Genomic DNA, 55275 nt, shown 5'->3' on the forward strand with positions numbered 1-55275 from the left:
CCGGTGCAGGTGGTCTTGACGGTCGGGCGGATGCCGACGATCTCGATTTCTTCACCAACCTTGATCACGCCGCGCTCGACGGCGCCGGTCACCACGGTGCCGCGACCCGAGATCGAGAACACGTCTTCGACGGGCATCAGGAACGTGCCGTCCACAGCGCGCTCGGGCGTCGGGATGTACGTGTCCAGCGCTTCGGCCAGCTTCATGATGGCTTCTTCGCCCAGCTTGCCCTTGTCGCCTTCCAGGGCGAGCTTGGCCGAGCCGTGGATGATCGGGGTGTCGTCGCCGGGGAACTCGTACTTGTCCAGGAGCTCGCGCACTTCCATTTCGACCAGCTCGAGCAGCTCGGCGTCGTCGACCATGTCGCACTTGTTCAGGAAAACGATGATGTAGCCCACGCCCACCTGGCGAGCCAGCAGGATGTGTTCACGGGTCTGGGGCATCGGGCCGTCAGCGGCCGAGCACACCAGGATGGCGCCGTCCATCTGGGCAGCGCCGGTGATCATGTTCTTCACATAGTCGGCGTGGCCAGGGCAATCCACGTGAGCGTAGTGGCGGTTGGCCGTTTCGTACTCGACGTGCGCGGTGTTGATCGTGATACCACGGGCCTTTTCTTCGGGCGCTGCATCGATCTGGTCGTAAGCCTTGGCTTCGCCGCCGAACTTGGCCGACAGAACGGTTGCGATCGCAGCCGTCAGCGTCGTCTTGCCGTGGTCAACGTGACCGATCGTGCCCACATTCACGTGCGGCTTGGTGCGGGTGAATTTACCTTTTGCCATTTTTCGACTCCGAAAAAAACGATTTCAACGCATGCAGATGGGTTGCAAACCTGCCGTTGCAACCCCCAGAAACTGGTGCCCTTTGCGGGAATCGGACCCGCGACCTCTCCCTTACCAAGGGAGTGCTCTACCACTGAGCCAAAAGGGCTTTTGTCTAACCAATCGCTTCCGGCGTCGAACCGGGTCTCTGGAGCGGGAGACGGGAATCGAACCCGCGTCATCAGCTTGGAAGGCTGGGGTTCTACCATTGAACTACTCCCGCATCGGGGGCACTTCAAGGCACCCAAAGCGCTAGATCCAATCGCTCTTAGAAACCAAATTCATCGCTGGTGGAGAGGGCTGGATTCGAACCAGCGTACTCGTAAGAGGGCAGATTTACAGTCTGCTGCCATTAACCACTCGGCCACCTCTCCGGCGAACCTCGAAATATAGCACGGTTTTGTGACTACACAGAACCCCCAGCGACAAGAAGAAGCGGAAGAACTGCACGAGGCGTTGACCGCGGCGATTATCCGCGAATTCAGCCGCCTCCCTGGTGCGCCTCCCGCCAGGCACGCGCCTCGCCGAAATGTCCGCATCCGATGAACGGCACAGGCGGGCGCAAGGCGGAAAGTGGCGACGGATGATTCGACATCAGCACCTTGTGGCGCTTAACGTCGATCAACGCACGCTTACTTTGCGCGTGCGAGCCCCAGAGCATAAAAACAACAGGTTTCGCGCCGTCAGATACATGTCGAATGACGGCATCGGTCAACACCTCCCAACCCCGGCCCGAATGACTCGCCGGCTGGGTTTCCTCGACGGTGAGGCAGGTGTTGAGCAGCAACACGCCATGCGTCGCCCACTTCACCAGGCTGCCACCCGGATTCGGAAACTGCGGCGGCGGCGTACCGAGATCGCGCTGCAGCTCCTTGAAGATGTTGCGCAGCGACGGCGGCAGCGCCACGCCGGGTGCCACCGAGAACGCAAGCCCTTCGGCCTGCCCACGCCCGTGGTACGGGTCCTGCCCCAGGATCACCACGCGCACGTCTTCGGGCGGCGTCAGCTCCAGCGCGCGCAGCGGTTGCGGCGGAAAGATCACGGCGCCCGCATCGAGGCGCTCACGCAAGAAACCCTGCAGCTTCTGCCCCACGACACCGCCGAAAAAATCGTCGACCAGCGGCTGCCAACCCGGTGCCACCGGCCAGTCGGCAGGATCGCTGCTCGACAGCTGATCGGCCCGGCTCATTGGAACAACGCAGCGAGGGCCTCGCCGGGTTCCTTGGCGCGCATGAACGCTTCGCCGACCAGGAATGCGTTGACGCCCGCCGCACGCAGCGTGGCAACGTCTTCGCGCGTGGCGATGCCCGATTCGGTCACCACCAGCCGATCGGCCGGCAGCTTCGGCAGCAGGTCGATGGTGGCCTGGATCGACACCTCGAAGTTGCGCAGATTGCGGTTGTTGACGCCAATCAGCGGCGTCTTGAGCTTCAGCGCGCGATCGAGCTCAGCCGCATCGTGCACCTCCACCAGCACCGCCATGCCGAGCCCCAGCGCGATGGCTTCGTAGTCCTTCATCTGCGCATCGTCGAGGCACGCGGCGATCAGCAGGATGGCGTCCGCGCCCATCGCGCGCGATTCGTACACCTGGTACGCATCGACGATGAAATCCTTGCGCAGCACCGGCAGGTCGCACGAGGCGCGGGCCTGCTTGAGATAGTCCACGCCGCCCTGGAAAAACTGCTTGTCCGTCAGCACCGAAAGGCATGCCGCGCTGACAGTGCCATCGCCCTCGGCGTAGCTCTGCGCGATGTCCGCCGGAATGAAGTCTTCGCGCAGCACGCCCTTGCTCGGGCTGGCCTTCTTGACTTCGGCGATCACGGCGGCCTGGCCGGCGGCAATCTTAGCGCGCAGGGCAGCTTCGAAATCGCGCGTGAGTACGCGGCTCTCGGCGTCGAAGCGGACGGCTTCGAGCGGTGCGCGCTTCAGCGCGGCCGCCACTTCCTGGTGCTTGACGGCAACGATCTTGTCGAGGATGTCGGACATGGCTTGGGATGCTTTCGGTTGTCTCTGAGGCTCAGACGGTCGCGGAGGCCTTGACCAGCTCGGCGAGCTTGGCCTTCGCCGCGCCCGACGCGATGGCTTCGCGCGCGCGTTCGACGCCCGCGGCCACCGAGTCGACCACATTGGCCGCATACAGCGCCGCGCCGGCATTCAGCAGCACGATGTCGAGCGCCGGGCCGGCCTGATTGTCGAGCACCCCCAGCAGCATCGCTTTCGACTGCTCGGGCGTTTCCACACGCAGCGCGCGGTTGCTCGACATCGCGAAGCCGAAGTCCTCGGGGTGCAGTTCGTATTCGCGGATCTCGCCGTTCTTGAGCTCGCCCACCAGCGTGGCGGCGCCCAGCGAAATCTCGTCCATGCCGTCACGGCCGTAGACCACCATCGCGTGCTCGGTGCCCAGGCGCTGCAGCGCGCGCACCTGGATGCCCACGAGGTCGGGGTGGAACACGCCCATCAGGATGTTCGGCGCGCCCGCGGGATTGGTCAGCGGCCCGAGGATGTTGAAGATGGTCTTGATGCCCAATTCCTTCCGCACCGGTGCGACGTTCTTCATCGCCGGGTGGTGGTTGGGCGCGAACATGAAGCCGATGCCGCATTGCTCGATGGAGCGCGCGATCTGCTCGGGCTTCAGGTTGATGTTGATGCCCAGCGACTCCAGCACATCGGCACTGCCCGACTTGCTCGACACGCTGCGCCCGCCGTGCTTGCTCACCTTCGCACCGCCCGCGGCCGCGACGAACATCGAGCAGGTCGAGATGTTGAAGGTGTGCGAGCCGTCGCCGCCGGTGCCCACGATGTCCACGAGGTTCGTGGTGTCGGTCACGGGCACCTTCGTCGACACCTCGCGCATCACCTGCGCGGCGGCGGTGATCTCGCCGATGGTTTCCTTCTTCACGCGCAGGCCCGTGATCAGCGCAGCCATCATCACGGGCGAGCATTCGCCGCTCATGATGAGCCGTACGATGTGCAGCATCTCGTCGTGGAAAACCTCGCGGTGCTCGATGGTGCGCTGCAGCGCTTCCTGGGGGGTGATCATGGTGAGTCTCCTCGGTAGATGTCAGTGGCCGATGCGAACGGCCGGTGCGTCGGTGAACGCGAGCTTGAGGCCGAAGCCGATGAAGAGGACGCCGGCCGCACGGTCGAGCCAGTGCATGCCCTTCTGCACGGCGCCGCGGCGCGCCATCCAGCCCGCCGCCACGGCCCACCCCACGTTGACGGGGATGGCGTTGAGGTTGAACAGCACGCCCAGCAGCACGAAGTACAGCGCCTTGTTGTCGGCGCCGGGTGCAATGAACTGCGGCACGAAGGCCAGGAAGAACAACGCCACCTTGGGGTTGAGCACGTTCGTCCAGAAGCCGCCGAGGAAGATCGCCTTGAGACTGCGCTCTCCGCCCACTGCTGCGGCGGCCCTGCCGAGATCGGCAGGCGGCGCCGGACGCGACAGCACCATGCGCACGCCGAGGTACAGCAAGTAGGCCGCGCCGATGTACTTGAGCACTGTGAAGGCCGCCGCCGATGTCGCCATCAGCGTGCCGACGCCAACCGCTGCCGCGAAGATGTGGACGAAGCAGCCGGCGGTGATGCCGAGCCCCGCCACGATGCCGGCGCGCACGCCCGAGCGCAGCGAGTTCGTCACGACGTAGAGCACATCGGGCCCCGGCGTGAGGTTCAGCAGCCAGCCGGCGGCGATGAAGGCGAGCAGATGGGGAAGATCAGGCATCGCGTCCTCGCCGAATTCAGGACTTGAAGAAGGCGCGGATCGCGGCCACGGCCCGGTCCACGCCCGCGGCGTCGACATCCAGGTGCGTCACGAAGCGCAGGCGATAGAGGCCCGTCGCGAGGATGCCCTGGCTGTTGAGGCTCGCAAGCAGTTCCGACGAACGCGCCTGCGCCGCGCCCGTGAGGTCGACGAACACGATGTTCGTGTGCGGCGCCTCGACAGTCAGGCCTTCGATGCCTTCGAGCCCTTGCGCGAGGCGCTGGGCCAGCGCGTGGTCGTCTGCAAGGCGATCGACGTGGTGGTCGAGCGCATGCGACGCTGCCGCAGCCAGCAGGCCCGCCTGCCGCATGCCGCCGCCCGCCATCTTGCGGATGCGGTGCGCCCGCGCGATGAACTCGCGCGAACCGACCAGTGCCGAGCCGATGGGCGCGCCCAGGCCCTTGCTGAAGCAGACCGACACGCTGTCGAAGCACTGCGCGATGCGGCGGGCTTCGGCGCGGATGTCGCTGCGCTTGTTCAGCGCGGCCTGCGCGGTCGCGGCATTGAAGAGGCGCGCGCCGTCCAGGTGCCGCTGCAGCCCCTTGCTCTTCGCCAGATCGGTCGCGGCTTGCACGTACTCGAACGGCAGCAGCTTGCCGCCCAGCGTGTTCTCCAGCGCCAGCAGCTTGGTGCGCGCGAAGTGCGCATCGTCGGGCTTGATGGACGCCTCGATCTGCGCAAGCGGCAGCGTGCCGTCGGGCGCGTGATCGAGCGGTTGCGGCTGCACGCTGCCGAACACCGCCGCGCCGCCGCCTTCCCAGCGATAGCAGTGCGCCTGCTGGCCGACGATGTATTCGTCGCCGCGCCCACAATGCGAGAGGATCGCGCACAGGTTGCTCTGCGTGCCGGTCGGCACGAACAGCGCCGCCTCGAAACCCAGCAGCGCGGCGATCTTTTCCTGCAGCGCGTTGACGCTCGGGTCCGTGCCGAAGACGTCGTCGCCCAGCGGCGCGGCCATCATGGCTTCGCGCATCGCGGGGGTGGGTTGGGTGACGGTGTCGCTGCGCAGGTCGACGAGGGAAGAGCGGTCTGCTGTCATGGCGGATCAGTCCAGGAAGTTCTTGAGCATGGCGTGGCCGTGCTCGGTGAGGATCGATTCGGGATGGAACTGCACGCCTTCGATGCGCACATCGTGCGCGTACCCGGTGTGCCGCACCCCCATGATCTCGCCATCGTCGGTCCATGCGGTGACAGCCAATGCTTTCGGGCAACTCTCGCGCTCGATCGAGAGCGAGTGATAGCGGTTGACGATGAACTTCTGGGGCAGCCCCGCGAACACGCCCTCTTGCGTGGTCGTGATCTCGCTGGTCTTGCCGTGCATCAGTTGCTGCGCCCGAACGATCTTGCCGCCGAAGGCCGCGCCGATGGCCTGGTGGCCGAGGCACACGCCAAGAATCGGCAGCTTGCCCGCGAAGGCCTCGATGGCCGCCACCGACACGCCCGCTTCCGCAGGAGAACACGGCCCCGGCGACACCACGAGCCGCGTCACGCCGGAGGCGATCAGCTCACCGATCTGCGCCACCGTGATTTCGTCGTTGCGGTGCACCTGCACATCCGCACCCAGCTCGCCGAAGTACTGGACGATGTTGTAGGTGAACGAATCGTAGTTGTCGATCATCAGCAGTTTCATGGCTTGCTCACAATCCGGTGCACGCCCTTGACGACGGGGAACACGTTGAAGTTGATCAAAAGGCCCAGCTTGAGACCCGAGAGACGCAGCGCCGCGAGCACCTGCGCGCGGTGCAGGTCGGTCAGCACATCGACCGCCTTGAGCTCGACAATGACCGACTGCTCGATCACGAAACCCGCGCGGTACACCTCGCCGAGCGAGCGCCCCTTGTAGGTGGCCGACAGCGCAACGTCGCGCGTGAAGCCGATCTCGCGTTCGGCCAGTTCGATGGCCAGCGCGGCAGCGTAGGCGCCCTCGTCGAGCCCCGTGCCGAGCACGCGCTGCACCTCGACGGCGGCGCCGATGATCTCGTGCGAGAAGTCGTTCTGAATATCGGGTGCGGTGCTCATTCCAGGCCTTCCTCGACCAGCTCGGCGGCACGCAGGAGTGCGCGCGCCTTGGCCTCTGTTTCTTTCCATTCCAGCTCGGGCACCGAGTCGGCGACCACGCCGGCCGCGGCCTGCACGTGCAGCATCTGGTCCTTCACGATGCCGGTGCGGATCGCGATCGCCACGTCCATGTCGCCCGCATAGCTGATGTAGCCGCAGGCGCCGCCGTAGAGGCCGCGCTTGGTGGGCTCCAGCTGGTCGATGAGTTCCATCGCATGCACCTTGGGGGCGCCGGTCAGCGTGCCGGCGGGGAAGGTGGCCTTGAGCACGTCGATGGCGGTCATGCCGTCCTTGAGCGTGCCCTCGACGTTGCTCACGATGTGCATCACGTGGCTGTAGCGTTCCACCGCGAAGGCCTCGGTCACCTTCACGGTGCCGGTCTTGGCGATGCGGCCGATGTCGTTGCGCGCGAGGTCGATCAGCATCACGTGCTCGGCGCGCTCCTTCGGGTCGTTGATGAGCTCCACCTCGGCGGCCTTGTCGAGTTCGATCGAGGCGCCGCGCGGGCGCGTGCCGGCCAGCGGGCGGATGGTGATCTTCTGCTCGCCCTCGCCCGTGTTCTCCTGGCGCACCAGGATCTCGGGCGATGCACCGACCACGTGGAAATCCCCCAGGTGGTAGTAGTACATGTAGGGCGATGGGTTCAGCGAACGCAGCGCGCGGTACAGCGACAGCGGTGACTCGGTGTAGCGCTTGCTGATGCGCTGGCCCACCTGCACCTGCATGAAGTCGCCGGCGGCGATCATTTCCTTGGCGCGCTCCACGGCCGCAAGGTAGTCGGCCTTGGCGAAACTGCGCTCGGCCGGATGCGGCTGCGTGGGCTTCACGATGGGCGCGGCCACCGAGTACTTGAGCTTTTCCTTCAGCTCGCGCAGGCGCCGCTTGGCGTTGGCGTAGGCCTCGGGTTGCTTCGGGTCGGCGTAGACGATGAGATACAGCTTGCCCGAGAGGTTGTCGATGACGGCGAGCTCCTCGCACTGCAGCAGCAGGATGTCGGGGCAGCCGAGCGTGTCGGGCGGGCAGCTTTTTTCGAGCTTGCGCTCGATGTGGCGCACCGTGTCGTAGCCGAAGTAGCCGGCGAGGCCGCCGCAGAAACGCGGAAGGCCCGGCCGGAGCGCGACCTTGAAGCGCTTCTGGTACTGCGCGATGAAATCGAGCGGGTTGCCGGCGGCGGTCTCGACGACCTGGCCGTCGGTCACCACTTCGGTCACGGCATCGGCACCGAAACCGCTTGCGCGCAACAAGGTACGTGCGGGCAGGCCGATGAAGCTGTAGCGCCCGAAGCGCTCGCCGCCCACGACCGATTCGAGCAGGAAGCTGTGCTTGCCGCCGCCCTGGGAATGGGCAAGTTTCAGATAAAGGGAAAGGGGCGTCTCGAGGTCGGCAAAGGCCTCGGCCATCAGCGGGATGCGGTTGTAGCCCTGGGCGCTGAGGCTCTTGAATTCAAGTTCGGTGATCACGGATTCGTTCTCCAGTTGCCGGCCGACGCGTCTTCGGTCGGTGGCAAGGTCATTCACTGGTGGCCCGGAGTCGAGGGAATCGATCCGGCGCCGCGGGCGCACGGCGTGCGCCGTGCAATCAAACAGTCAGCGAAGTATGGCTACGCCAGGGCCAGGCTCCCCGGCTGCCTTCACCTGTTTGATTGATGTGATGAACGAACATGGAAGCGGGAGTTTAGCCCACGAAAACGGCCGATTGAGCAATAAAGCCGGTTTCAGGGTTCCCCCGAAGCCTTGGCGGTAACACGAAAAGATACATTCGCACGACCGTTCGCAAATTCAAGGAGGCTCCACTTGCCCGCACTCTCGATTCCCAAGGTGTTCTCGCGTCTCGCCCTGCTGGCCTGCCTGGCATCGGCGCTTGGCGCCTCGGCCGCGCAAGTGGATGTCGCCGGCGTCAAGCTGGAAGACCGCCTGGACCTGCGCGGCACCCCGCTGCAGCTCAACGGCGCGGGCGTTCGCTTCAAGGCCATATTCAAGGTCTACACGGCCGGCCTCTACGTCGGCAAGAAGGTTTCGACCACCGAAGAGGCACTGGCCGCCCCCGGCCCCAAGCGCGTGGCGATCACGATGCTGCGCGACATCGATGCCAACGAACTCGGCAAGCTCTTCACCAAGGGCGTGGAAGAGAACTCGCCGAAAAGCGAAATGGTCAACCTCATTCCGGGCCTGCTGCGCATGGGCCAGATGTTCGCGGACCAGAAGCAGCTCAAGACCGGCGACACCTTCACCATCGACTGGCTGCCCGGCACCGGCACGGTGATCACCGTGCGCGGCGTGCCGCAGCCCGATCCGGTGAAGGAGCCGGCCTTCTTCAATGCGCTCCTGCGCATCTGGCTCGGCCCAAGCCCGGCCGACTGGAAGCTGAAGGACGCGCTGCTCGGCAAGTCCTAGCCGGGGCCTAGAGGTCGGCCAGCGAATCCACGAAGCCGTCCGCATCCACGTCGCGCACCGGCTCGCCGTGGTTGTAGCCGTAGGTCACGAGCACGACCGGGCAACCAGCCGCCCTTGCGGCGCGCGCGTCGTTGCTCGAATCGCCCACCATCAGCGTGCGCGACGGCACCGTGCCCAGCGCCTCGCAGGTCTTCAGGAGCGGCAGCGGGTCGGGCTTCTTGCGCTCGAAGGCATCGCCGCCGAACACCAGTTCGAAAAAGCCATCCAGCCCTTTTTCGGCCATCAGCGGCTTGGCGAACGAGGTCGGCTTGTTGGTGAGGCAGGCCAGCCGCAGGCCCCGCGCGCGCAACGCCTTCAGCCCCTCGAGCACCCCTGGGTACAGCGCCGAGTGCTGGCCGTTGATGGCGAGGTAGTGGTGCTGGTAGCGGTCCCAGGCGCGGTCGAAGAGCGCCTGTGCCCTGGCCTGCACATCGACCCCGCCGGCGGGCGTCATGACATGCACGAGCGCCGAATGGATCAGGTGCTCCGAGCCCTTGCCCACCATCCGTTCGATGGCGGAAGGCGCCACCGGCGGCAGGTCCAGATCGCGCAGCATGCGGTTCAGGGATTCGGCGAAATCGCCGAGCGTGTCGACCATGGTGCCGTCGAGGTCGACGATGGCGGCGTCGAAGCGGGTGCGGTCGAAGCGAATGGAGTTCAAGACAAACAAATAGAGTTCAAAAAACTGCTCGGTACTTTACCGGGCATGAAGAAATAGAGTCCAAAACATTTCGATGGCGCAGACGGAAGGCGAAGGTTCCAGACACACCTCATCGACGATGGGAGAGCCGAGTGTTGATCGGCGGAATCCAGCAGATTCGAGGACGCCGCCGAGAAGTACGCGGAGATCGTCGAGTGCTACAACTTTAGCGGCGGCTACGACTGCCTGCTGAAGTGGTGGCGCCCAGCGTCGGCCATTTCAGACCCTGATGGAACAGATGCTGGAAGACGACATCGGCATCGAGCGCTTCGCCAGTCGGATCGTCCTGCGCCAGTCGCTAAACCGGCGCGGATATCCGCTGCGCATCAGCATGCCCCAGAAGCGGTGAAAGACGTGCTCCTGAAAGGATCCTCGACGACTTCGCCAAGGAGCATCCCCAGGCGGGATAAGACTGCCGTGCTTCCCCGGCCGCCACATCGGCCCCGCGCCACGACGGGGCCATATGACCGCTACTTCAACGCAGCGCCGCCTCTCGCGAGGTATTGCGCGGAAAGGCGCGCGAACTGGCCTCCGTCCGTGCTGATCGAGGTCTGGTGGCTGCCGCCCGCGCTGAAGACCATCCCGATGGTGTGCATGTCGCCGTATTCCTGGGTGTTGGTCAGCATGTAGTCGACGTGGTTGTCGCGGTAGTGCTGGTCGGTGCCGCCGGGCGTGTCGGAAGGCACGCCCATCGGCGTCTGCCACCACAGGATCGGAAGGCCGTTGCCCAGGGCCGTGCGGTAGTCCGAATACTGCTTCTGGTTGTCGTGGAAGTTCGGGCTGGTCTGGTTGCTTGCATCCCAGTAGAACGGGGCGCTTCCGTTCTGGCATTCCGCGGGCCTCGATGCCGCCTCCCGGCAGCCCGCGTCGCGGTCGCTGGTCTGGGCGACGATGAAGTCCGCCTGGTTCGCGCCGGCGGCCCGCATCATCGCTGCAACCTCGACGGGCGTGCCGTTCCAGAAAGCGGGCGGGAACCCGATCAGCGCCTTCGGCGCGACCTTGCGGCCCATCTGCACGAAGCACTGGCCGAGGCCCGCAACGGTGTCCGGCAGAGTGCTGCATTCCGGCTGGCCCCTCACGGCGGCGGCCATCTTCGTCAGGTCGCGGCCGGGCGCCTGCGATGCGGCGAAGCCCCAGAAATCCGGCTCCACGTTGACCAGGGCAGGCTTGTCAGATTCCGCGATGCGCTGGTACATCAGCCGGACTTGGCCCCAGTACTTGTTCATGAAGGTCGCATCGTTGATGCTGCTCAGGTTGCCCTCGCCGTTCGCGGTCATCTGGTAGAGCGTGAACATGGGCACTGCGCCGTAGTCCTTCGCAGCTTGCGCAGTGGAGGTGACGTAGGTCCCATCGGGACTGTTCCACGTGGGCCAGAAGCCCGGTCCCACACCCACCAGATAGCGCTCCACGATGTCGGGGTGGATGTCCTGGCTCTTCATGTCGTCGATGGAAGTCGCTCCCAGCCCGACCAGCACACGGGAGGGTTTGCCGAGCTTGTTGGCCAGGGCGACGGTGGCCGGCACAGGCGCGTTGCCGCCGCTCGTGCCGCCAGTGCCACCGCCGGAGGTATTGCCGGCCACCTGGCCGCCGTCGGATTGACCGCCGGTGCCGGACTGGCCCGTCGGGCTGCCGACCAGCGGAATGCCCGTACCTCCACCGCCGCCACCTCCTCCACCACAGCCGAAGAGCAGCAGCGAGGCCGTCAGCGCGGAAATGCATCGTCGAGAAAGAATGTTCATGAGAGAGGTCTGTTCAGTCGAGGGAAACACCGGCGCGCTTGTGCAGGCGGGCGCCGATTCGGGTTCAGGGTTGTCCGGGCAGCGCGGCTGCCCGATGGCGCTCAGCGGGCGAGGTTCGCGATGAAGGCTGCGTCCTGCGCGCCGCTGTAGATGCGGAAGTCCTGCATGCGGCCCTTGAAGTAAGGGTCGCCACCGTACTGGGAACGGCCCAGCCAGGTCTGCGTGGTGCGGCCCAGTTGGAAGGGATTGATCCAGATGCCGTCCGCGGTGGCGACCTGCGTGCCGTCCACGTAGAGCGTGCCTACGGTGCCCGAGAGCGTGACCGCCACGTGCACCCAGCGCCCGGCGGGCAGTACGTCGGTCGTCACCGACTCTTCGTTCCAGAACTGATTGCGCGTGCCCGAGAAGCGCAGCTTGCCGCTGCCGTCCCGCGGGATGAGCCCCATGTAAGTCACGTCGTTGGAGCCGAAGTCGAAGATGCGCGCATTGACCACCGAAGCATCCCAGTAGACCCACACCGCCACCGTGAAATCGCCCAGGGCCGACACGGCCCCGTCGGGCAGCTGGACGTGACCGCTGCGGCCGTCGAGCTGCACGGCGCTTGCGCCTTTGCGTCCTTCGCCCCAGCTCGTGCCGCCCTTCAACTGCGCATGCAGCCCGCGGCCGCTGGCATCGTTGGCATCGCCGCTGAGCGGCAGGTGCAGCCACAGCTCGCCGGGGACCGCCACGCGCACGGTATCCGCACCGGTCATCTCACCGGCGCCGGTCACCGCCACGATCCGGTAGTACCACGTGCCCTGAACAGGATCGTCGGTGTAGGTGCGCGGTTCGGTGACCGGCGCGAGGGTCGTGAACGGACCGTTGGGCGAAGCCGCGCGCTGCACGAGGTACTGGGACGCGCCTGCGGTGCCCCACCAGGACAGCTGCACCTTCGCGTCGCTCAGGAATGCGCTCAGGCCGCTCGGCGCAGCGGCAGGGACCGGATCGCGCGCATAGAGCAACGTGCCGATGCCCGGCTGGTCGCCGCCATCGACGCGCTCCGGCCGAATCTTGTCGAGCATCGCCTTGGTCCAGGGTGCCGAGAGTCCCTTGCGGCTCACATAGTGGCTGTAGATGAGGTCCCAGTTGGGCCGCAGCTGATTTGTGCCCGCCGCAGCGGTCCCCGATCCGTGGACGCCTTCGTATGGCGCGAACGGCATCGTGAACAGCGCGTTGCCGTTGGCATCCGCCAGGTTCGTCTTGGCCACGTACTCCGCGCCGGCGAGCAGCCGGTTGTTCCAGTAACCGAAGAGATCCTCGCCCTGGTTCCAGGCCATTTGGCACAGCATCCCAGCCAGCGAGATACCGAGGGTCGAGTGGCCCTGGTCGCGATGGCTCTCCTGCCACTGCCCCAGATAGCCAGGATGCACGTAGTAGACGTTGTTGGCGCTCGCGCCGCAGCCGCGGCCGCTCTTGTAATAGTTGCTCGCTTCGGCGACCAGGTCGCTCCGATCGCAGAACACGCCGATCGCGTAGACGGTGCAGATGTTGGCCAGGTCCCAGTTCGCCCAGTAGTGGGTGACCTTTCTGGTCTCCGTGCCGTTGTGGTTGACCAGGAAGTCGTGGGCCTTCGGATAGAACACGTTCAGCAGCATGGTCTGGAAGCGCGCGACGTCCTCCTTCGCCCAGCCGGGGTAGGTCCGCATCAGTTCCGCGGCGTTGGCCCACTGGTTGCCGTAGAGGCCCGAGGCGAGGAAGACGTTCGAGTTGCCGCCCAGCTCGGTCAAGGTCGACGACCATGCATTGAGGAACTCCACCGCCTTCTTCGCGTAGCTCTCGTCGTTCGTGATCTTCCAGCGCAGTGCGAGATGAAGGGCGCGCACCATGTCGCCGACCATCTGCCAATAGTTCTCGCCATCGACACCGCGCGTCACCAACGCCAGGGGGCGCGGCTTCGCATCGAGGTTCGTGTTGTTCGTCTTGAGCATCATGTTCCAGCCGCCCACCCAGGGCTCCGCCTTGGCGGCGAGCTTGTCGCGGATGCGCTGCAGGTCGGCCTCGGTGACCAGCAGGCCGGGGTGCGTGATCTTGTGTACTTCGGGCTCAGGGGCGGTCGGCTCGGGCGCTGGGGTGTCGGGGGTGTCGACACCTGCGACAGCGCCAGGGGCGGCACCCGGTGTCTGCTGCGCGGTGGCTCCCCCTATCGGCGAAAAACCTCCGCCGCTGCCACCACCGCAAGCCGTCGTGCCAAGGGCGAGTGCGCTCGCGGTGCCGATGAAGAAGGTGCGGCGATCCAGCAAGGCGACATCTTTGTCGTCGTTCGAAGAATGTGTCATTTATAAGAAGTGTGTAAATAAATGATTCAGCAAACTGCGTGCCATCCGCTTCGATGGCTCGATGAAATGAAATCGGTAAAACCGATGAATGCATTGCGCGCGTTGCGAGGGACACGCAGCGGCAAGAAGTGACATTCGTTGTCACATGAAACGCCGGCGACACGACATTGAATGTCACTGCCTCTTGCCATGTACGCACCGATTCAGAAGCCCGTGCGGTATCGACCTGCGCGACAGGACAAGGCTCATGAGTGTGACCCGTACAGAGGCCGCAATGAGCCTTGAATTGCCTCTGAAAATGAGCGACTGAATTTCATTTTCGGAATGACCAGGAGCACTGCAACTTGCTTGCGTTCTCTCCATTTCGACGACGCAGCGATGCCGATCGCTTCGCTGGACACGGCATCGTCTTCTTGCGATCGGCGCCGCGGCACCGGCTGCTCGCCATGGCATCGAAAGATAGGCGTGCGGTGATCAGCGACACCGCGTTTGCTTGCACATCCGGGTCACTGCCAACCCCTGCTCTTCGCAACCGTCCGCCTCATGTTTCGCAAGCGGCACGGCTGTCTCGCTGCGAACCCGCTTCGCCGTCGCCCGTTCTCCGGGCGGGCGCCTGCTTCCCGTCAGAGAGCGCTTCGCACTGCCGACACGGCAGCACGCAAGGCGAGCAGGTAGCTGTCCAGGCCGAAGCCGCAGATCTGGCCCTTCACGATGTCCGCGAACACCGAGTGATGCCGGAATTCCTCGCGTGCATGGATGTTGGACATGTGCAGTTCGACCACCGGTACCGTGAGGATCGCCAGCGCGTCCCGGATGCCGTAGCTGTAGTGCGTCCATGCACCTGCGTTGATGAGGACCGCGTCGACGCCATCGACGAAGCCCTGGTGGATGCGCTCGCACATGGCGCTCTCGCTGTTGGTCTGGAAGCTCTCGACCTCGGCGCCCAGCTCCCTGCCCAGCGCCTGCAGCTTCGCGTCGATCTCGGCGAGAGTCGTGGTGCCGTATTGCTTCGGATCGCGCTTGCCGAACATGTTGTGGTTGATGCCGTGGAGCATGAGGATCTTCATCGGGTCTTTCCTTCTTGTCGCGGCCTCAGGCCAGCGGGATCGTCATGCGCTCGATGACCGGGCGGGTGTCGGGCCGCACGCCGCGCCACCACAGGAAGGCCTCCGCCGCCTGCTCGACCAGCATGCCCACGCCGTCGGCGAGCTTCGGCACGCCGGCGTTCTGCGCCAGGCGCAGGAAAGGCGTCAGGCCCTTGCCGTACGCCAGTTCGTAGGCCAGCCTTGCGTTCTGGAAGGTCCCTGCCGGCACCGGTGGCAGCTCGGCCTTCAGGCTGGCCGAGGTGCCGTTGATGACGATGTCGAACCGCTCCCCGGCCAAGTCTGCGTAGGCGCAGGCGCGCACGGGGCCGTGCACCTCGAACTGCGCAGCCAGGTCGACCGCCTTCGGCAAGGTCCTGTTCGCGAGCACCAGCTCGGCCGGCTCCTGCGCGAGAAAAGGCAACAGGGCTCCGCGCACCGCTCCGCCCGAACCGAGCACCAGCATGCGCGCGCCCTTGAGGGCGAAACCCAGGTTGCGCTGGATGTCGCGGGTCAACCCCACGCCGTCGAAGTTGTCGGCAATGATGCGGTCGCCCTCGAACTTGAGCGCATTGGTGGCGCCGGCCAGCTCGGCACGCTCCAGCCGCTCGGTTGCGAGCGCCAGCGCCTGCAGCTTGAACGGCGCCGTCACGTTCAGCCCGCGCCCGCCCGCCTTGCGAAAGGCGTGCACGTCGTCAGCGAAGCGCTCGAGCGAGCCTTCGATGGCGCCGTACTCGATGGCCTGGCCGGTCGCCTGCGCGAAGCTGCCGTGGATCAGCGGCGACTTGGTGTGGCCGATGGGATTGCCGATGACGGCATAGCGGTCGGTCATGCTGCCGCCCTCCTCATGCGCTGTAGAGGACGCCGTCGGCCTGCATCTCGGCGATCTGGGCGGCGTCGTAGCCCAGGCTCGCGGCGATCTCGGTGTTGTGCTCGCCGAGCTCCGGCGCCACCTGCGTGATCGAGGTGTCGCATCCCGACATGCGGAAAGGCAGGTTGGGCAGGCGGATCTTGCCCAGCACCGGATGCTCCTGCTCCACCACCATGCCACGCGCCTGGATCTGCGGGTCGGCCAGCACTTCGTCGATGCGCTGCACCTTGGCGCAGGGCACGTCGATACCGTCGAGCATCTCCAGTATCTCTGCCACGGGGCGTTGCGCCACCCACGGGCGGACCACTTCGAGGATCTCCAGGCGTCTCGCGTTGCGCCCGGCCGCGTCGTGCAGGCGCGTGTCGCCTCCGAAGCCGGCGGGTCCACCGTTGTGCTCGACCAGGGCGGCGAAGCGTTTCCATGCGTCGTCGACCTGCGCGGCAATCACCAGATCGCCATCCTGCGCTCGGAACACGCCGTACAGGGTCGAGTTGGGCATGTCGTGCCCGGTCTGCACCGGTACTTCCTTGCCGCCCGAAAGCGTGTAGCACTGCACCGCGTACTCGTGCATCGACACCAGCGTGTCGTACAGCGCCATGTCGATGTGCTGTCCGCGTCCCGACTTCACGCGGCCCAGCAGCGCGGCGTTGATCGCCGCCACGGCGTGGATGCCGGTGTACATGTCGCCGAGCGAGATGCGCAGCAGCGGCGGCGCCTCGCCGGGATTGCCGACCATCTGCATGATGCCGCTCTTGGCTTCGGCAATGAGACCGAAGCCGGCGCGATGCGAGTCCGGTCCGGTATGGCCATACGCGGAGATCGAGCAGTAGACGAGGCCCGGATTGGTCTCGGCCAGTTCCGCGTAGCCCAGGCCCAGCTTGTCCAGCGCACCGGGGCGGTAGTTCTCGACGAACACGTCGGCGCTGTCGACCAGCTTCTTCATCAGCGCACGGCCGCGCGGGTCCTTGGTGTTGACCGACAGGCCCTTCTTGCCCATGTTCTGCTGCAGAAAGTAGCCGCTGTGGTCGCCGACGAACCAGGCGTGCTGGCGGCCGGCATCGCCGGAGCCGGGGCGCTCCACCTTGATGACCTCGGCGCCCAGCGCCGCCAGGCACCGGCCCACGTAGGGCCCGGCAAGGAAGTGGCTGTAGTCGATGACGCGGATTCCCGCCAGCGGCAATGCCTGCCGAACTCCCGCGTTCATGCCGGCCTCCTCGGCACCATCACGCGGTGCTCGCCCCTCTGCACGATTTCGTCGCGCTGGTTGATCAGTTCGGACGGCAGCACCAGGATGCCCCAGCCGGACTTGCTCTTCGATTCGCGTTTGGATTCGACGCGGAATCTCACCCGCACCGTGTCGCCCAGCTTGATGGGCGCAACGAAGCTCCATTCCCAGCCCAGCGACATGCCGGGCATGAAGCGCATGTCGCTCCTGGTCTTCAGGCCGTCGGCGATCGAGAGGCCGAACAGTCCGTGGGCCACACGGGTGCCGAAGGGCGTCGTGCGGGCGTAGGCCTCGTCGGTGTGCACGGGCGTGTGGTCGCCCGTGAGGTCGGCGTAGGCCATCACGCGGGCTTCCGTCACCTCATACGGAGGGCTGACGCATTCCTCGCCGACGACGGCGTCTTCCCAGTACCTGTCTTCGATGGTGAGTGTGTTCATGTGTGGGTCTCCGGTTCGAACAGGGCTCAGGCGCGGGGATCGATCGCCAGCGCCTTGGCGACCGCACCGGGGCTGGCCTGGATGAATTCGATGGCCAGGCCATCGGGCAGGCGCAGCCAGTTGCGGCCCTGCGGCATCTCCGTGACGCCGAAGGCCTTTGCGGCGGTCAGCGCGGCCTCGAGGTCTTCGCACATCACGCCCAGGTGACCCAGGCGCCCTTCGGGACCGGCGTAATCGGGCTTGGCCATGAACTGCATGCCCCCGAGCGTCCAGTACTGGATGGGTTCCTCGACAGTGCCCTGCACTTCCCGCATCGTCATGCCACAGACATCGTGGAAGAACTTGATGTGCCAATGGATGTCGCGCACCCAGATGGCGACGTGCTCGACGTAGGCTTTGGGCGTGGCCCGGGTGGTCATTTCGCCTCCATGCGGCGTTCGATGCCCTTGATCGCAGCGACCAGCGTCTGGTTGACCGGCGTCGGTATGTTGTGTTTGCGACCCATGCGCACGACCGCACCGTTGATGAAGTCGATCTCGGTGATCGAGCCCTTCTCCAGGCTCTGCAGCATCGATGTCTTGAATTCGTAGGGCAGCCCCTGCGCGGCCATCAGCCAGGCGTCGCGCGGCGACTTGATCGACAGCTTCACGCCACTGGCCTTGGCAACCGTCATCGCTTCGGCCACCGCGGCAATGGCCGTGGCTTCGATCTCCGGCACCGCATAGAGACTGCCGTAGACCTGGCCGGTGATGCCGCTCAACGCACCGGTCGAGACGTTGATCAGGAGCTTGTCCCACATCGCGCCCAGGATGTTGTCGCTGACCTCGCAGGGCAGCTCGGCACGCTCGAACTCGGCGGCGATCGCCGTGGCGCGCTCGCTGATGCGGCCATCGATCTCGCCGATCACCGTGCGCTTGCCCTGCGTGCCGGCAATGACGTGGCCAGGACCGAGCATCACGCCGCCGACGTAGGTCTTGCCGGCCAGCACATGCTCGGCGCCCACCGCTTCCGAGAGGATTTCTTCATGGCCCATGCCGTTTTGCAGCGACATCACCGCCGTGTCGGGTCCCACGATGTCTTGCGCGACTTCGATGGCTGCACGCGTGTGGAAGGACTTGACCAGCACGATGAGGAGGTCCGGAGCCTCCAGCTTCGCGCAGTCGAGCGCGGCGCGGACCCGGACGACGCGCTCCGAATCGCCGACCTTCATGCGCAGGCCGTCGCGGTTGATCGCATCGACATGGGCCTGGAAGGGATCGATCAAAGTGACATCGGACCCCGCTGCAGCGAGGGTCCCGCCGATGGCGCAACCCAATGCGCCGGCACCGAGAAAGTAGATCTTCATGTGAGCCTTCGTTCGGAATGACCCGACGATAGGTTCCGGAGCCCATGTTGCCCATGGCATGGCCGCAATGATCTACATTTCAGATCGAAATGGAGGTGCCGCTTGGACAATGGCGACGACATCGAAGGCGACGCGTCCCTTCTCAGCATCAGGCTGCTGCGCCTGTTCGACCTGCTCTACAGCACGAACAGCGTCACGCGGGCCGGCGAGGCGATGGGCCAGAGCCAGCCGACCGTGAGCAACTGGCTCGCAAGGCTGCGCCGCCAGCTGGACGACGAACTCTTCGTTCGCACCACCACCGGCATGCAGCCCACGCCGCGCGCGCAGCAGCTGATCGTGCCGGTGCGAGAAGCCCTGGCCGCACTGCGTCGCGTGTCCGCGCCCGCCGAAGCCTTCGACCCGACGGTCGCGACACGGCGCTTTCGCATCTGCATGACGGATGCCAGCCACATCACCCTGCTGCCGCGCTTGCTGGTGCATGTAAGGGCGGTCGCACCCGGCGTTCGCCTGGAGGCCGCGCGGATCGACGAGCAAACCGCCCAAGCGTTGCAATCCGGCGAGGCGGACCTCGCGATCGGCCTGGTACCCCAGCTCGAGTCGGGCTTCTACCAGCAGGTTCTTTATCCACAGGACTGGGTGTGCCTCGTGAACGCACGCCACCCTCGCATCGGCATCAAGGGATTGGACCTGCGCGAATACAAGGCCGAGGCCCATGTCGGCATCGTCGGGGGAACTGGCGCCCTGTTGCTGGAGGCGGCACTGCAGCGGCAAAAGGTCGCGCGGCGTGTCCTGCTGGAGTTGCCGGGGTTTCTTGGCCTGGCGGCCGTTGTGTCCACGACCGATCTGATCGCGACCGTACCGCGTCATATCGGCGAAACCCTCGCCAATTCAAGCGGGGGCGCCTTGAAGGTTCACGATTGTCCGGTGCGAGTGCCGCCGTTCACCGTCAAACAGCACTGGCATGCCCGCTACCACCAAGACCCAGCCAGTCGCTGGCTGCGCGCATTGTGCGAGGAGTTGTTCGCGCCCAAGGCCTTGAAGGCCAGGCCACGGAACCGGTTGCCCGAAGGGCATGCGTTCTGAGGCCACGCACTTCTGTTTCTGCTTGGGCCCGGACACAGAAGGACCTCACCGCCGGCCAGATACCGGAACGCACACCGACGAACCGCAGCTCCAGCTTCATCTGATGTTCATTTTTCGTTCGACCTGGCGCCGTTAAAGTTCGCCATGTTTCGCCTACGCCTGTCTCTCGCATTTGCCGTTCTCGTTGCACTGGTCTGCGTTCATGCCGGCTTCGTCTATTGGGGATCGAACCGGGTCAACGACTACGCGCAGCACAGTCGCCTGGCCAGCGACATCCTTTTGGAACTGCTGGAGCTGTCGGCCAGCAAACAAAGACTGCGCGTGTGGGCTTCCCAGCAACTGATGGACGCGAACGCCTCGCCGGAGGTGCGCGACAGCCAGCTGGCGCGCATGCAGGCCAGCACGGAAGCCCTCCGTCAGCTCGCCCGGCGCGACCTGGCGCTCTGGGGTGAAATTTCGGCGCGCGAGGGCACGCCGATCCCGCCCGAGATCGATCAGCTCGCCGCGGTCAGCGACCTGCTCGACGACAACATCGCCGCGGTCAGGGCCCGGCTGGTGAAGCTCGCGCCGCTGGAGCGCGGCGCCGAGTTCGCCAGCGTCTGGCAGGAACTCAACGAAGTGTTCGACAAGGCGCGCGGCCGCGATCTTCGCGAACTGATCAACGGCGCCATCGAGCGGCAGCGCAATGTGGTGCCTGTGGCCCGCGCCGCCACTGAACGCGGGCTGGACCAGCTGCGCCAGCAGTCCATCGGCCTGGCGGTCGTCACGTTCGCGGCAGCCATCGTGCTCGCGCTCTACCTCAAGCGCCGGCTTCAGCGTCCGCTGGATCGCCTGCTCGCGGGCACGCAGGCGCTGCGTGCCGGTTCGCTCGACCATCGCATCGCTCTCGGCTCGCGCGATGAGTTCGATCATGTGGCCGAGCACTTCAACTCGATGGCAGCCGAACTGCAGCGCCACCGGCAGGACGCCGACGCCGCGCGCCGACGCCTCGAAGACGCCGTGCTGGAACGCACCAGCGAACTGAGCGCCGCGCACGAGACACTGCAGCAGGTCGACCAGCGGCGACGCCAGCTGCTGGCCGACCTGAGCCATGAGCTCCGGACGCCTGCGACAGCCATTCGCGGCGAGGCGGAGATCGCCTTGCGCGGCGCAGAAAAGCCGCAGATGGAATACCGGGAGACGCTGACGCGCATCGTGGGTGGCGTAAAGCAGTTGACCGGCGTGATCGACGATCTGTTGCTGGTCGCCAGAGCGGAGGCCGATCAGCTGGCGATGCGGTTCGGCGAAGTCGATCTGCCGGAGCTCCTTGGCGACGTCACCGACATGGCCAGCGCGCTGGGTGCACGCCATGAGGTTCGCGTGCTGCTCGAAGCCATCGACGTCGACATTCCGCCGGTGGTGCTGCAAGCCGATGCCGACCGCTTGCGGCAGGCCCTCGTGATCGTGCTCGACAACGCGGTGCGCTACTCGCGCCAGGACGGCACCGTGCGGGTCAGCTGGCAGCTCGCTCCGGAGGACGAAGAGGGGCGCAGCCGCGTGCGCGTGCGCGTGGTCGATGAAGGCATCGGCATCGATGCGGATGAGTTGCCGAAGGTGTTCGACCGGTTCGTGCGTGGCCGTCGGGCGCGCGTGCATCGCGCCGACGGAACCGGCATCGGCCTGTCCATTGCGCAGGCCATCGTCCATGCACACCACGGCAGCATCGGGCTCGAGAGCATCCCGCTGCAGGGCACGACCGTATGGATCGAGCTGCCGTGCCATTTCTCCTTCCAGACACAAGAAACATGAATATCCTGGTTGTCGAAGACGACGCACGCGTCGCCGACTTTTTGCAGCGGGGCCTCGGCGCCGAGGGTTACCGCGTGCAGCTGGCCCGCACCGGCCCCGAAGGCCTGTCCCTCGCGCGCAGCAGCGACCTGTCGCTGCTGCTGCTCGACTTGATGCTTCCCGGCCTGAGCGGCCTGGAGCTGTGCCAGACCTTGCGCGCCGAAGGTCACCACGTGCCGGTCCTGATGCTCACGGCGCTCAGCAACACACAGGACAAGGTGAGCGGCCTGCGCCTGGGCGCGGACGACTATCTCACCAAGCCCTTTGCCTTCGAGGAGCTGCTCGCGCGCATCGAGGCGCTGCTGCGCCGCGGCCGCGAAATGCGGCCACGGGCCACCACGCTGCAGGTGGCAGACCTCGTGCTCGACCGCGAGCGCATGTCTGTGACGCGGGCCGGCAAGCCCGTGGCGCTGACAGCCAAGGAGCTCGCGTTTCTCGAGCTGCTGATGACTGCGCCCGGCCGGGTCTACAGCCGCGAACGCATCCTCTCCAACGTCTGGGGCACCAACGAAGATCCGCTGACCAACATCGTCGACGTCTATGTGCGGCGCCTGCGCAGCAAGATCGACGACGGCCATCCCGTGGCTTTGCTGCAGACGGTCCGCGGCCTGGGCTACCGGCTGGATCCCACCCCGGCCTGAGCGAAGGCGGTCGGCGGCGCAGGTGCATGCCTGCTCCCGCAAGCAGCGGCGGCGCCGTGCGGTGAGGTTTGTTCGGTTGTTAATGCCGCATTCATCTTTCGCGCAAATCCGCTTAATGCGCGATTCATTCCCTGTGCATCCGGCGCTGGTGCAATCAAGTTCTCGGGTCGGGCAATCGCTGGCATCGATCGGAATACCGAGGTGAAGTGCGTGACGGATTGATTCCGCGCGCTCATGCCTCGCCGATCTGTCGCACCGACCCGTTCACTTGAACCATCTCAACCGGAACCGAACATGAAGAAACTCGCGCAAGTCGCCATCGCCACTTTCCTGATCGGAGGCGCGATCCTGCCGGCCGCTGCCAAGAACAAGGTCGCCGACCACGACATCACCGAGGCAGAGGTCCTGACTGCCCAGCGCGACTGGTGCAAGGCACTGATCGCGATCAGCGCCGCGAACGCAACCGGCGGCCAGGCGGCGGCGAAGGCCTTGGCAGAGAAGGTCATCGACAGCGCGTACGCATACCAGAAAGGCGTCGTGCTCTTCAAGCCGACGCTCGCAGCTTCGCCGCAGACCTTCCGCACCGCCCGCGATGGCGCGTTGGCTTACTTCGTTGGCGGAAACGCAGCCTTTCCGAACGACACCGGCTTCGCGCTGAAGGGCTGGACCCAATGCGAAATCCAGAACAGCGCCGTGCTCATCCACGACGATACGGCCAGCACGATGGGCAATGTGCTGTTCACCGGTCCTGACGGCAAGGTCACCACCGTCGACAAGACCTGGACTTTCGTGAAGGACGATGCAGGCAAGCTTCGCATCGTCGTGCACCACTCGTCGCTGCCTTACGCCAGCCGCTGAGCAATTCGTCCAGCCCGGCAGGCTCCGGCACACGCGCAGGACCGAGGCCCCGACAAGGCCATCCGGCTGGCGGTGCCGGTCATGCGCATGCTGCCCCTCGCGATCGCCGTCTCGGTGCGGACGGAAGCCCAGGCGCTCGGCCAAGGTGGTCAAGGACAACGCACCTCGCTTGCGTAGAACGCGGCGGGCTCGTTCGCAGCGGCCGCATCCGCGCATTCACAATAGCGCCGCATGACTCCCACGACGCCCGCCCCTGCCTCCACCCCTCGCCCCATCCGCACCGCCGCCACGCTGGTCGTGCTGCGCGACGGCAGCGAAGGCCTCGAAGCCCTGATGCTGCGCCGGGCCGAGAAAGCGAATGACCAGAACAGCGGCGCGAGCGTCTTCCCGGGCGGCGTGGTCGATGCGCACGACCGCCACCTGCATCCGCTGTGCGCGGGTCTTGACGATGCCGCGGCCAGCGCGCGCCTGGCGGTGCCCGAAGGCGGGCTCGACTTCTACGCGGCCGCGATCCGCGAATGCTTCGAGGAGGCCGGACTTCTCTTCGCGAACGATGGCGCGGACCTTCCAGTCCGTCTGATCGACCTGCCCTCCGGCGAACTCACCACGATGCGCGATGCCGCCGAACAAGGCACCGATGCGCTGCTCGCCATGTGCCGGCAGCGCGGCTGGCGCCTCGCCGGCGACCGCGTCGTCTACTTCGGCCACTGGCTCACGCCGCCCGGCATGCCGCGCCGCTTCGACACGCGCTTCTTCGTCGCGCTGATGCCGGCGGGGCAAGAGGTGCACCCCGACGGCCGCGAGACCGTCGAACACATGTGGCTTCGCCCGGCCGATGCGCTGGACCCGGCACGCGGCCTGAAGCTGATGAACGTGACGCGGCGCGTGCTGCAACAGCTCGATGCGTTCCAGCGCGCCGACGAATTCATGGCGCATGCGCGGCAACTGCGCGAGATTCCGCTGAACATGCCGAGGCTCGCGGACGGCCCCGAAGGCCGCCGCGCAGTGAACATCGAGGAGCCCGCGTACGACGAGATCGGCCACCTCGATCCCGAGGGGCGCGGGGATGCGCGCTATGCGCTCGAGGCGGGCCTCGTCACGCGGCTGTCCGACCGGGTGATTCGCGTGGTGGGCGGCGCCGGCGACAACAGCTACCTTGTCGGCGGATCGGCAGGCTGGGCACTGATCGGCCCCGCGCCGCTGGACGATGCCCTTCGCGCCGTCGCGCCCGGCCCCGTGCGCTGGACCGTCACGGCACAACCCGACTGGCCCGGCGACACGCTGGACCTCGGCGACGCCACGCTTCGGATGTTGAAGAGCGGCGAAGGCGTGCCAGGCTTCCTGCTGGTCGAGGAGCGCATGCTTTTCACAGCCCCGCATGTGACGACGATCGGAAAGAACGACGCCATCGCATGGATCGCTCCGTCACAAGGCTTCATCCGCCGCCCGTCCTGAGCGTCGCGTGCGGGTGCAGCGGATGCGCCAGCGTGTCAGCAATGAGCCGCAGCGCCTGATCGCACTGCTCCCGCGACATCGGCCCGCCCAGGCAGATGCGCACCGCGTCCGGCGGATCGCCATCGGTGGAGAACGCCGCGCTCGCCACCACGCCCACGTTCTGCGTGCGCAGGTACGACGCGAACTCCACCGGGCTCCATCCCGGCGTGAGCGGCAGCCATGCATGAAAGCCTTCGGGATGCGCCTGCAATCCACTGTCGCCCAGGTGGCGCATCGCAAGCAGTTGCCGCGCCATCGATTCGGCGCGCACCGCCTGCAGCATCGCCTCGGTCGTGCCGTCTTCCACCCACAGCGTCGTGAGCGCATTGGTGATCGGCGAGGCCATCACGGTGGTGGCGCGCATCGCGCCTGCGAGGCGCTGCGATTGCACCACCGTCGGTGAACACACATAGGCGCTGCGCAGCCCCGCGCCGAAGCACTTGGAGAACCCGCTCACGTAGTAGGTGAGCGCGGGGGCCAGCGTGGCGATGGTGGCGGGCGTCTGGCGCGGCAGCATGCCGTAGGCGTCGTCCTCGATGATCGGAATGGCGTAGCGCAGCGCCACATCGGCCAGCGCCTCGCGGCGTGCGCGCGACACGGTGCCGGCGGTCGGATTCAAGAGCGTCGGGTTGCAGTACAGCGCCTTGGGCTTGAGCGTCTTGCAAGCGTGCTCGAAGGCATCGGCGATGGGGCCGTCGTCGTCCAGCTGCAACGCATGCAACTGCACCCCGAGCTGCGCCGCGATGGCCTTCACGCCCGGATAGGTGAGCGACTCCACGCAAATCAGTTCGCCCGGCCGCGCGAGCTGCGAGAACAGCGCGGTGAGCACGCCGTGGATGCCGGGGCACACGAGGATGCGGTCCACGCCCGCGTGCGGCACGAACGGGCGCAGCCACTGCATCGCCACCTCGCGGTCGTGCGCGGTGCCGCCGAAGTCCTGGTAGCGCAGCAAGTCGTGGAAGTCGATCTCGGCGAAGGCGCGGCTCGCGCTCTCGTGCAGCCGCGCCATCAGGTGTTCGTCGTCGGGCTCGGGCGGCATGTTCATCGTCATCTCGGCGCCGCTGCCGCCGCGCAGGCGCAGGCTCGGGCTGCCCGAGCGGATGAAGGTGCCGGTGCCCGCGCGCGAATCGATGAGCCCGCGCTTGCGCGCCTCGGCGTAGCCGCGCGCCACCGTCGTGTAGTTGAGGTCGAGGTCGGTCGCGAGCTCGCGCAACGTGGGCAGGCGGTCGCGCACGCCCAGGCGCCCGGTCTTGATGTCGTCGGCGATCAGCTCGGCCAGCAGCAGGTAGGCGGGCCGGTCGCTGGTGCGCAGTTGCTTCTTCCAATGGGCGGTGATGGTGGTCATCGTGCGGAGTTGATTGCATCCATTGATTGCATCGGGTCACCGATCAACATGCATGAATCGCGCCCGCCCCACAGCGTGGGCGCAGGGGCCGGATGCTTCGATCAGGTGCGATCAACCCCCTTGATCGGGTGCATTGATCGCATGGCGAATGCGTCGTCGCGGTGCAAAAACCGGCCGCGGGGTGACCCGCTCGTGCGTCTTTGCGGCCGCCCAAAAATTTTTTATCCGCATGCGGCCCGCACCGCTGCGCATTGATCGCGCATTGATCGCACGAACCCGCCCGCGCGCTGGCACATCGCCTGCGAAGGAAAAGGCACGCAAGACCTGCGTGTCCAACCACCCAACCGGAGTCCCCCATGCCCAAAGTCACCCGCCCCCGCAACGAGAAAGGCGAGTTCCTCGTCGACTACGAAGAGAAGGTGTTCGAAGACGTCAAGGCCGAGCCTGGCGAAAAGGCGCTCGTCACCTTCCACACCGTGGCCTTCGAGGGCTCCATCGGCTTCGTGAACCTGCTGCAGGCCACAAGGCTCCGGCGCAAGGGCTACGAGACCTCTGTGCTGCTCTACGGCCCCGGCGTGACGCTGGGCGTGCAGCGCGGCTTTCCGACGCTGGGCGACGAGGCCTTTCCGGGCCATCAGAACTTCAACAAGCAGATCAGCAAGTTCATGGAAGAAGGCGGCAAGGTGTACGCCTGTCGTTTCGCGCTGCAGGCGCTGTACGGCCACGGCGAAGGCGCGCTGATCGAGGGCATCACGCCGATCAATCCGCTCGACGTGCTCGACCTCGTGCTGCTGCACAAGAAGGCCGGCGCGGTGATCCTAGATACCTGGACGCTGTAAGGCAGGACCCGAGCGATGGCTTCCCCACCCCGCATCGTGCGTGCCGCGGCGATCCAGATCGCGCCCGACTTCGAGCGCCCCGACGGCACGCTCGACCGGGTATGCAGCGCCATCGACGAGGCCGCGGCCAAGGGCGCGCAACTCGCGGTTTTCCCCGAGACCTTCGTGCCCTACTACCCCTACTTCAGCTTCGTGTTGCCGCCTGTGCTGCAGGGCGCGCCGCACCTGCAGCTGGCGGAGCGCGCGGTGGTCGTGCCCGGCCCGGTCACGCAGGCCGTGGCCGAGCGGGCCCGCGCGCGGAACATGGTGGTGGTGCTCGGCGTGAACGAGCGCGACCACGGCAGCCTCTACAACACGCAACTGGTGTTCGATGCCGACGGCACGCTCGTGCTCAAGCGCCGGAAGATCACGCCGACGTACCACGAGCGCATGGTGTGGGGCATGGGCGACGGCGCGGGCCTGAAGGTGGTGGACACCGCCATCGGCCGCGTCGGTGCGCTTGCGTGCTGGGAGCACTACAACCCGCTCGCGCGCTATGCGTTGATGGCGCAGCACGAAGAGATCCACTGCGCACAGTTCCCCGGCTCGCTGGTCGGTCCGATCTTCGCGGACCAGATGGAAGTGACCATCCGCCACCACGCGCTGGAGTCCGGCTGCTTCGTGGTCAACGCCACCGGCTGGCTCACCGACGAGCAGATCCGCTCGGTCACGCCCGATGCCAACCTGCAGAAGGCACTGCGCGGCGGCTGCCACACCGCCATGGTCTCGCCCGAGGGCAAGCACCTCGCGCCGCCGCTCACCGAGGGCGAAGGCATGGTGATCGCCGACCTCGACATGGCGCTCATCGCCAAGCGCAAGCGAATGATGGATTCGGTCGGCCACTACGCGCGGCCCGAGCTGCTGTCGCTCGCCATCAACGACCGGCCGGCGCAGACGACCGTGCCGATGCATCTCACGCAAACCCAACCCCTCGTTCAACGGAGCCCGGACCATGACCACCACCACGACGACGCAGCAAGACAGCCGGCAACTGATGACCGAGCTCCAGTCCTTCGGGTTGCGGCTGGTTGATCCTTCGGCGGGCGTGGCCAGCCGCCGCGGCGGCGCGGGCCCTTCGGACCACAAGGCGGTGACGGTGGACGGCCACACGATCATGGTGCCGGTCCACACCTCCACCGCCTGGCACTCGCCCTTCACGGCGGAAGCACCCGATGCGCAGGGCATGAGCCGCGTGATGCGCGGCAGCATCCCGATTGCCAGCATCAGCTTTCCGAAGCAGCCGCGCTTCTACGCGATGCAGACCTTCGACGGCGTGCCCTACTCGCACATCGCCACGCTGCACGGCAGCGACGTGCTCGCCACCACGGTGCTGCAGACCTGCATCCGCTACGAAAGCCGCAAGAAGAGCTGCAAGTTCTGCGCGATCGGCCAGTCGCTCGCGGCCGGCCGCACCATCGCGCGCAAGACGCCCGAGCAGCTCGCCGAAGTGGCACGTGCCGCCGTGCTGCTCGATGGCGTCAAGCACATGGTGATGACCACCGGCACGCCCAATGCCACCGACCGCGGCGCGGCCGTGCTCTGCGAGAGCGCCTTCGCGATCAAGGCCGCGGTCGACATCCCGATCCAGGGCCAGTGCGAGCCGCCCGACGACGACCAGTGGTTCCACCGCATGAAGGCCGCGGGCATCGACACCCTGGGCATGCACCTCGAAGTGGTCACGCCCGAGGTGCGCGAACGCCTCATGCCGGGCAAGGCGAGCGTGCCCGTCTCGCGCTACATGAGCGCCTTCGAGGCGGCCGTGGGCGTGTTCGGGCGCGGGCAGGTCAGCACCTACATCCTGGCGGGCCTGGGCGACACGCGCGAAGCGATCCTCGAGACCTGCGACCAGTTGCTCGCGCGCGGCGTGTACCCCTTCGTCGTGCCGTTCGTGCCGATCAGCGGCACGCCGCTCGAAGACCATCCCGCGCCCTCGCCCGAGTTCATGAAGTCGCTGCTCGCACCGCTCGGCGAACGCGTGGTGGCTGCGGGCCTGCGCTCGGCCGACATCAAGGCGGGCTGCGGCAAGTGCGGCGCGTGCTCGTCGCTCTCCATCTACGAAAAAGAAAGCGAAAGCTGACCATGCTGTGCATCGACGACCCGAGCGAACTCGACCTGCACTACGCGCCCGTCGAGTACCTGGTGCGCGAGGCCGCGCAGCAGTGGGAGCGCGACGAGGCGATGGCGCTGCGCCGCGCGGTGTTCTGCATCGAGCAGGGAATCTTCACGCGCGACGACCGCGATGCGACGGACGACCGCTCGCAACTGTTGGTCGCGATGTCGTGCAACGGCGGCATGCCCGAGCAGGTGGTGGGCACGGTGCGCATCCATCGCGGCGAAACGGAGGGCGAATGGTGGGGCTCGCGCCTTGCCGTGCACCCCGCATTCCGCAGCCAGGGCCACCTGGGCGTGACGCTGATCCGGCTGGCCGTATCGCGCGCCAACGCGCAGGGCTGCGAGGCCTTCTTCGCGCAGGTGCAGATGCAGAACGTGCCGCTGTTCCGCAAGCTCGGCTGGCAACTGCTCGAAGAGACCACCGTGCATGGCCGGCCGCATGCGCGCATGCAGGCCGACCTTGGCTGGTACCCGCCCTGCCACGACCCGGTGAGCGGCTTCGTCACGCGCGCGAAGGTGCTGGCATGACGAGCAGCAACGTGCACGAGATCGCCGAGGCCCTGCGCGCCACGCGCGGCTTTGCCCACAAGCGCGACATCAGCGATGTGGTGTCGGCGCTCGGCCGGTCGCTGCCCGGCGGACATGCCGCACTCGCGCAGGCGGTGCCCATCGGCGACGACTGCGCCGCGATTCCCGATGGCCACGGCGGCTATCTGCTGTTCGCCATCGAGGGGCTGGTCGAAGACTTCATCGTGCGCATGCCCTGGTTCGCGGGCTACTGCGGCGTGATGGTCAACGTGAGCGACATCTATGCGATGGGCGGGCGTCCCACCGCCGTGGTCGATGCGCTGTGGAGCACCGGCATGAACCCGGCGGACGACGTGCTGCGCGGACTCGCGGAGGCGGCCGTGCGCTATGGCGTGCCCATCGTCGGTGGCCACAGCAACAACCGCAGCGAGCGCCCGCAACTCGCGGTCGCGATCCTCGGCCATGCACGCAAGCTGCTCACGAGCTTCGATGCGAAGCCCGGCGACCTGCTGGTGATGGCGGCCGATCTTCGCGGCGCATACGAGGAGCCTTTTCCCTACTGGAACGCATCGACCGCCGCACCGGCCGCGCGGCTGCGAGCGGACCTCGAAGTGCTGCCCGCGCTCGCCGAGGACGGCCTCTGCTGCGCAGGGAAGGACATCAGCATGGCCGGCGCAGTCGGCACGGCCATGATGCTGCTGGAGTGCTCGGGCGTGGGCGCGCGCATCGACATCGATGCGCTGCCGCGTCCGGACACAGCGCCGCTGATGCGCTGGCTCTCGTCCTTCCCGAGCTATGGCTTCATGCTCAGCGTGAAGCCCGCGCAGGTGGCGCAGGTGCTGAGCCGTTTCGCCGCGCGCGATATCGCCTGCGCGGTGGTCGGCGAAGTCGATGCGACGCGGCAGGTGCGGCTGCGCGCGAGCGGCGAGGAAGCCCTGCTGTGGGACTTCGGCAGCGACGCCTTCATCCAGCCGCCTCCGCAGCAACAGCAGCAGGAGGCCCTCGCATGCCCGTGATGCACTTCCACGTGCGCTGGCCCGATGCCAGCGAGACGCGCTGCTACTCGCCTTCCTCCGTGGTGCAGGAGTTCTTCGTGCCCGGCGAACGCTACGCCCTCGAAGAATTCCTGCAACGCACCCGCCAGGCCTTGGGCATCGCCTCCGAGCGCGTGCGCGCCAGGTACGGCTTCGCGTGTTCGCAGGCCATGGACCAGCTCGCCGAGATCGAGCGCATCGCCTCCCGCTTCACCGGCATCGCCGACGCCGAGGTCACCGTCGTCGACGTCGATTGACGCCATTCACATCCAGAGAGAAGAAAGAAGACCCCATGTCCTATCCCTACGGCGGACGCAGCCACTACAGCGTCGTCATCGTCGGCGGCGGCCAGGCCGGCCTGTCGCTGAGCCACTGCCTGCAGCAGCGCGGCATCGACCACCTGGTGATCGAGAAGCGCAGCCTCGTGCACAGCTGGCGCACCCAGCGCTGGGATTCGTTCTGCCTCGTCACGCCCAACTGGCAGTGCCAGCTGCCGGGCTGGGGTTACCTCGGCAGCGATCCGCACGGCTTCATGGTCAAGGACCAGATCAACGACTGGCTCGCCGGCTTCGTCGCGCACGTAAAGGCGCCGGCCATCGAGGGCGTCACCGTCGAACGCGTCTCGCGCGTGCCAGGCACGGGCGAACGCGACCGCTTCATGGTGCAGACCGACACCGGCCTCTACACCGCCGACCAGGTCGTCGTCGCCTCGGGTGGCTACCACCGCCCGATCGTGCCGCGCCTGGCGGAGAAGCTGCCGGCCAGCGTCGCGCAGTACCACTCGGCGCAATACCGCAACCCGGCGCAGTTGCCCGAAGGCGCGGTGCTGGTGGTGGGCTGCGGCCAGTCGGGCGCGCAGATCGCCGAAGACCTGCACCTGGCCGGCCGCAAGGTCCACCTGGCCACCGGCAACGCGCCGCGCTGCGCGCGCTTCTACCGCGGCCGCGAGGTGGTCGACTGGCTTGCCGACATGAAGTACTACGACATGCCCGTCACCGAGCACCCGCTGCGCGAAGGCGTGCGCGACAACACCAACCATTACGTGACCGGCCGCGACGGCGGGCGCGACATCGACCTGCGCCGCTTCGCGCTCGAAGGCATGGAACTCTATGGCCTGCTCGAAGGCTTCGACAGCGGCAGCTTCGAGCTGCAGCCCAACCTGCGCGACAACCTCGACAGCGCCGACGCCACCTACAACCGCATCAACGCATCGATCGACAAGTTCATCGCCGCGCAGGGCATCGAGGCGCCGCCGCCTTCGGTCTACACGCCCGTTTGGGAGCCGGCGCAAGAACGCACGCGGCTCGACCTCGCGGCGGCGGGCATCACGAGCGTGGTCTGGTGCATCGGCTTCTCGCCCGACTTCGCCTGGGTGGATGCACCGGTCTTCAACGGCCGCGGTGCGCCGGTTCACCAGCGCGGCGTGACCAACGAGCCAGGCCTGTATTTCCTCGGCCTGCCGTGGCTGCACACCTGGGGATCGGGCCGCTTCTCGGGCGTTGCGCGCGATGCGGAGTTTCTCGCCGAGGCGATCGAATGCAGAAAGGCGGCGTCGCGCGGCGAGGCGGTGGAGGCATCGCCGTCGCCTCCCGCACTGCGCGCCGCCTAGGTCAGGCCTGCTGCGCCTCAGTCAAAGCCTGCGCAGCCACCACAGCCTCCGTCCGGTTGCGCACATTCAGCGCCCGGAAGATCGCGGCCAGGTGGATCTTCACCGTGCCCTCGCTGATGCCGAGGCTGCGCCCGATCAGCTTGTTCGGTTTGCCTTGCGAGAGCAGCTGCAGCACCTCGACCTGCCGCTCGGTCAGCACACTGCGCAGGTGTTCGAGCGTCTGGCCCGCGCCACCGCCGCCGCGCGTGAGCACCTCGGTGCCGCCGCCCGGTGGCGCCACGCCGGCCACGATGCCCGGCGGCAGCGCCGTGAGCATCATCGGCGGCACATACACGCCGCCCGCCAGCACCAGGCGCACGGCCGAGAGCATGACTTCCGGTGAGTAAGCTTTTGGAATGAATCCAAGCACGCCGCGTTCGAGCGCGCTGCGCATGATGGCCGGGTCTTCGTAGCCCGACAGCACGATCACCGGCACGGCCGGATGGCGGCGCCGGATTTCGTCGATGTGGGCCTGGCCGTCCGCGCCGGGCATGTTGAGATCGATCAGGGCCAGGTCGAGGTCGTCGTTCGCGCCTGCAAGCAATTCGTCGACGCTCATCGCCAGGACGAATTCGATGCCGGGCTCGAGCTCCGACAACTTGGCTTTGACCGCCTCGATGACGAGCCGGTGGTCGTCGGCGATCAGGATTTTCATGGCTTGGTTCCGTTGTTCCAGCTGCGTGGAAGTCAGCGATTGCCGAAGATAACGGCGATTGCCCCGCGCAGCAAGGCCGCCCGGCCCCACCAACGGCATAGACCCCAAGCGGTATGGCGCCCGCCGGGACCCCTTTGGAAGAATGAACTTCCACTCGAAGGAACCGGGGACATGGGCATGTGCCATCGATGCAGACGCCGGTGCAAGGCATCCTTCGCAATGCAACATTGAGCGGGCACCTCCATGCCCCGGCTGCTCGACTGTTTCTCCCCCTTCATCTCGTTCGGCCTCGCGCTGGACGCTTCCCTCGCGGCCGGGCGGCCCGCACTTTCGCATGACGCAGCGCAGCAACAGGCGCGCCGCCTGCTCGATGCGGCACGCGCGCAGGCCGAGGCATCCGGCACACCGGCGGCGCAGGTCGAATCCGCCGTGTTCGCCATGGTGGCCTGGATCGACGAGATCCTCGCGCGGCATCCCGGCGCAGAGGCCGGCGCCGCGCCGCTGCAGGTGCAGCTCTTCAATTCCAACAACGCGCACAGCGAGTTCTTCCATCACCTCTCGGCGCTGACCACGCAGGACGACGAGGTGCGCGAGGTCTACTGGCACGCGCTCGCGCACGGCTTCAAGGGCCAGTACTACTTCGAGGACGGCGACCACGGCGAGCTGGGCAAGCTCAAGGACCTGCACGGGCGCCAGCTGCGCCTGCGGCCGTTGCCGCTCGGCAGCCTCGCGCAGGACCGCATCACGCCGCAGCCCTATGGCGTTGCCGATCCGCGCGGCCCCAACGACACGCAACGGCGCGACCGCGCACTGCTGCGCGCGAGTGCGGCGCTAGCCCTGTTGCTGCCCCTCGTTTACCTGCTGTGGCTCATGACCTCCGGACCCGCGACGACGCAGACCGCATTGACCCAGCGGATCGACGAGCACCTGCAGAGCTATGCCTGCGCCGATCTCTCGGCCTCGGTCGGCAAGGACGGCCACACGCAGGTGAGCGGCTTCGTCTCGCTGCCCGAGGACTTGCCGCGCGTGGCGCGCGAAGTGAGCGCCATGCCGGGCGTGACCTCGCCGCGCTTCGACGTGGGCCTGCGCGTATGGCCGCACTGCGAGGTGTTCGCCATCCTGAAGCCCTACCAGGCGCGCAACAAGGAAAAGCACCACGGACTGAAAGTGGAAGCGCCCACGGCCCGCAACCAGCAGCTGCGCGAAGGCGACAACGTGCGCGTGCAGGTGGTGGCGCCGCGGCACGACAGCTACATCTGGGTCGACTACTACACCGCCGACGGCGCGGTCATGCACCTCAATGCCGGGCAGGCGCCCACGCCGCTGCATGCCGGCGCCACGCTGGAGCTGGGCCGCGACATCCCCTCGAGCTGGCTCGTGAGCCCGCCGTTCGGCAGCGTCCTGATCACGGTGCTCTCGGGCCCGATGCCGTTCACCGAGACCTCGGACCGCCCGCCGTTCGAGCTCGCCTCGGCCTACCTGCTGCGGCTGCGCGAAGCGCTCGCGGCCAGCAAGAACAGCGAGCGCCTCATCGCCGATTTCGTGTTCCTCGAAACGATCTCGCGATGACCACGCTCCTCTCCTCGCCCACGCACTTCTTCTGGATGCTGCTCGCGCTGTGCCTGCTGGGCTTCGGGCTGCTGTACACGATGGTGCACGACGCGGGCCGCGGCGCGCGGCGGCGCGCCTTGCTGCGGCGCATCGAGACGCTCGATGCGCCGGCGGAAGAGACGGCCGTCGAGGCGCTGCGCGAATCGATGGCGCAGGCGCGCCAGGCGCTGCGACAGCAGGCGCCGCGGCCCGCGCGGTCGCCGCATGCCCCGGCTGCGCCCGTGCCGTGGTTCCTGTTCATGGGCGATGCGGCGGCCGACCTGCCGGGGCTGCTGGCCACCGCGCAGGGCAAGCGCCTCGCGCGGCCCGGCAGCGACGACGCCGACGACGAGGCCTGCTGGCGCTGGTGGCTGACCGGCGCGCTGGCCGCCATCGAGGTGCCGCCCACGGCCGTCGGCGAAGCCGCCGGCGCGCCACGCACGCGCGGCCTGTGGCTGCAAGCGCTGCTGGCGCTCGCCGAGCGGCGCGACCGCCTGCCGCTCAACGGCGTGGTCGCGTGCTTCTCCGCGAGCGAGTTGCTGCAGGCCGATGCCGACAGCCTGCGCCCCCTTGCCGCGAAGATCCGCCGGCTGCTCGACGAAGCGGGCGACACCCTGCGCCTGCAGTTGCCCGCATACCTCGTCGTCACCGGCCTCGAGCACCTGACCGGCTACGCCACGCTGCGCGGTGCGCTGCCGCCCGAGGTGCTGGCGCAGGCGCTGGGCCATCGCGTGCCGGACCCGTTCGCCGCGCCCAGCGCACCGGCCGGCGATCGGCTCGATGCGCTGTTCGACCCGATCGCCGCCCAACTGCAGAGCCTGCGCATGGCGCTGCTGCGCGAGCAGCACGGGGCCGCGGCGCGGCTCTCGATCCATGGGTTCGTGGAAGCGGTGCAGGGGCTACAGCCCGCCTTGCGCGAGGTGGCGGAGGTCTTGTTCGAGAGCCACGGCAAGGGCTCGCGCGCGCCGCGCTGGCGCGGCCTCTACTTCACGGCCGCCGCGTCGGATGCGAGCGGCGGGGCCTTCGTGACGGATCTGTTCGAGCGCTTTCTTCCCGCAGACCAACCGCTCGTGCGACCGGGACGCCCGTCGTCGAACACAACGGCGGGTGCGCCATGAAGAACGGCGCGCCGACGTTACTTGCCGTCGATGCGAATCTGGCGTGCGCCGAAGTTGACGGTCAGAACTTGCGCCTGGCCCGGCGTCACCGGACGCACTTCGCGCCAGCGCGCGCGGTCGAGATCGCGAAACGCCGCCATCACGGCAATCGCCTTCACATCGGCCGGCAGCGTGAGGTCGAGCTTCTTGCTCTCGCCGGGGCGCAGCAGCATCTCTTCGCGCTGCACGAGCTCGGCGCCGAGCGTGGCCTGGTCTTTCTCGAACAGCGAGAAGAAGTCGGCGCCCTCGAAGGGACCGGGCGACTTGAGCGCATACACGCGCACCGTGAGCGGCGATGCGCGGCCTCGCGCATCGGGGTTGGCATCGGCGCCGGCCACGAGCGTGAGGCTCACCGGCGTGACCACCGGCTTGCTCGCGCAGCCCGCGAGACCGAGGCCCACGAGTCCCGCAATTGCGAGCCCGAGACCCGCCACACGGCGCCGCGATGCCGCAGCGAAGAAGCCTTCATAGGACGAATGGTGTGTACCCAGCGTGCGCATGCTATTCCCTTCGTTGCATTGACCGGTCCTGACGCATCTTTGATTATCACCAGCGAACTCGAACAGGCAACATGCTGACTCACGAACTTGTCGAAGCACTGCTCACGCCCATCGGCGAGGCATCGCCATGCGGGGACGACCTGGAGTACGACGCGGACTTCACCGCGCTCACCACGTCCGCGCAAGGCAAGCCCGAACAACAGTTCGGCGACACCGTCATCCCGGCGGTGGAGCCGGAGTGGCGCCAGGTGGCCGAGCAGTCCGATGCGCTCCTGCGCAGGAGCAAGGACGTGCGCCCCGCGGTGCTGCTGCTGCGCGCATCGACGCGCCTGCAGGGCATCACCGGCTTCGTCGCCGGGCTCGATCTGCTCACCGGCCTGCTCGACCGTTTCTGGGAAGGCATACATCCAAAGCTCGATGCCGACGACGACAACGACCCGACCATGCGCCTGAACGCGCTGGCACCGCTGGGCGACGAGACGATGGTGCTGCGCGACCTGTACGACGCGCAGGTGGGCGTGGCGCCGGGCGTGGGCGCGATCCGCGTGCGCGACATCGCGGTGGCCAACAACGCATTGAACGCGGTGGGTGGCGACGCCACCTATTCGCCGGCGCAGATCCAGGGCGGTCTCGAAGCGCTGCACGCCGAGCGGCCCGAACTGATCCAGGCGGCCATCAGCGTGCCCGGCCTGGTCGAGAAGCTGCAGGCCCTGCTGGTGGAACGCACCGGCCGCGCCGACGTGATCGACCTGGCGCCGCTGCGCGCCATCGGCCGCATGCTGCAGAAGGCCTGCAGCGCCGCCATCGGCGCGCCCGATGAAGCCGAGGCCGAAGGCGTGGAAGGCGACGGCGCAGAAGCCGGCGGCGCGCCACGCGCTGCCGCCGCGCGCGGCGAGATCCAGAGCCGCCAGGACGCACTGCAGACGCTGGACCGCGTGATCCGCTTTCTCGAACAGACTGAGCCCGGCAACCCCGCGCCGCTCCTGATCGACCGCGCCAAGAAGCTCATCGGCGTGAGCTTTCTCGAAATCATGGCCAACCTCGCGCCCGGCGCGCTGGACACGATCGAGACCGTGACCGGCAAGCGTTCGTCCGAGTAGCGGCCACCGCCTTCCCCCTCTTTCCTTTCTTTTTTCCTGTTGATCGAACCGCCCCATTTACCCCCGCAAGGAGCATCGCCATGGCCAAGAGCAGTCAGAAATTCATCGCCCGCAACCGGGCGCCACGCGTGCAGATCGAATACGACGTCGAACTCTACGGCGCCGAGAAGAAGATCCAGCTGCCCTTCGTGATGGGCGTGCTGGCCGATCTGTCGGGCAAGCCGGTCGATCCGCTCGCGCCGGTGGCCGACCGCAAGTTCCTGGAGATCGACGTGGACAACTTCGACTCGCGCATGAAGGCCATGAAGCCGCGCGCCGCGTTCGCGGTGGAGAACTCGCTCACCGGCGAGGGCGAGCTCAAGGTGGAACTCACCTTCGAGAACATGGAAGATTTTTCGCCCGCGGCCGTCGCCAAGAAGGTCGGCGCGCTCAACAAGCTGCTCGAAGCACGCACGCAGCTGTCCAACCTGGTGACCTACATGGACGGCAAGAACGGCGCCGAGGAACTGCTGGCCAAGGTGCTGGAAGACCCGGCCCTCCTGCAGTCGCTGGCGGCCACCGCCAAGCCCGACGACGCAGCCGCGCCGGCCGCCTGAACACCCACACGCCCGACACACCGGTACACGAGGAGAAACCACCATGGCCGAAGCACTCGAGCAGAGCGCACTCAAGGACGTTGCCTATGCGGGCAGCGACTTTTCGTCGCTCCTTCAAAAGGAATTCAAGCCGCGCAGCGACGAAGCCAAGAGCGCCGTCGAAGCCGCGGTGCTCACGCTCGCGCAGCAGGCGCTGAGCAACAGCACCGTCATCGGCAAGGACGTGACCAAGTCGATCCAGGCCATGATCGCCGCGATCGACGCGAAGCTGACCGAGCAGGTCAACAAGATCATTCACCACCCCGACTACCAGAAGTTGGAGAGTGCGTGGCGCGGCCTGCACTACATGGTGAACAACACCGAGACCGACGAGCACCTGAAGATCCGGGTGATGGACATCTCCAAGGCGGACCTCGCCAAGAGCCTGAAGAAGTTCAAGGGCGCGGCCTGGGACCAGAGCCCGATGTTCAAGAAGATCTACGAACAGGAATACGGCCAGTTCGGCGGCGAGCCCTTCGGCGCGCTGGTGGGCGACTATCACTTCGACCAGAGCCCGCCCGACGTCGAGCTGCTCGGCGAAATGTCCAAGATCGCAGCCTCGGCGCACGCGCCCTTCATCACCGGCGCGAGCCCCAACCTGATGCAGATGGAGTCGTGGCAGGAGCTCGCGAACCCGCGCGACCTGACCAAGATCTTCCTCACGCCCGAGTACGCCGGCTGGCGGTCGCTGCGCGATTCCGACGACGCCAAGTACCTGGGCCTGTGCATGCCGCGTTTCCTCGCGCGCACGCCCTACGGCGCCAACACCAACCCGGTGGAGGAGTTCGACTTCGAGGAAGACACCGCCGGCGCCGACCACAGCAAGTACGCCTGGGCCAATGCCGCGTATGCGATGGCGACCAACATCAACCGCTCGTACAAGCTCTACGGCTGGGGCTCGCGCATCCGCGGCATCGAGTCGGGCGGCGCGGTGGAGAACCTGCCGCTGCACACCTTCCCGAGCGACGACGGCGGCGTGGACCAGAAGTGCCCGACCGAGATCGCCATCAGCGACCGGCGCGAAGCCGAGCTCTCCAAGGCGGGCCTGCTCTCGCTCATCCACCGCAAGAACTCCGACTTCGCGGCCTTCATCGGCGCCCAGTCGCTGCACAAGCCGGCCGAGTACGACGATCCGGACGCCACGGCCAACGCCAACCTCGCGGCGCGCCTGCCCTACCTCTTTGCCTGCAACCGCTTTGCGCACTATTTGAAGTGCATCGTGCGCGACAAGGTCGGCAGCTTCAAGGAGCGCGACGACATGCAGCGCTGGCTCAACAAATGGATCATGAATTACGTGGACGGCGACCCCGTCAACTCGTCCGAGGAAACCAAGGCCCGCAAGCCCTTGGCCGCGGCCGAGGTGGTGGTGGAAGAGGTCGAGGGCAACCCCGGCTACTACACCTCCAAGTTCTTCCTGCGCCCGCACTACCAGCTCGAAGGCCTCACGGTGTCGCTGCGGCTGGTGTCCAAGCTGCCCTCGGCCAAGGGCGGCAAGTAACGAAGGCATATGCCTTCGGAGGGCCTTTGAAAAAACGGCCCTCCACTCGTTCTCCTGATAGCTCCCGGGCACCAACGCTTAGGCACCGCACGGAAGCCCTTTTTCTCTGACTCACACACAACTGAAAGGTAAGCATCATGGCTGCAGACATGTTTTTGAAGCTCGAAGGCGTCGATGGCGAATCCAAGGACGATTCGCACAAGAAGGAAATCGACGTTCTCGCCTGGAGCTGGGGTGCCAGCCAGTCCGGCACCGGCCACGTGGGCGGCGGTTCGGGCGCCGGCAAGGTGAGCGTGCAGGACGTCTCGATCACCAAGTACGTCGACTCCGCCTCGCACCTGCTGCTCCTGGATTGCTGCAATGGCCAGCACATCAAGAAGGGCACGCTGGTGGTGCGCAAGGCCGGCGCCACGCCGCTCGAATACATCAAGCTCACGATGGAAGACATCCTGGTGAGCAGCATCCACACCGGCGGCAGCGGCGGCGAAGACCGCCTGACCGAGACCCTGACGCTGAACTTCTCGAAGTTCAAGTACGAGTACACGCCCCAGAAGGCCGACGGTTCCGGCGACGGCACCAAGGAAACGGGCTGGGACATCGCAGCCAACAAGAAGGTCTGACACGGACCGCGGCGTCGAGCTTCCCCCGGCCTTCGCCGCCGGGTGCGAAGCCCGCCTCCAGGCAACGCCTGGCCACCGGGGCAAGGCCATGGCACACCGCCACGGCGCCCGAAACCCAACAAACAAACCCTCGACGGCATCGAGCCCATGCGCTCGGCACGGCGCCCGTGCGCCTGCCGGAGCGGCGATGGCTTCTGCCGTCAGACCAGGAGACCGAGATGATCGGATTCGAACTCAAAGCCCGGGGCACCTACGCCTTCAAGCAGACACGATCGGCGTGGACGGAAGGCAGCCTGATCGCGCTGAAGGCCGTGGCGCTCGCGGACAACTTCGCGAACAAGACCCAGCAGACCGCCCGGAACGGAACACTCACCCACATCGAGCAGCAGTTCAAGAAAATCGCCGATGCGCGGTTCGGCACGATCTGCTCCTTCGGCCTGGATTTCACCCTCTTCCTCGAGGGCGACATCAAGCTCAAGTACTTCTTCGACTCCACCAAGGATTCGAGCCAGATCCAGAGCGAATTCCTCCATGCGCTGCGTGGGCAGACAGCCAAGCTCGGCGACCAGGTGGTGATCTACATGGCGCAGACCATCGAGGATTTCGTGACCATGGCCTTCGACAGGACCGACGGGGAAGAGCTGATACTGCACATCAACGTCGACCTCTGAGGCCAACGCCCATCGCGGCATCCGGCCGGCCCTGCTGGCCGGCCCCTCCTCATTCCTGGTTTCCGTCTTCCCTGCCCGCTCCGGCGCTGCCGGGCTGCGCGATCTCCTCGACCGGCAGCAGGCGCGTCGCGTCGTCCTCTTCCCCGGGAATCACCCACAGCGTGAGCGCGGTGTAGTTGTCGTGGCCCGGCTTGGCGCGTGCCTTGATCTGCGCATCGAGCTGCTCGGTCCATTGGCTGGGCGTGCGCGAGGCATGCAGCGTGTCGACCAGGCACTCGTCGCCCAGCGGCTCCCACACGCCGTCGCTGCACAGGAGCAGCACGTCGCCAGACACAAGGCGCATGCGGTCGGACACCGTGATGTCGGGCGCCTCCTCGATCGAGCCCAGCGCCGACAGCAGCATGTTGCGCTGCGGATGCAGGCGCGCGCCCTCCTCGTCGAGCATGCCGCCGGCCACCATCTGCTGCACCAGGCTGTGGTCGGTGGTGCGCGCCACGATGGCGCCGCCGCGAAAGAGGTACGCGCGGCTGTCGCCGCTGTGCACCCAGGCGAGCGCCTGGTTCTCGAGATCGATCGCCGCGAAGACGATGGTGGAGCGCATGCCCGCGAGCTTGCCGCCTTCGGCCTGGCGCGCCACCACGTCGCGGTTGGCCTGCTCGACCAGCGTGCGCAGGGTGATCTCGTCCAGCCCCGGCGCCGCCGAGAAACCGCCCAGCACGCTGCTGCGCGCCGTGGCCGCCGCCACATCCCCGCCGCCATGACCGCCCGCGCCGTCCGCCACCAGGCAGGCGACGTAGCGCTCGTCATGCCAGTGGCCATGGACGTCTTCGTTGTAGTTGCGGCCGCCCTGTCGGGACAACGTGACGATTTCGATTTCCAAGCGGGGTGCCTCGCGATGGCTGGTGTTGTTGTGGTGGCTTCGACCGAGGTCGTCGTTGTTCTTGTGCTTTTGTTCTTCACTGTCCATCGGACTTCAGGCGCGCCATCTGCTCTTCGTAGGCTTCCAGGAACGCCTTGCCGAAGAGGTTGTGGAAATCGTCTTCCGCCTCGCTCGCGATGCCGCCGTAGAGCGCCACGAACTGGTCCCAGAGCTTGGCCTTGCGGTTGGCCGCGAAGATGGCGTCGAGCGCCGACTTCGCGCTGATCTTCTTCTCGAGCTCCTCGGGCTCGAAGCGCGCGATGACATGCGCGAGCGCCGCGCGCATGCCCACCATCACGCCGAACTGGTGGGCGCGCAGGTCGTTGAAGGCATCGCGCATCGCGGCCTCCGGTGGCATGAAGCCGCGCACGCCGGGGCCGAGCAGGTGCGCGAGCGCCACTTCCACTGTGGGAGAGAACTTCAAGGGGTTGTTGGCCTGCGCCGCGATCATCGTGACCTCGGCGCGCACCTCGCGCTTGAACTCCTGGCGCGTGAGCAAGAGTTGCAGCGTGCCCTCGGTGGCGCTGCGCAGCATCGAGCCGATGCGCTCCATGAGGCCGGGCGTGAGCATCTCGGGCGGCTGGTGGGTGCTGGCGAGGCCGCGGAGGAACGCGGCGAGCAGTTCGTCGTCGGAGGCCGTGCGTTCGGCGCGGGGCGCGGCCGGTGCGCGGACCGGTGGCGGAGGTGGTGGTGGCGCCGGCAGAGGTGGCAGCGACTCCAGCGGCCTGCTGCCCAGCTCGGGGCCGCTGATGCGGATCGGCTGGCCCGTCATGTCATCGAACTGCGGCAGCACCTCTGCTGCGGGTGCGGCGGACATCGGCGGAGGCGCCGGTGGTGGAGGCAGTGGCGGAGGAGGAGGTGGTGGTGGCGGTGGCGTCACCGCCTTCGGCGGCGTGAAGCCGAACTGGTCGATCGGCAAATGGTCGGAGCGCGGCGTCGGCGTGGACGGTGCGGCGCTCTGCAATGCGGCGAGCGGGTCGGCGGACGACGCCGTGTTCGGCTGCAGCAGCGGATCAGCCAGCGGCGACAGCGCGAGCGGATCGCCGCCGATGCCGCCGCCGCTGTTCATGCCGCCGAACAGCTCGTCGATGCCCGATGCCTTGCCGTGCGCGGGCGGCGCGCCGAGGTCCGAGAAATCGTCGAGCGCGCCGATGCCTGCAGCGGGTGCGGAGCTTGGCGTGGGTCCGAGCAGGTTGGCGAACGGATCGACCTCGGCGGCCTGCGCATTGCGCGAGCCCGTAGACATCGGGTCGGGAAAGAGCAGCGAATCGGCGCTGGCGGGTGCGGCGGCCCTGGCCGCACCGGACGCGGCGGGTGCCGACGCAGGCGCAGGTGCCGGCGGCGAGCCGAGTCCGGCGAGCAGATCCGCGAAAGGATCGTCGCCCGAGGCGCCCGCCGGCGCGGCGGCCGGCGCCGACATGATGGTGTTGGGAATGGCCAGCGAGGGCGCTGCCGCAGCGGCCGTCGCGCGCACGCTGAGCTCGAAGCTGCCGACGACCAGCCGCGTGCCGTCGGCGAGCGGCGCCTCCTTGCCCGAGCCCAGCGACACGCCGTTGCACTGCATCGGGTTGCTGCCGCGGTCGATCACGAAGTACTGGCCGTCGCGGCACAGCACCTGGGCATGCACGCGCGAGACCGTGCGGTCGGGGTCGTCGAGCACCAGCGTGTTGGTGTCGGCCCGGCCGATGGTGCCCCCGTTGGGCCCGAAGTCGGCGGCGATGGGCTGCCCCGCCGGAGCACCTTGCCGGGTGATGACAGCGATATGGATCATGAATCGGCCCCCGAGGCTCTAGGCCCTTTATGCCCATCTGTGTCCTTGCGCGCCCGAACAAGACGGCCACGCGCGCACGGGCGAAAAAACTCAGAAGGAGTATTCATTCCGTGGGGCACGTTGGCAATCTCGCCTTAAGAGGTATGCCATTGCAGCCAGGCGGAGGCAGCGGTGAAGATGAGGGCGATGAGGAGCCAGGTGCGGGTGGCCGGATCGCGCATACCGCGCGCCCCCTTTGCCCAACGCCACCCGGCCATCGCCAGGAAGACGGCGGCGAATGCGGCCAGGATGTATTTCGCCGTCATGCGACATCCGGGGCGCTCGCTTCGAGCCAGCGTTGCTGGCGCCACGCGGGCGCATCGATCGGGAAGAGCGGCGTTCCGGGCTGCAGCAGGCACACATATTCCGACGCCGCACGGCGCTGGCGCTGGCAGCCGTCCTTGCGCACCTGCAGGCAACGCGCCCAGGACAGCGGTGCGCCCATGAAGCAGCGTGCGCCCGGCTCGAAGCTGTGCGCATTGGCCGACCACCACGCGCCGATCCTTTGCGCATCGGGCCAGGGCAGGCCGTCGTCCTCGTCCATCGCGACGTCGGCGTCCACGGGGTCGTCCGTCGGCCCCGTCTCCAGGCCCTCGGCGGGTTTGCGGTACAGGTCGAGCATCTCCAGGTCGAGGCCGGTGATCAGGCTGAAGGACTCTCCCGCCAGCCGCGACAGCGCCGGGTCTTCCATCCGGTCGATCAGCAGCGGCACGAACCGGGGGTCGCCGCTCGCGCCCAGTCCGCGGATCAGCATGCGCGCGTCCGTCTGTGCCTCGAAGAGCGCCTTCAGCAGGGGTACCGCTTGCTCCGGCGTCGTCAGCTTCAAGAACAGGTCGATCGCGGGCATGCGGTGCGTTCCCGCTTCGTGCGCCATGCGATGAAGCGCATGGGCCGCCGCATGGCGGTCGCCGAGCAGCACAGCCGAGCGCACGGCCTGGAAGCGGCAATCCGCATTCGCATCGCCCAGCGCGCGGAGGCACGCGTCCAGCAGATCGCGCCGCCCGCATTCGCCGGCGGTGCGCAGGCCCTGCGCGCGCAGTGTCGGGTCAGGGTCGCCGAGTGCGTCCGTCAATACCGCGCCGGGGTCGACCCGGTGGGCATCGCAGGCCGCGATGCCCACCATCCGCCGGAATGCGTTGTTCGAGTCCAGCAGCTCGCGGGTGATATCCCGCAGCGATGCGGCGGCGACCCACCCGAAGGCCGACAGCACCCCCGGCCTGCATTCGGGCAAGGCCTGCGCCAGCGCGAGGACCTTGTCGAGACAGGGCTCGTCGCGGCTGTCGAGTGCCAGCGCCGTGGCGACGAAGACTTCCCCGACGCCGGGCCGCGCCAGAGCGGTCGCGCACAGGTGCGCGCCGTATTCACCCGCCACGGCCAGCCCGTCCAGGTGCGCGGCCAATCGGTCGTCGAGCCGGCGCAGGTGATGCAGCCTCACGTGCGGCGCATCGACCATCCGCATGCGAACGTTGCAGAGCACCGCGCCCTCTTCCACATGCTGCGCGACGACCTTTGCAACGGGCCGGTTCAATGCAAGATCGACTGTCATGGCACCTGCACCCGGCCGTTCATTCCCAGCGGCGCCACGCGGCACCGTCGAAAGAGAAGATGTTCTGCTGGCCAATGGACCACAGCACGCCTTCCGCATCGGTGAGCTTGTAGCAACTGTCGGGCGCATCGCGCCCGAAATCGACCGCCACCAGTGCGTCGTCCTGCAGCACGTACAGGGCGCTCATGCTCGCCACATAGAGCCGGTCCATGAACCAGCGCACGTCCCAGAAGTCGTCGATCAGCCCCTCGGTTTCAAGCACCTCCCAGTCCTGCCCCCGGCCGCGCAGCAGGGTCCCGGATTGGCCGCAGGCATAGACGTGCCCGTCGCCGGCGCAGCAGATGCCCGAGAGCACGACGTTCACGGGGCTCTCGCATCGCGTCCAGGCGCTGCCTTGCCAATGCCACACCTCGCCCTCCCACCCCGCGGCATAGAGGTCGTTCGCGTCGAACCCGTCGATGGCCTCGAATCCCGCGACGTCGTCGTCCCCCTCGACGCCCGGTGCGTGCATGGCGCTCCACTGTCCCTCGCGAGCGCGCCTGAAGACTTCGCGGTTCATGCCGGCGGCATAGGCATGACCCTCGATGCAGGCGCAGGCGCGCAGGTCGAAGGCGTCGCGGATCCTCTCGCTTCCCTCGTTCCCGCCCACATAGGTGAAGACCGCGCCTTCGCCAGAGACGACGACGAGCTTTTCGCTGGGCAGCTTCGCGACGCACATTCCCGCCGCGCGCCATGGCAGGTCCTTCACATTGGCGACCTCGCCTTCGTCCACGCTGCCGAGCCGCGTGTGCGCAACCGCCTTCTTCTGCAGCTTCTTGTCCTGCAGCGCGAGATAGACAAGATCCTTGAAGCGCGCCGCGCCGCGGGATATCAGGTTTTCCTTGGACAGGCCCAGTCGTGCCATGGCGTGTGTTCCTTTCAGCGGGATCTCTTCGTGCCGAGCGCTTTGAGCGGGTTCAGCGCCGCCTCGCTGGCGGCGTCCGAACCCGAGGGCGAATGCTTCACCTCGGCGTCCTTCAGGTCCTTGGAGCACATGTCCTTGTGCCCCTCGTTCAATTGCGCCTTCAGGCACTTGTTGCTGCAGTTGGACGACTTGAACACCTTCTGCACGCTCTTGAGGCACAGGTTGAGTTCCTTGGCGAACGACTGCGTCGTGCCGGCGCCCACCTTGCGGCCCATGAACTTGTGCGACGCATGGCGCAGGCCATGGCTGCCTTCGGTGTTGCTCGGTCCTTCGGCGCACATGCAGGGCGCCGCGCTCATCTTGTATTTCTTCCAGCCCGGCAGCTTCTTTCCCTTGGAAACCGAGGCCTCGTAGAAGGAACTCTTGGGAATGACGTGGTCCGGCGTCTGGCTCGGGCAACAGCCCTTCACGCCGTCCTTCTGCGCGTTGTAGGGAACGAGACGGCACTTGCGCGCGCGCAGGCATTTGTCGGCCGCCTCTTTGCCCTTGATGGCGTCCAGCGACATCTTGTCCCAGTTGACCCCCCGCGCACGCTGCTTCTTGATGCCGATGTTCATGCCGGCCGAGGCGCAGACGTTCTTGGTTCCCTGCTTCTTGAAGTCCTTGCACGCGGCCTTCTCGCGATTGACTTCCTTCTCGCAGGCGGCCTTGGCAGCCCCCGGCGCCATCGACTCCAGGTGCGGCCACGGGATCGACTCGTTGCCCGGATACGACCTGTGGTTGTGCGTGGTGATGTCCAGGTGACGCACCACGTTCTCGCCTTCGACCATCACGTCCATCGACCATCGCGAGAAATAGATCTTGCCCTTGTTGGTGCTGGTCACGAGCCCCTTCTTCGGCGCACAGCCGGCCTCGTCGCCGCTGCTGGTCTTGAAGTAGCTCTTGTTCTTGAGCATGACCTGCTGGCCCGAGATCTTCACGGTCGTGGAACCGTCGGTGGTGTCGGACGAGAACCCGGTGTTGGGATACGGAAGCGGAACACCCGGTGGCGTGGCGGGCGTCTGCGGCGGCGTGAAGCAGACGTCCGGAAACGCGCACATGGTCTTGCCGCTCGCGGCCTTGCACGAGATCTCCAGCGCGTTGGCGAAGACCTTGTTGGTCATTGGCGCACCCTTGGCGCTGCGCGCCTTCCCGCCGAGCGGGAGCGAGCTTGCTTGGGGCGGCCCGGCGCGGCGCTCATGCCGCTGCCCCTTCGAAGCGCATGACGGCCGATGCGCGCTGGCCCGCATCGTTGGCCATATGCACCAGGATGTCCGGCCCCGGCGCATAACCCCCGCGGCACGCGGCCTCTGCGACCGCAAGGGCCGCCACGCCGGCAACGGCACCCGCCTCGCCGATGCACTCCGCCGGATGCCAGAGGTCGAAGCTTTCCTTGCGCTGGCGCAGCGTGCGCGCGAGCGCCAAGGTCGCCTCCTTGAAATAGTACTGCTCGCCCGAGAGGTCGGTGATGCGGCAGTCGATGTCGTGCATCTCGCATTGCGCCTGCGCGAGAGCGGCCTCGATGGCCGTGCTCAGGCCGTCGGCCCGCAACGGCTCGTCCGAGTCGATGTGCGCCTTTTCCACACCGAATCCGATGCCCGTGCACAGGAGGCCGTCGCCACCGCCGGGACGCCCGAGCAGCAACGCGCCCGCGCCCTCGCCGGGGATGAATCCGTTGGAGTTCTCGGCGGTCAGCAGCCGGTGCCCGCGCTCGTAGGCGCCCAGCGTCGGCCAGCTCAGCAGGCTGTCGGCCGCGACGACCAGCACGTTCGCCACGCCTTCGCTGCCGATCAGCCGCTGCACCTGCGAAAGCGCCACCAGCGCGCCCACCCGGCCATGGGCGACTACCAGCGAACCGGCCGAAAATTGCGCGCCCAGCAGGTCTTGCAGGTCGGCGAAGAGCAAGTCGTCCAGCCCTTCAAGCCGCCCGGGCCGCTCATGCTCGGCCACGCACAGGAGCAGCGGAATCTCGTCCCACAGGTGAGGTGCGACATCGGCCAGACACTCTTGCGCCGCCAGCGCAGCCATGCGGGCCAGCTTGGCCCGTCCGCGCCACGGCTTCTCCAGCGCCACCTCGTGCGCCATGATGCGTTCGCCTTCGGCATCGATGAAACGCGTCTCCACCGGGTTGGTGAGCTTGGCCCGGATCGCCGCGCAGGATGCGGGCGCCGACAGGCCCACGCTGGTCACGAGGCCCGTGCGGTGGATGGCGATGGGAATCGGGGGGATGTGGCTCATTCGACCTCGACCGCGTCCTCGCGCTCCATCGGCACCATGATCACCGGGATCGGGAACGGCGCGGCTTCGCGCTGCTGCCACCATTCGCGACCCTTCCTGCCCACCATGACCTGCGCGATCTCGAAGATGTCCTTCTTCAGCGGCCGTGCGACGCGCCAGGTCAGGCTGAAGCGTCCCTCGTCCGGCTCGATGACGACCGTGTCCAGCGTGGCCACATGGTCCTCTCGCTCGCCGTCCCGCGTGAACACATGCACGGGTGCCGTCAGGTGCGGAATGGTGAAACGGGTGAGCCCTTCGGGCGTCAGGTTGGCGAGCAGCACATCGACCGGGCCATTGCGGAAATGCGCGAGCGGCACCTGCTGGTCCATGGGCGCAGACTGGAAGTACTGCTCGTCGAAATCCGGCGGCAGGAACGGAAAGTGTTTGTCCCGCCACACCTCGTCGTACGTTCCGGCGAAACGGGAGCGGGGCTCCCATCCGCGCCCGACGGGGCCGAAGGCCATCGGGCGATAGTCGCCGCCCGGGTCGCGCACGCTGCGATCGACCTCCTCCGTGGCGGGCAGGGGCCTGCCTTCCACCCATTCCATCCGGATGTGCCGGTGAAAGCCCCGGCCTGCCGGATTCGCCATGAAGGCGGCGTGCTGGGCCGGGTCTTCGTGCAGCAGGTCGGTGCCGCCGAACGCCACGTCGTAGGAAATCGGTTGCCGCACGAACACGCCGGGCGGCGTGGGCGTGGCGCCGGACAGGCCGCACTCCCAATGGCGCGGCCCGACGACCGCCATCGTCTTGCTCCAGTTGCCGACGCGCATTCCCACCTCGACCCGCGTGGCGGGCCGCCCCTCGGGCGCATAGGCGCTTCCCAGCAGCAGGATGTCGCAGCGCGGCTTGCGCGGCGCGAAGTCCACTTCGCTGACCGGTGCGGACAGCCCGGGCTCGCCGGTGAAGGTGTCGGCCATGACCAGGGGCAATTGCGCCTCGTGCAGCTCGAAGCTTCCCTCGGGTGCATCCGGCGGCGGGATGCGGAAGGTCCCCTTGACGACGACCACCAGAAGCTCCCGCCCGCTCGGCTCCACGCCCAGGTTGTAGCCCGCGACCATCCGGGTGGCATTGACGAGTTCCACGCGTCCTGCTCCCGGCTCAGTTCAACTGGATCGAACCGCCCTTGACGCGGTTCACGCCTGTCGAGCGGCTCGATATGTAGCTGCCGTGGATCAGCACCTTGCCCTCGCGGGTCAGCGTGATGCTGGCCTTTCCGCAACGCAGCACCAGTTCGCTCCTGGCGCTCACCAGCATGCGTTCGCCATCGGCATCGACCTCGACCTGGGCCGGCGTCTCCGGCAAGGGCCATCCCTCTGCGCCGCGCAGCACGCCCATCACGATCGGGCGCGCCGGGTCCGCTTCCTCGAACATCAGCACCACGCGCCGGCCGATGTGCGCGCCGTGCAGATCGACCACGCTGCGCGCACGAACGGCCACCGTGCCGCCCTGGCCCGCGAAAGCGACGAGCGGCGTCTGCCCCTCGTCCGCGATGGCGATCAGTTCGCCCGTGACAACCGGGGTCCACGCCGCGATGGCCGCGGTCGCCTCCAGTTGCGCATCGATCAAGTCCCTGCCGCTCATGGTCGATCTCCTTGCATGCCTTGTCAGTTCTGCAGAATCTTGGAGCCCTTCATCACGATGTTGCCGCTCGCCTTCGCGTTGATCTTTCCCGAGGCGTCGATCGTGATGTCCTTGCCCTTGATGACGATGGTCCCATCCTTCTTCATGGTGATGCTCGCGCTGCCCGTGGTGATCGAGATGGAGTCGCCCGCCTCGATCACGAGGTTTTTTCCGACGCTGAGCGCATCGTCCTTGCCCACGCTGGTCGTGCGGCCTCCGCCTACGGTGCGCGACTCGTCGGCCCCCACATTGGTGGAGAGGTTCGCCCCCACATCCACCGACCGGTTCGCCCCGATGCTGCTCGACTGGTTCGCGCCCACGTTGATCGTCTGGCTCGCCCCCACCGTCACCGCCTGCATCGCTCCCACCGTGATCTCCTGCGCCGCGCCCACGGTGATGGTCTCGTTGATGCCCACCGTGTGCGTGCGCTGCAGCGCCACCGTCGCGGTCTCGCTCGCACCCACGGTGATCGTGCGGTTCGATCCGATGGAAATCGTCTCGTTGCTCCCCACCGTCTCCGTGCGGTTCACCCCGATCGCGATGGTCTCGTTGTTGCCGACCTGCTCCGAGCGGTCCACGCCGATGGTGATGGTCTCGTTGTTGTCCACCGTCTCGGTGCGGTCGTGCTTGACGTGCGTGGTCTCGTCGTGGTCGATGGTCTTGGTGCGGTCGTGGCCCACCCAGTGGGTCTCGTCGTTCTCGACCTCGATATCCTGGTTCTTCTCGGCATGCAGGTACACCTGCTCGGAGCCTTTCTTGTCCTCGAAGCGGAACTCGTTGCAGTTCGAGGCGCTGCCCTTGGGCGTGGAGCGTGTGCGAAAACCGCTCTGCGTGTGCGAGCCGAACGGGATCGGCTGGTCGTCGTTGTAGACGCGGCCCACGATGATCGGACGGTCGGGGTCGCCGTTCAAGAAGTCGACGATCACCTCCTGCCCGATGCGCGGAATGAAGTACCCGCCCCAGCCCTTGCCCGCCCACGGCTGCGACACGCGCACCCAGCAGGTCGATTTCTCGTCGCTCTTGTCGTAGCGGTCCCAGTGGAAGTGCACCTTCACGCGGCCGAAATCGTCGGCATGGATTTCCTCGCCGGCCGGTCCCACCACGATGGCCGACTGCGGGCCGGGCATGACCACGCGGGGCGTGAGGCGCGGCGGGCGGAACGGCACGTCGATCGGCAGCGCGGTGATGAGGAAGGCGCTCGTGCCTTGCGGATCGGTGCGCAGCGCAGGCGCACTGGCGATCAGCGCCTCGAGCGCGGGCCGCGCCCCGGCGTTCACCGCATCGTCGTCGAGCGCTTCGCGCAGCGCCCGCTCGATCGGCATCCTCGGCACGCTGTGGGGAATGCTTTCGTAGCCCGGGTGGCTCGCCACGAAGGTGCAGGCCGCGATCACGTAGTCGCCGTCGCGCGCGCCGTCGGGGTCGCCCTCGAAGGTGAAGCTGCGCCCCGCGGCCACGTCGGGCCAGGTGGTGAGCGCCCAGTGGCGCTGACGGCGCGCGACGATTTCCTCGCCGCGCAGCTTGCCCTTGTCGTCCGCATCGCCGCCCGAGAAGTAACCGCCCGCGAATTCGAAGGCCTCGAACTCGGCCAGTTCGTGCTTGTCGGGTGCGCCGCCCGCGGCCTCGAGCTTCTTCTTGATCGACTTGAAGTTGCTGTCCTGCGATGCGTAGGTGCCGGTGTCGAACTGGCGCGCGCTCACCCAGCGCGAGATCTCGTTGTAGCGCGCCTCGGTGGTGTCGCTCGCCACGTGGTGCAGGGTGCCCTCGACGGGCAGCTTGTCGTGCGCGATGTCGCTCGCGTCCGACAGGTGCATGGTGCCCGGCGCGTCGTGCGCGTCGAACCAGTAATAGATACCTTCGTCTTCCAACAGGCGCGATAGAAACTGGTAGTCGCTCTCCTGGTGCTGCACGCAGTAGCGCCGCGGGTTGTGCGTGCCGATCACGTTGCCGGCCTTGGTTTTCTTGAAGCGCTTGATGGGGCTGTCCTCGAACACCGCGTCGAGCACTTCGAGCACCTTCTTGTCCTGCAGGATGCGCGAGTTGATGCGCTTGCAGAGCAGCCAGAACCACGAGCGCAGCCCGATGCGGTATTCGAAGTGCCGCCCCACGTGGCCCGTGCGCTCGAAGCGCACCGCATGGCCCTGGCAGTGGCGCTCGTGCACGCCGCCGTCCTTGTCCTGGAACCCGATGACCACGTCGAAGGCCCGGCCCAGGATGTCCTTGGCGTCGAGTGCCCGGTTCTTCGACAGCACGGTGAGTTCGTAGGTCGATGGGCGTGCGAGCGCCTCGTGGCCGACGATGCGCCAGAACATCAGTTCGCCGTTGGCGGGCGAATCGCTTTCGATGCGGAACTCGTGATCAGCCATGGGTAGGCCTTCTCCCCTTCCGTGGCGCCGGGGGCGCCGGTATTTGCCGATACGCTCCTACGGCGCCAGCAACAGCACGAGCGGCTGGCTCGGCACCGTTCGCACGCCCGGGCAGTTGGTGCTGTTCTGCAGCGAGACGCTGGTGAGCCGCGACGCGGGCATGCCCATCCACAGCACGGTGAATGCGCCCGTCAGGTGGCGGCTCGGCCCCATCACCGTTCCAGACGCCACGCCCAGAAGCACGCCGGAGTTGTCGCCGTTGGTCATGGGAATGGTGGTGCCCAGGTTGTGCACCGGCCCGCCCATGATCAGGATCGTGGGAACGTTCGGAATCGCCATCGGCCCCATCGCGATGTTCGGGTATGGCACCGGAATCGGCGACGGGGCGGCGGGTGTGATGCAGACATCGGGAAATCCCATGTCGGTGCCCATCAGCTGGCAGTTGGCGAACATGCTGTGCTCCGTTGTCCTTCTTGCGTTTCCTTCAGCCGAAATGGATCTGCGCGCCGCGCGCCTTGACCAGTTCGCGGCCGCTCACCAGCGTGTGCTCGCCGTCCAGGCGCAGCACCTGCTTCGCCTCGCATTCGAGGTGCGTCGCCGCCACGCGGTCGATGCCGTCCGTGGTGCGCAAGTAGTGGCGGCTGAAGTGCTGCACGCGCTCCATGATCGACGACATCACCGAGCCCACCACCTTGATGCTGGTGGAAATCAGGTGCACCTCGCGGCCGACCATGTCGGCGGTGTCGGTGGCCACGCGGGTCTTCTGCGCGGCAACGTCGAGTTCGTCGGACTTGAGGCCGATGCGTGCGGCCTGCAACTCCAACGCACCATCGTCCACGGCGATGCGCAGGTTGCCCGCGCAGCGCAGCACGTTGGCCGCGCCCTCTTCGCGCTGCAGCACCGCCATGATCCAGACCTCCTGCGGCGCAATGCGCAGGCAGGCCACGCTGTCGCCCGCGGCCGGTTCGAGCAGGCAGCTCGCGGCGCGACGGGCGCGCAGCCGCAGGCCGCCGCTCGCGACGATCTGCTCGCCCGAGGCATCGGCGCTCAGGACGCCCACGCACCACTCGCCGGCGATGGCCTTGGCGGTTTCTCGCCGACGCGCGCGGGAAAGGGTGGAGGCGGCGGAAGTGGTCGTTCGGAGCGTCGCGGTGTCGGTCATGGCATGTTTCCAATCTGTTCCAGGTTTCGTCGAATCACGCGGTCAGCGGCTGCCAGCGCTCGCACTCCGCCAGGTCCGGGTCGGTTTCCAGGGCGCGCGCGCGGTCGGTCATGTGGGCGTTCTCGGTGTTGGCGCCGTGCAGCACGGTGCGCATCAGGGTGGCGCGGCGCAGGTCCGCGCCGGCGAGGTCGGCATGGCGAAAGTCGGCATAGGTCAACTCCGCGCCGGTGAAGTTCGCGCCGCGCAACTTCGCGCCCGCGAAGTGCGTCTGGTACAGGTCGCAATCCGCGAAGCCGGCCTGTGCGAGCGCCGCGCCGGTGAACAGCGCCTGCCGCAGGCGTGCCCCCGAGAAATCGACGTCCTGGCCGGCCGCGTTGCAGAAGATGGCCGACGGCGCCACCGCGTTCGCAAAGCGCGCGCCGTCGAGCTTCGCTCCCTGGAAATTGCACTGCTGGAGCGAGATGCCGCTGAAGTCGGCACCGCTCAGGTCGGCCGACGAGAACTGGCAACCGTCGAGCGCGAGGCCCGAGAACGACATGCCCTTGAGCGAGGTCTTGCTGAATGCGCTGCGCAGCATGCGCGCTCCGGTCCATGTGAGATGCGAAAGGTCGCACTCGATCACGGTGGTGTATTGCCAGCTGGTGTCGTCGGCACAGACGTCCAGCAGCACCGATTGGGTAAGCACCGCCGAATCGAGCTGTGCGCCGCGCAGGTTCGCATGGTCGAGCCTGCACTTGCTGACGGTGGCCATGGTCAGCGCGGCATCGGCGACCTGTGCGTGCATCAGGTCGCACTCGGTGAACACGGCGCCGTGCAGGTTGGCCTGCCGCAAGTCGACATGGTCGAGCTGGCAGCGGCTGAACACGGCCTTGCGCAGGTTGGCGCCCGACGCGATCGCGCCGCGCAGGTCGCATTGCTCGAACACGGTCTCGCGCAGGTCGGCGTTGCGCAAGTCGGCTTCGGCGAAGCGCACCTGAGAGAACACACCGCCGCCGAGCGCGACGCCGGAGAAGCGGCCTTTGGCAAGGTCGACGCCGCTCAGCGTCTCGCCCATGCGCACGGCCAGCGTGAGCAGATCCGGGGTCATCGTCATGGCGCGGCCTGCTGCTCGGGCGTGAGTCGGGGCCAGGTGCGTGCCCGCTTGAGCAGCGCCCCGTCGAACAGGGTGTCGCCGTCCAGCCGCACGCGGCCGAGGTCGGCGCCGAAGAGATTGCTGCGCCGCAGGTCCGCGCCGCGCAGGTCGGCCTTCTGCAGCACCGCGTCGCTGAGGTTCACGCCCGACAGCTGCGCCTTCGTGCAAACACTCAGGCGCAGCAAAGCGCCCTTGGCGCTCGCGAGCCGCAGGTCGGCGCCGTCCAGGCGTGCCTCGCAGAGATTGGCGCCGTCCAGCGTTGCGCGGACCATCTTCGCGCCGCGCAGGTCGCTCGCACCGAAGTTGAAGCTGCGCAGGTCGGCACCGCTCAGGTCGGCGGCCGCCATGCGCGTGCCGTTGACCGCCACAGCGCCGGCGCAGCGCGCCATCTTCAGGTCGGCGCCGTCGAGCTTGCTGGTGATGAAGGTCGCGCTCTCCAGCGTCGCGCCATGCAGGTCGACGCCCGACAGGTCGCATTCCATGAACGTGGCACCCGACAGGTCGGCCTCCGGGAAGCGCATGCCCCGCAAGTCGCGCTTGTACAGGGTCTGGCCCGCAAGCTTTGCGCCCTGCCAGTCGGCGCTGCCCCAGGTGGTGTCGAGCAACTGGGCGCCGGTAAAGACGGCGCGGCGCATCTGCGTGCCGGCGAAGGCGCAACCCATGAGGATGGCGCCGGAAAAATCGGCCTCGTCGAACACCGCACCGCTCAACTTCGCCTTGCCGAGGTTGGCCTTGCAGAACTTCGTGCCGATGGCGATGGCGCCTTCGAAGCGGGCATGCGCCAACACCGCGCCTGACAGATCGGCGCCCGAGAGGTTGGCATTGCGAAAGTCGGTGGCTTCGA

56 protein-coding genes and 3 tRNA genes (1 of these 59 only partly in view) are annotated in these 55275 nt (G+C 67.1%); 21 read left to right on the forward strand and 38 right to left on the reverse strand.

Annotated elements, in window-relative coordinates:
• From J2W23_RS14615 to trpE, 12 genes are all read right to left on the reverse strand, one after another.
• Nucleotides 1-779, reverse strand: a 779-nt coding sequence (locus J2W23_RS14615; RefSeq protein ID WP_307649240.1) for an elongation factor Tu, incomplete at its 3' end; no start/stop codon positions are given.
• 73 nt (nucleotides 780-852) lie between these two features.
• A tRNA-Thr gene (locus tag J2W23_RS14620) sits at nucleotides 853-927 on the reverse strand.
• A gap of 40 nt (nucleotides 928-967) precedes the next feature.
• Nucleotides 968-1041, reverse strand: a tRNA-Gly gene (locus J2W23_RS14625).
• Between the two features lie 65 nt (nucleotides 1042-1106).
• Nucleotides 1107-1192, reverse strand: a tRNA-Tyr gene (locus J2W23_RS14630).
• Between the two features lie 107 nt (nucleotides 1193-1299).
• The gene (locus tag J2W23_RS14635) at nucleotides 1300-2007 is read right to left on the reverse strand and encodes a uracil-DNA glycosylase (RefSeq protein WP_307649241.1); all 708 of its coding nucleotides are present in this window, start codon (nucleotides 2005-2007) and stop codon (nucleotides 1300-1302) included.
• A complete protein-coding gene (trpC, locus tag J2W23_RS14640) occupies nucleotides 2004-2804 on the reverse strand; it encodes an indole-3-glycerol phosphate synthase TrpC (protein ID WP_307649242.1) in 801 nt (266 codons plus the stop codon). Before trpC ends, J2W23_RS14635 begins: the two co-directional genes overlap by 4 nt.
• A gap of 31 nt (nucleotides 2805-2835) precedes the next feature.
• A complete protein-coding gene (trpD, locus tag J2W23_RS14645) occupies nucleotides 2836-3858 on the reverse strand; it encodes an anthranilate phosphoribosyltransferase (protein ID WP_307649243.1) in 1023 nt (340 codons plus the stop codon).
• Between the two features lie 21 nt (nucleotides 3859-3879).
• Nucleotides 3880-4542: a LysE family translocator gene (locus J2W23_RS14650; RefSeq protein WP_307649244.1), complete on the reverse strand. Its 663-nt coding sequence runs from the start codon at nucleotides 4540-4542 to the stop codon at nucleotides 3880-3882.
• A gap of 16 nt (nucleotides 4543-4558) precedes the next feature.
• Nucleotides 4559-5620: a low-specificity L-threonine aldolase gene (gene ltaE / locus J2W23_RS14655; protein ID WP_307649245.1), complete on the reverse strand. Its 1062-nt coding sequence runs from the start codon at nucleotides 5618-5620 to the stop codon at nucleotides 4559-4561.
• Nucleotides 5621-5626: 6 nt separating this feature from the next.
• Entirely contained in the window at nucleotides 5627-6211 is a 585-nt protein-coding gene (locus tag J2W23_RS14660) for an anthranilate synthase component II (RefSeq protein ID WP_176660937.1), read from the reverse strand.
• On the reverse strand, nucleotides 6208-6600 hold the full coding sequence (locus J2W23_RS14665) for a GxxExxY protein (RefSeq protein WP_124465528.1): 393 nt from the start codon (nucleotides 6598-6600) through the stop codon (nucleotides 6208-6210). Before J2W23_RS14665 ends, J2W23_RS14660 begins: the two co-directional genes overlap by 4 nt.
• Entirely contained in the window at nucleotides 6597-8099 is a 1503-nt protein-coding gene (gene trpE / locus J2W23_RS14670) for an anthranilate synthase component I (protein ID WP_176660935.1), read from the reverse strand. The genes J2W23_RS14665 and trpE overlap by 4 nt, the downstream gene beginning before the upstream one ends.
• A 333-nt stretch (nucleotides 8100-8432) precedes the next feature.
• Here trpE and J2W23_RS14675 point away from each other — a divergent pair, with 333 nt between their 5' ends.
• Nucleotides 8433-9032, forward strand: coding sequence for a chalcone isomerase family protein (locus tag J2W23_RS14675; protein ID WP_176660934.1), 600 nt, complete (start codon nucleotides 8433-8435; stop codon nucleotides 9030-9032).
• A gap of 7 nt (nucleotides 9033-9039) precedes the next feature.
• Here J2W23_RS14675 and J2W23_RS14680 read toward each other — a convergent pair whose 3' ends face one another.
• On the reverse strand, nucleotides 9040-9732 hold the full coding sequence (locus tag J2W23_RS14680; RefSeq protein ID WP_307649246.1) for a phosphoglycolate phosphatase: 693 nt from the start codon (nucleotides 9730-9732) through the stop codon (nucleotides 9040-9042).
• Nucleotides 9733-10000: 268 nt separating this feature from the next.
• Between J2W23_RS14680 and J2W23_RS14685 the strand changes: the two genes are divergently transcribed.
• Nucleotides 10001-10120: an AsnC family transcriptional regulator gene (locus J2W23_RS14685; protein WP_307649247.1), complete on the forward strand. Its 120-nt coding sequence runs from the start codon at nucleotides 10001-10003 to the stop codon at nucleotides 10118-10120.
• Nucleotides 10121-10241: 121 nt separating this feature from the next.
• Here the strand turns inward: J2W23_RS14685 and J2W23_RS14690 are convergent, their stop codons facing one another.
• From J2W23_RS14690 to J2W23_RS14725, 8 genes are all read right to left on the reverse strand, one after another.
• Nucleotides 10242-11510: a hypothetical protein gene (locus J2W23_RS14690; protein ID WP_307649248.1), complete on the reverse strand. Its 1269-nt coding sequence runs from the start codon at nucleotides 11508-11510 to the stop codon at nucleotides 10242-10244.
• Nucleotides 11511-11611: 101 nt separating this feature from the next.
• Nucleotides 11612-13825: a LamG-like jellyroll fold domain-containing protein gene (locus J2W23_RS14695; RefSeq protein ID WP_307649249.1), complete on the reverse strand. Its 2214-nt coding sequence runs from the start codon at nucleotides 13823-13825 to the stop codon at nucleotides 11612-11614.
• A gap of 623 nt (nucleotides 13826-14448) precedes the next feature.
• Nucleotides 14449-14892 (reverse strand): type II 3-dehydroquinate dehydratase, encoded by a 444-nt coding sequence (aroQ, locus tag J2W23_RS14700; RefSeq protein ID WP_307649250.1) that lies wholly within the window; start codon nucleotides 14890-14892, stop codon nucleotides 14449-14451.
• A 25-nt stretch (nucleotides 14893-14917) separates the two neighbouring features.
• Nucleotides 14918-15739, reverse strand: a complete 822-nt coding sequence (gene aroE, locus J2W23_RS14705; RefSeq protein ID WP_307649251.1) for a shikimate dehydrogenase — start codon at nucleotides 15737-15739, stop codon at nucleotides 14918-14920.
• 13 nt (nucleotides 15740-15752) lie between these two features.
• Nucleotides 15753-16982, reverse strand: coding sequence for a CaiB/BaiF CoA transferase family protein (locus J2W23_RS14710; protein WP_307649252.1), 1230 nt, complete (start codon nucleotides 16980-16982; stop codon nucleotides 15753-15755).
• Nucleotides 16979-17440, reverse strand: a complete 462-nt coding sequence (locus J2W23_RS14715) for a MaoC family dehydratase (protein ID WP_176660926.1) — start codon at nucleotides 17438-17440, stop codon at nucleotides 16979-16981. The genes J2W23_RS14710 and J2W23_RS14715 overlap by 4 nt, the downstream gene beginning before the upstream one ends.
• A gap of 26 nt (nucleotides 17441-17466) precedes the next feature.
• Entirely contained in the window at nucleotides 17467-17859 is a 393-nt protein-coding gene (locus J2W23_RS14720) for a VOC family protein (protein ID WP_307649253.1), read from the reverse strand.
• Entirely contained in the window at nucleotides 17856-18785 is a 930-nt protein-coding gene (locus J2W23_RS14725) for a ketopantoate reductase family protein (protein WP_307649254.1), read from the reverse strand. The genes J2W23_RS14720 and J2W23_RS14725 overlap by 4 nt, the downstream gene beginning before the upstream one ends.
• Before the next feature lie 102 nt (nucleotides 18786-18887).
• Between J2W23_RS14725 and J2W23_RS14730 the strand changes: the two genes are divergently transcribed.
• From J2W23_RS14730 to J2W23_RS14750, 5 genes are all read left to right on the forward strand, one after another.
• Complete coding sequence (locus J2W23_RS14730) at nucleotides 18888-19868, forward strand: LysR family transcriptional regulator (protein ID WP_307649255.1); 981 nt, start codon at nucleotides 18888-18890, stop codon at nucleotides 19866-19868.
• 144 nt (nucleotides 19869-20012) lie between these two features.
• Nucleotides 20013-21656 (forward strand): sensor histidine kinase, encoded by a 1644-nt coding sequence (locus J2W23_RS14735; RefSeq protein ID WP_307649256.1) that lies wholly within the window; start codon nucleotides 20013-20015, stop codon nucleotides 21654-21656.
• The gene (locus J2W23_RS14740) at nucleotides 21653-22336 is read left to right on the forward strand and encodes a response regulator transcription factor (protein WP_176660921.1); all 684 of its coding nucleotides are present in this window, start codon (nucleotides 21653-21655) and stop codon (nucleotides 22334-22336) included. Before J2W23_RS14735 ends, J2W23_RS14740 begins: the two co-directional genes overlap by 4 nt.
• 294 nt (nucleotides 22337-22630) lie before the next feature.
• Nucleotides 22631-23194, forward strand: a complete 564-nt coding sequence (locus J2W23_RS14745; protein WP_176660920.1) for a hypothetical protein — start codon at nucleotides 22631-22633, stop codon at nucleotides 23192-23194.
• A gap of 231 nt (nucleotides 23195-23425) precedes the next feature.
• Entirely contained in the window at nucleotides 23426-24649 is a 1224-nt protein-coding gene (locus J2W23_RS14750) for an NUDIX domain-containing protein (protein ID WP_307649257.1), read from the forward strand.
• Here the strand turns inward: J2W23_RS14750 and J2W23_RS14755 are convergent.
• Nucleotides 24630-26033, reverse strand: a complete 1404-nt coding sequence (locus tag J2W23_RS14755) for an aminotransferase-like domain-containing protein (RefSeq protein ID WP_307649258.1) — start codon at nucleotides 26031-26033, stop codon at nucleotides 24630-24632. The two genes, J2W23_RS14750 and J2W23_RS14755, sit on opposite strands and share 20 nt — an antisense overlap.
• A gap of 356 nt (nucleotides 26034-26389) precedes the next feature.
• Here J2W23_RS14755 and J2W23_RS14760 point away from each other — a divergent pair, with 356 nt between their 5' ends.
• Genes J2W23_RS14760 through J2W23_RS14790 form a run of 7 tightly spaced genes read left to right on the forward strand, consistent with a single transcriptional unit; the run spans nucleotide 26390 to nucleotide 32194 of the window.
• Entirely contained in the window at nucleotides 26390-26872 is a 483-nt protein-coding gene (locus tag J2W23_RS14760) for an MSMEG_0572/Sll0783 family nitrogen starvation response protein (RefSeq protein ID WP_018904096.1), read from the forward strand.
• A 15-nt stretch (nucleotides 26873-26887) separates the two neighbouring features.
• Nucleotides 26888-27943 carry a Nit6803 family nitrilase gene (locus J2W23_RS14765; protein ID WP_307649259.1) on the forward strand — a complete coding sequence of 352 codons (1056 nt, stop codon included), beginning with the start codon at nucleotides 26888-26890 and terminating at the stop codon, nucleotides 27941-27943.
• Nucleotides 27906-28988, forward strand: coding sequence for an MSMEG_0568 family radical SAM protein (locus tag J2W23_RS14770; protein WP_176660961.1), 1083 nt, complete (start codon nucleotides 27906-27908; stop codon nucleotides 28986-28988). Before J2W23_RS14765 ends, J2W23_RS14770 begins: the two co-directional genes overlap by 38 nt.
• Before the next feature lie 2 nt (nucleotides 28989-28990).
• On the forward strand, nucleotides 28991-29551 hold the full coding sequence (locus tag J2W23_RS14775; RefSeq protein WP_176660916.1) for an MSMEG_0567/Sll0786 family nitrogen starvation N-acetyltransferase: 561 nt from the start codon (nucleotides 28991-28993) through the stop codon (nucleotides 29549-29551).
• Complete coding sequence (locus J2W23_RS14780) at nucleotides 29548-30567, forward strand: sll0787 family AIR synthase-like protein (protein ID WP_176660915.1); 1020 nt, start codon at nucleotides 29548-29550, stop codon at nucleotides 30565-30567. Before J2W23_RS14775 ends, J2W23_RS14780 begins: the two co-directional genes overlap by 4 nt.
• Entirely contained in the window at nucleotides 30558-30842 is a 285-nt protein-coding gene (locus tag J2W23_RS14785; RefSeq protein ID WP_176660914.1) for an MSMEG_0570 family nitrogen starvation response protein, read from the forward strand. Before J2W23_RS14780 ends, J2W23_RS14785 begins: the two co-directional genes overlap by 10 nt.
• Nucleotides 30843-30877: 35 nt before the next feature.
• Entirely contained in the window at nucleotides 30878-32194 is a 1317-nt protein-coding gene (locus tag J2W23_RS14790) for an MSMEG_0569 family flavin-dependent oxidoreductase (RefSeq protein ID WP_307649260.1), read from the forward strand.
• A 1-nt stretch (nucleotide 32195) separates the two neighbouring features.
• Here J2W23_RS14790 and J2W23_RS14795 read toward each other — a convergent pair whose 3' ends face one another.
• Nucleotides 32196-32888: a response regulator transcription factor gene (locus J2W23_RS14795; RefSeq protein ID WP_176660912.1), complete on the reverse strand. Its 693-nt coding sequence runs from the start codon at nucleotides 32886-32888 to the stop codon at nucleotides 32196-32198.
• Nucleotides 32889-33131: 243 nt separating this feature from the next.
• On the opposite strand from J2W23_RS14795, the gene J2W23_RS14800 reads away from it, so the two are divergent.
• On the forward strand, nucleotides 33132-34457 hold the full coding sequence (locus J2W23_RS14800; RefSeq protein ID WP_307649261.1) for a DotU family type IV/VI secretion system protein: 1326 nt from the start codon (nucleotides 33132-33134) through the stop codon (nucleotides 34455-34457).
• Nucleotides 34454-35596: a type VI secretion protein IcmF/TssM N-terminal domain-containing protein gene (locus J2W23_RS14805; protein ID WP_307649262.1), complete on the forward strand. Its 1143-nt coding sequence runs from the start codon at nucleotides 34454-34456 to the stop codon at nucleotides 35594-35596. Before J2W23_RS14800 ends, J2W23_RS14805 begins: the two co-directional genes overlap by 4 nt.
• Before the next feature lie 17 nt (nucleotides 35597-35613).
• On the opposite strand, the gene tssJ is transcribed toward J2W23_RS14805, so the two are convergent.
• Complete coding sequence (gene tssJ, locus J2W23_RS14810; protein WP_307649263.1) at nucleotides 35614-36135, reverse strand: type VI secretion system lipoprotein TssJ; 522 nt, start codon at nucleotides 36133-36135, stop codon at nucleotides 35614-35616.
• A 71-nt stretch (nucleotides 36136-36206) separates the two neighbouring features.
• On the opposite strand from tssJ, the gene tssA reads away from it, so the two are divergent.
• From tssA to J2W23_RS14835, 5 genes are all read left to right on the forward strand, one after another.
• On the forward strand, nucleotides 36207-37235 hold the full coding sequence (gene tssA / locus J2W23_RS14815) for a type VI secretion system protein TssA (RefSeq protein ID WP_176660908.1): 1029 nt from the start codon (nucleotides 36207-36209) through the stop codon (nucleotides 37233-37235).
• 80 nt (nucleotides 37236-37315) lie between these two features.
• On the forward strand, nucleotides 37316-37831 hold the full coding sequence (gene tssB / locus J2W23_RS14820; RefSeq protein ID WP_176660907.1) for a type VI secretion system contractile sheath small subunit: 516 nt from the start codon (nucleotides 37316-37318) through the stop codon (nucleotides 37829-37831).
• Nucleotides 37832-37874: 43 nt separating this feature from the next.
• Nucleotides 37875-39368: a type VI secretion system contractile sheath large subunit gene (gene tssC / locus J2W23_RS14825; RefSeq protein WP_176660906.1), complete on the forward strand. Its 1494-nt coding sequence runs from the start codon at nucleotides 37875-37877 to the stop codon at nucleotides 39366-39368.
• Nucleotides 39369-39505: 137 nt separating this feature from the next.
• Nucleotides 39506-39988, forward strand: coding sequence for an Hcp family type VI secretion system effector (locus J2W23_RS14830; RefSeq protein ID WP_176660905.1), 483 nt, complete (start codon nucleotides 39506-39508; stop codon nucleotides 39986-39988).
• Between the two features lie 218 nt (nucleotides 39989-40206).
• Nucleotides 40207-40659, forward strand: coding sequence for a hypothetical protein (locus J2W23_RS14835; RefSeq protein WP_307649264.1), 453 nt, complete (start codon nucleotides 40207-40209; stop codon nucleotides 40657-40659).
• Nucleotides 40660-40708: 49 nt separating this feature from the next.
• Here J2W23_RS14835 and J2W23_RS14840 read toward each other — a convergent pair whose 3' ends face one another.
• The 14 genes from J2W23_RS14840 to J2W23_RS14905 all read right to left on the reverse strand — a co-directional run.
• On the reverse strand, nucleotides 40709-41626 hold the full coding sequence (locus J2W23_RS14840; RefSeq protein WP_307649265.1) for a PP2C family protein-serine/threonine phosphatase: 918 nt from the start codon (nucleotides 41624-41626) through the stop codon (nucleotides 40709-40711).
• The gene (tagH, locus tag J2W23_RS14845; RefSeq protein WP_307649266.1) at nucleotides 41616-43349 is read right to left on the reverse strand and encodes a type VI secretion system-associated FHA domain protein TagH; all 1734 of its coding nucleotides are present in this window, start codon (nucleotides 43347-43349) and stop codon (nucleotides 41616-41618) included. The genes J2W23_RS14840 and tagH overlap by 11 nt, the downstream gene beginning before the upstream one ends.
• Nucleotides 43350-43483: 134 nt before the next feature.
• A complete protein-coding gene (locus J2W23_RS14850; RefSeq protein WP_176660902.1) occupies nucleotides 43484-43654 on the reverse strand; it encodes a hypothetical protein in 171 nt (56 codons plus the stop codon).
• Nucleotides 43651-44934 carry a TIGR02270 family protein gene (locus J2W23_RS14855; protein WP_307649267.1) on the reverse strand — a complete coding sequence of 428 codons (1284 nt, stop codon included), beginning with the start codon at nucleotides 44932-44934 and terminating at the stop codon, nucleotides 43651-43653. The genes J2W23_RS14850 and J2W23_RS14855 overlap by 4 nt, the downstream gene beginning before the upstream one ends.
• Nucleotides 44935-44953: 19 nt before the next feature.
• Nucleotides 44954-45838, reverse strand: coding sequence for a hypothetical protein (locus J2W23_RS14860; protein ID WP_307649268.1), 885 nt, complete (start codon nucleotides 45836-45838; stop codon nucleotides 44954-44956).
• 14 nt (nucleotides 45839-45852) lie between these two features.
• A complete protein-coding gene (locus J2W23_RS14865; protein WP_307649269.1) occupies nucleotides 45853-47001 on the reverse strand; it encodes a PAAR-like domain-containing protein in 1149 nt (382 codons plus the stop codon).
• 73 nt (nucleotides 47002-47074) lie between these two features.
• Nucleotides 47075-48115, reverse strand: a complete 1041-nt coding sequence (locus J2W23_RS14870) for a hypothetical protein (protein ID WP_307649270.1) — start codon at nucleotides 48113-48115, stop codon at nucleotides 47075-47077.
• Nucleotides 48112-49236 carry a DUF2169 family type VI secretion system accessory protein gene (locus tag J2W23_RS14875; protein WP_307649271.1) on the reverse strand — a complete coding sequence of 375 codons (1125 nt, stop codon included), beginning with the start codon at nucleotides 49234-49236 and terminating at the stop codon, nucleotides 48112-48114. The genes J2W23_RS14870 and J2W23_RS14875 overlap by 4 nt, the downstream gene beginning before the upstream one ends.
• A 16-nt stretch (nucleotides 49237-49252) precedes the next feature.
• Nucleotides 49253-49735, reverse strand: coding sequence for a DUF6484 domain-containing protein (locus J2W23_RS14880; RefSeq protein WP_307649272.1), 483 nt, complete (start codon nucleotides 49733-49735; stop codon nucleotides 49253-49255).
• A 23-nt stretch (nucleotides 49736-49758) separates the two neighbouring features.
• Nucleotides 49759-52137: a type VI secretion system Vgr family protein gene (locus J2W23_RS14885; protein WP_307649273.1), complete on the reverse strand. Its 2379-nt coding sequence runs from the start codon at nucleotides 52135-52137 to the stop codon at nucleotides 49759-49761.
• Nucleotides 52138-52194: 57 nt separating this feature from the next.
• Complete coding sequence (locus tag J2W23_RS14890) at nucleotides 52195-52590, reverse strand: DUF4150 domain-containing protein (RefSeq protein ID WP_176660895.1); 396 nt, start codon at nucleotides 52588-52590, stop codon at nucleotides 52195-52197.
• Nucleotides 52591-52621: 31 nt separating this feature from the next.
• On the reverse strand, nucleotides 52622-53299 hold the full coding sequence (locus J2W23_RS14895; RefSeq protein WP_307649274.1) for a DUF3540 domain-containing protein: 678 nt from the start codon (nucleotides 53297-53299) through the stop codon (nucleotides 52622-52624).
• Nucleotides 53300-53333: 34 nt separating this feature from the next.
• Nucleotides 53334-54392, reverse strand: a complete 1059-nt coding sequence (locus J2W23_RS14900) for a pentapeptide repeat-containing protein (RefSeq protein ID WP_307649275.1) — start codon at nucleotides 54390-54392, stop codon at nucleotides 53334-53336.
• Nucleotides 54389-55275: the 3' portion of a DUF2169 family type VI secretion system accessory protein gene (locus J2W23_RS14905; protein ID WP_307649276.1), read on the reverse strand. The gene runs 1705 nt beyond the window's last position; the window shows 887 of its 2592 coding nt (coding positions 1706-2592); its start codon lies beyond the right edge, outside the window — the gene reads right to left on this strand; its stop codon occupies nucleotides 54389-54391. The genes J2W23_RS14900 and J2W23_RS14905 overlap by 4 nt, the downstream gene beginning before the upstream one ends.

This window comes from Variovorax boronicumulans (genome assembly GCF_030812215.1).
GTDB classification, from domain to species: domain Bacteria; phylum Pseudomonadota; class Gammaproteobacteria; order Burkholderiales; family Burkholderiaceae_C; genus Variovorax; species Variovorax boronicumulans_C.

What these genes read in the sequence shown, in the direction of transcription:
- J2W23_RS14860 (WP_307649268.1), bottom strand. Translation starts at nt 45,838, where the DNA reads ATGGCACGACTGGGCCTGTCCAAGGAAAACCTGATATCCCGCGGCGCG.
- J2W23_RS14760 (WP_018904096.1), top strand. Translation starts at nt 26,390, where the DNA reads ATGCCCAAAGTCACCCGCCCCCGCAACGAGAAAGGCGAGTTCCTCGTC.
- J2W23_RS14780 (WP_176660915.1), top strand. Translation starts at nt 29,548, where the DNA reads ATGACGAGCAGCAACGTGCACGAGATCGCCGAGGCCCTGCGCGCCACG.
- tssB (WP_176660907.1), top strand. Translation starts at nt 37,316, where the DNA reads ATGGCCAAGAGCAGTCAGAAATTCATCGCCCGCAACCGGGCGCCACGC.
- J2W23_RS14765 (WP_307649259.1), top strand. Translation starts at nt 26,888, where the DNA reads ATGGCTTCCCCACCCCGCATCGTGCGTGCCGCGGCGATCCAGATCGCG.
- J2W23_RS14850 (WP_176660902.1), bottom strand. Translation starts at nt 43,654, where the DNA reads ATGACGGCGAAATACATCCTGGCCGCATTCGCCGCCGTCTTCCTGGCG.
- J2W23_RS14880 (WP_307649272.1), bottom strand. Translation starts at nt 49,735, where the DNA reads ATGAGCGGCAGGGACTTGATCGATGCGCAACTGGAGGCGACCGCGGCC.
- J2W23_RS14720 (WP_307649253.1), bottom strand. Translation starts at nt 17,859, where the DNA reads ATGACCACCCGGGCCACGCCCAAAGCCTACGTCGAGCACGTCGCCATC.
- J2W23_RS14900 (WP_307649275.1), bottom strand. Translation starts at nt 54,392, where the DNA reads ATGACGATGACCCCGGATCTGCTCACGCTGGCCGTGCGCATGGGCGAG.
- J2W23_RS14840 (WP_307649265.1), bottom strand. Translation starts at nt 41,626, where the DNA reads ATGGACAGTGAAGAACAAAAGCACAAGAACAACGACGACCTCGGTCGA.
- J2W23_RS14800 (WP_307649261.1), top strand. Translation starts at nt 33,132, where the DNA reads ATGCCCCGGCTGCTCGACTGTTTCTCCCCCTTCATCTCGTTCGGCCTC.
- J2W23_RS14635 (WP_307649241.1), bottom strand. Translation starts at nt 2,007, where the DNA reads ATGAGCCGGGCCGATCAGCTGTCGAGCAGCGATCCTGCCGACTGGCCG.
- J2W23_RS14710 (WP_307649252.1), bottom strand. Translation starts at nt 16,982, where the DNA reads ATGAACGCGGGAGTTCGGCAGGCATTGCCGCTGGCGGGAATCCGCGTC.
- J2W23_RS14695 (WP_307649249.1), bottom strand. Translation starts at nt 13,825, where the DNA reads ATGACACATTCTTCGAACGACGACAAAGATGTCGCCTTGCTGGATCGC.
- J2W23_RS14805 (WP_307649262.1), top strand. Translation starts at nt 34,454, where the DNA reads ATGACCACGCTCCTCTCCTCGCCCACGCACTTCTTCTGGATGCTGCTC.
- J2W23_RS14745 (WP_176660920.1), top strand. Translation starts at nt 22,631, where the DNA reads ATGAAGAAACTCGCGCAAGTCGCCATCGCCACTTTCCTGATCGGAGGC.
- J2W23_RS14725 (WP_307649254.1), bottom strand. Translation starts at nt 18,785, where the DNA reads ATGAAGATCTACTTTCTCGGTGCCGGCGCATTGGGTTGCGCCATCGGC.
- trpC (WP_307649242.1), bottom strand. Translation starts at nt 2,804, where the DNA reads ATGTCCGACATCCTCGACAAGATCGTTGCCGTCAAGCACCAGGAAGTG.
- J2W23_RS14835 (WP_307649264.1), top strand. Translation starts at nt 40,207, where the DNA reads ATGATCGGATTCGAACTCAAAGCCCGGGGCACCTACGCCTTCAAGCAG.
- J2W23_RS14650 (WP_307649244.1), bottom strand. Translation starts at nt 4,542, where the DNA reads ATGCCTGATCTTCCCCATCTGCTCGCCTTCATCGCCGCCGGCTGGCTG.
- J2W23_RS14750 (WP_307649257.1), top strand. Translation starts at nt 23,426, where the DNA reads ATGACTCCCACGACGCCCGCCCCTGCCTCCACCCCTCGCCCCATCCGC.
- J2W23_RS14735 (WP_307649256.1), top strand. Translation starts at nt 20,013, where the DNA reads ATGTTTCGCCTACGCCTGTCTCTCGCATTTGCCGTTCTCGTTGCACTG.
- aroE (WP_307649251.1), bottom strand. Translation starts at nt 15,739, where the DNA reads ATGACCGACCGCTATGCCGTCATCGGCAATCCCATCGGCCACACCAAG.
- J2W23_RS14865 (WP_307649269.1), bottom strand. Translation starts at nt 47,001, where the DNA reads ATGACCAACAAGGTCTTCGCCAACGCGCTGGAGATCTCGTGCAAGGCC.
- tagH (WP_307649266.1), bottom strand. Translation starts at nt 43,349, where the DNA reads ATGATCCATATCGCTGTCATCACCCGGCAAGGTGCTCCGGCGGGGCAG.
- J2W23_RS14685 (WP_307649247.1), top strand. Translation starts at nt 10,001, where the DNA reads ATGGAACAGATGCTGGAAGACGACATCGGCATCGAGCGCTTCGCCAGT.
- J2W23_RS14775 (WP_176660916.1), top strand. Translation starts at nt 28,991, where the DNA reads ATGCTGTGCATCGACGACCCGAGCGAACTCGACCTGCACTACGCGCCC.
- J2W23_RS14770 (WP_176660961.1), top strand. Translation starts at nt 27,906, where the DNA reads ATGACCGAGCTCCAGTCCTTCGGGTTGCGGCTGGTTGATCCTTCGGCG.
- J2W23_RS14790 (WP_307649260.1), top strand. Translation starts at nt 30,878, where the DNA reads ATGTCCTATCCCTACGGCGGACGCAGCCACTACAGCGTCGTCATCGTC.
- J2W23_RS14660 (WP_176660937.1), bottom strand. Translation starts at nt 6,211, where the DNA reads ATGAAACTGCTGATGATCGACAACTACGATTCGTTCACCTACAACATC.
- J2W23_RS14690 (WP_307649248.1), bottom strand. Translation starts at nt 11,510, where the DNA reads ATGAACATTCTTTCTCGACGATGCATTTCCGCGCTGACGGCCTCGCTG.
- J2W23_RS14740 (WP_176660921.1), top strand. Translation starts at nt 21,653, where the DNA reads ATGAATATCCTGGTTGTCGAAGACGACGCACGCGTCGCCGACTTTTTG.
- J2W23_RS14785 (WP_176660914.1), top strand. Translation starts at nt 30,558, where the DNA reads ATGCCCGTGATGCACTTCCACGTGCGCTGGCCCGATGCCAGCGAGACG.
- trpD (WP_307649243.1), bottom strand. Translation starts at nt 3,858, where the DNA reads ATGATCACCCCCCAGGAAGCGCTGCAGCGCACCATCGAGCACCGCGAG.
- J2W23_RS14755 (WP_307649258.1), bottom strand. Translation starts at nt 26,033, where the DNA reads ATGACCACCATCACCGCCCATTGGAAGAAGCAACTGCGCACCAGCGAC.
- J2W23_RS14795 (WP_176660912.1), bottom strand. Translation starts at nt 32,888, where the DNA reads ATGAAAATCCTGATCGCCGACGACCACCGGCTCGTCATCGAGGCGGTC.
- J2W23_RS14895 (WP_307649274.1), bottom strand. Translation starts at nt 53,299, where the DNA reads ATGACCGACACCGCGACGCTCCGAACGACCACTTCCGCCGCCTCCACC.
- J2W23_RS14885 (WP_307649273.1), bottom strand. Translation starts at nt 52,137, where the DNA reads ATGGCTGATCACGAGTTCCGCATCGAAAGCGATTCGCCCGCCAACGGC.
- tssJ (WP_307649263.1), bottom strand. Translation starts at nt 36,135, where the DNA reads ATGCGCACGCTGGGTACACACCATTCGTCCTATGAAGGCTTCTTCGCT.
- J2W23_RS14665 (WP_124465528.1), bottom strand. Translation starts at nt 6,600, where the DNA reads ATGAGCACCGCACCCGATATTCAGAACGACTTCTCGCACGAGATCATC.
- tssC (WP_176660906.1), top strand. Translation starts at nt 37,875, where the DNA reads ATGGCCGAAGCACTCGAGCAGAGCGCACTCAAGGACGTTGCCTATGCG.
- aroQ (WP_307649250.1), bottom strand. Translation starts at nt 14,892, where the DNA reads ATGAAGATCCTCATGCTCCACGGCATCAACCACAACATGTTCGGCAAG.
- ltaE (WP_307649245.1), bottom strand. Translation starts at nt 5,620, where the DNA reads ATGACAGCAGACCGCTCTTCCCTCGTCGACCTGCGCAGCGACACCGTC.
- tssA (WP_176660908.1), top strand. Translation starts at nt 36,207, where the DNA reads ATGCTGACTCACGAACTTGTCGAAGCACTGCTCACGCCCATCGGCGAG.
- J2W23_RS14715 (WP_176660926.1), bottom strand. Translation starts at nt 17,440, where the DNA reads ATGAACACACTCACCATCGAAGACAGGTACTGGGAAGACGCCGTCGTC.
- J2W23_RS14855 (WP_307649267.1), bottom strand. Translation starts at nt 44,934, where the DNA reads ATGACAGTCGATCTTGCATTGAACCGGCCCGTTGCAAAGGTCGTCGCG.
- J2W23_RS14890 (WP_176660895.1), bottom strand. Translation starts at nt 52,590, where the DNA reads ATGTTCGCCAACTGCCAGCTGATGGGCACCGACATGGGATTTCCCGAT.
- J2W23_RS14870 (WP_307649270.1), bottom strand. Translation starts at nt 48,115, where the DNA reads ATGAGCCACATCCCCCCGATTCCCATCGCCATCCACCGCACGGGCCTC.
- J2W23_RS14830 (WP_176660905.1), top strand. Translation starts at nt 39,506, where the DNA reads ATGGCTGCAGACATGTTTTTGAAGCTCGAAGGCGTCGATGGCGAATCC.